At 70.7% G+C, this 54005-nt stretch carries 58 protein-coding genes (1 of these 58 running past the window's edge); 20 read left to right on the forward strand and 38 right to left on the reverse strand.

Annotated elements, in window-relative coordinates:
* Positions 1-106 (reverse strand): FAD-binding protein (locus tag ACWEOW_RS21930; RefSeq protein WP_452271444.1); only part of this gene is annotated, 106 nt, incomplete at its 3' end.
* Positions 103-921 carry an enoyl-CoA hydratase/isomerase family protein gene (locus ACWEOW_RS21935; protein WP_452271369.1) on the reverse strand — a complete coding sequence of 273 codons (819 nt, stop codon included), beginning with the start codon at positions 919-921 and terminating at the stop codon, positions 103-105. The genes ACWEOW_RS21930 and ACWEOW_RS21935, both read right to left, overlap by 4 nt.
* A gap of 165 nt (positions 922-1086) precedes the next feature.
* Here ACWEOW_RS21935 and ACWEOW_RS21940 point away from each other — a divergent pair, with 165 nt between their 5' ends.
* On the forward strand, positions 1087-1848 hold the full coding sequence (locus ACWEOW_RS21940) for a FadR/GntR family transcriptional regulator (RefSeq protein ID WP_452271370.1): 762 nt from the start codon (positions 1087-1089) through the stop codon (positions 1846-1848).
* Between the two features lie 100 nt (positions 1849-1948).
* Here the strand turns inward: ACWEOW_RS21940 and ACWEOW_RS21945 are convergent, their stop codons facing one another.
* Complete coding sequence (locus ACWEOW_RS21945) at positions 1949-2422, reverse strand: nuclear transport factor 2 family protein (RefSeq protein WP_452271371.1); 474 nt, start codon at positions 2420-2422, stop codon at positions 1949-1951.
* A gap of 171 nt (positions 2423-2593) precedes the next feature.
* Here ACWEOW_RS21945 and ACWEOW_RS21950 point away from each other — a divergent pair, with 171 nt between their 5' ends.
* On the forward strand, positions 2594-3367 hold the full coding sequence (locus ACWEOW_RS21950) for an SDR family NAD(P)-dependent oxidoreductase (RefSeq protein WP_452271372.1): 774 nt from the start codon (positions 2594-2596) through the stop codon (positions 3365-3367).
* A gap of 83 nt (positions 3368-3450) precedes the next feature.
* Here ACWEOW_RS21950 and ACWEOW_RS21955 read toward each other — a convergent pair whose 3' ends face one another.
* Entirely contained in the window at positions 3451-4938 is a 1488-nt protein-coding gene (locus ACWEOW_RS21955) for an aldehyde dehydrogenase family protein (RefSeq protein WP_452271373.1), read from the reverse strand.
* Positions 4939-5041: 103 nt separating this feature from the next.
* Here ACWEOW_RS21955 and ACWEOW_RS21960 point away from each other — a divergent pair, with 103 nt between their 5' ends.
* Both ACWEOW_RS21960 and ACWEOW_RS21965 read left to right on the forward strand, forming a co-directional pair.
* On the forward strand, positions 5042-6235 hold the full coding sequence (locus tag ACWEOW_RS21960; RefSeq protein WP_452271374.1) for a CaiB/BaiF CoA transferase family protein: 1194 nt from the start codon (positions 5042-5044) through the stop codon (positions 6233-6235).
* Positions 6236-6237: 2 nt separating this feature from the next.
* A complete protein-coding gene (locus ACWEOW_RS21965) occupies positions 6238-7134 on the forward strand; it encodes an HpcH/HpaI aldolase/citrate lyase family protein (RefSeq protein ID WP_452271375.1) in 897 nt (298 codons plus the stop codon).
* A 20-nt stretch (positions 7135-7154) separates the two neighbouring features.
* Here the strand turns inward: ACWEOW_RS21965 and ACWEOW_RS21970 are convergent, their stop codons facing one another.
* Positions 7155-8420, reverse strand: coding sequence for an acetyl-CoA C-acetyltransferase (locus ACWEOW_RS21970; protein ID WP_452271376.1), 1266 nt, complete (start codon positions 8418-8420; stop codon positions 7155-7157).
* On the reverse strand, positions 8417-9379 hold the full coding sequence (locus ACWEOW_RS21975) for a phosphotransferase family protein (RefSeq protein ID WP_452271377.1): 963 nt from the start codon (positions 9377-9379) through the stop codon (positions 8417-8419). The genes ACWEOW_RS21970 and ACWEOW_RS21975 overlap by 4 nt, the downstream gene beginning before the upstream one ends.
* A 140-nt stretch (positions 9380-9519) precedes the next feature.
* Here ACWEOW_RS21975 and ACWEOW_RS21980 point away from each other — a divergent pair, with 140 nt between their 5' ends.
* Both ACWEOW_RS21980 and ACWEOW_RS21985 read left to right on the forward strand, forming a co-directional pair.
* Positions 9520-10272, forward strand: a complete 753-nt coding sequence (locus ACWEOW_RS21980) for a FadR/GntR family transcriptional regulator (protein WP_452271378.1) — start codon at positions 9520-9522, stop codon at positions 10270-10272.
* A 49-nt stretch (positions 10273-10321) separates the two neighbouring features.
* Positions 10322-11146 carry an SDR family oxidoreductase gene (locus ACWEOW_RS21985; RefSeq protein WP_452271379.1) on the forward strand — a complete coding sequence of 275 codons (825 nt, stop codon included), beginning with the start codon at positions 10322-10324 and terminating at the stop codon, positions 11144-11146.
* A gap of 85 nt (positions 11147-11231) precedes the next feature.
* Here the strand turns inward: ACWEOW_RS21985 and ACWEOW_RS21990 are convergent, their stop codons facing one another.
* From ACWEOW_RS21990 to ACWEOW_RS22035, 10 genes are all read right to left on the reverse strand, one after another.
* Positions 11232-11687 (reverse strand): MaoC/PaaZ C-terminal domain-containing protein, encoded by a 456-nt coding sequence (locus ACWEOW_RS21990; RefSeq protein ID WP_452271380.1) that lies wholly within the window; start codon positions 11685-11687, stop codon positions 11232-11234.
* A 1-nt stretch (position 11688) separates the two neighbouring features.
* The gene (locus ACWEOW_RS21995; protein WP_452271381.1) at positions 11689-12456 is read right to left on the reverse strand and encodes an enoyl-CoA hydratase/isomerase family protein; all 768 of its coding nucleotides are present in this window, start codon (positions 12454-12456) and stop codon (positions 11689-11691) included.
* Entirely contained in the window at positions 12446-13684 is a 1239-nt protein-coding gene (locus tag ACWEOW_RS22000; RefSeq protein ID WP_452271382.1) for a CaiB/BaiF CoA transferase family protein, read from the reverse strand. The genes ACWEOW_RS21995 and ACWEOW_RS22000 overlap by 11 nt, the downstream gene beginning before the upstream one ends.
* A gap of 86 nt (positions 13685-13770) precedes the next feature.
* Positions 13771-14934, reverse strand: a complete 1164-nt coding sequence (locus ACWEOW_RS22005; RefSeq protein WP_452271383.1) for an acyl-CoA dehydrogenase family protein — start codon at positions 14932-14934, stop codon at positions 13771-13773.
* Between the two features lie 133 nt (positions 14935-15067).
* Positions 15068-15433: a Zn-ribbon domain-containing OB-fold protein gene (locus ACWEOW_RS22010; protein ID WP_452271384.1), complete on the reverse strand. Its 366-nt coding sequence runs from the start codon at positions 15431-15433 to the stop codon at positions 15068-15070.
* Entirely contained in the window at positions 15430-16563 is a 1134-nt protein-coding gene (locus ACWEOW_RS22015) for a thiolase family protein (RefSeq protein WP_452271385.1), read from the reverse strand. Before ACWEOW_RS22015 ends, ACWEOW_RS22010 begins: the two co-directional genes overlap by 4 nt.
* On the reverse strand, positions 16560-17510 hold the full coding sequence (locus ACWEOW_RS22020) for an acyl-CoA dehydrogenase family protein (protein ID WP_452271386.1): 951 nt from the start codon (positions 17508-17510) through the stop codon (positions 16560-16562). The genes ACWEOW_RS22015 and ACWEOW_RS22020 overlap by 4 nt, the downstream gene beginning before the upstream one ends.
* The gene (locus ACWEOW_RS22025; RefSeq protein WP_452271387.1) at positions 17507-18658 is read right to left on the reverse strand and encodes an acyl-CoA dehydrogenase family protein; all 1152 of its coding nucleotides are present in this window, start codon (positions 18656-18658) and stop codon (positions 17507-17509) included. The genes ACWEOW_RS22020 and ACWEOW_RS22025 overlap by 4 nt, the downstream gene beginning before the upstream one ends.
* Before the next feature lie 2 nt (positions 18659-18660).
* Positions 18661-19038 (reverse strand): carboxymuconolactone decarboxylase family protein, encoded by a 378-nt coding sequence (locus tag ACWEOW_RS22030; RefSeq protein ID WP_452271388.1) that lies wholly within the window; start codon positions 19036-19038, stop codon positions 18661-18663.
* Complete coding sequence (locus tag ACWEOW_RS22035; protein WP_452271389.1) at positions 19028-20335, reverse strand: acyl-CoA dehydrogenase family protein; 1308 nt, start codon at positions 20333-20335, stop codon at positions 19028-19030. Before ACWEOW_RS22035 ends, ACWEOW_RS22030 begins: the two co-directional genes overlap by 11 nt.
* Positions 20336-20513: 178 nt before the next feature.
* On the opposite strand from ACWEOW_RS22035, the gene ACWEOW_RS22040 reads away from it, so the two are divergent.
* From ACWEOW_RS22040 to ACWEOW_RS22050, 3 genes are read left to right on the forward strand one after another with little or no spacing between them, the layout of a single operon-like run.
* Positions 20514-22109 carry an MFS transporter gene (locus tag ACWEOW_RS22040; RefSeq protein WP_452271390.1) on the forward strand — a complete coding sequence of 532 codons (1596 nt, stop codon included), beginning with the start codon at positions 20514-20516 and terminating at the stop codon, positions 22107-22109.
* Positions 22110-22131: 22 nt separating this feature from the next.
* Complete coding sequence (locus tag ACWEOW_RS22045; RefSeq protein ID WP_452271391.1) at positions 22132-23106, forward strand: LLM class flavin-dependent oxidoreductase; 975 nt, start codon at positions 22132-22134, stop codon at positions 23104-23106.
* Between the two features lie 14 nt (positions 23107-23120).
* Positions 23121-23630 (forward strand): nuclear transport factor 2 family protein, encoded by a 510-nt coding sequence (locus ACWEOW_RS22050; protein ID WP_452271392.1) that lies wholly within the window; start codon positions 23121-23123, stop codon positions 23628-23630.
* Positions 23631-23704: 74 nt separating this feature from the next.
* Here ACWEOW_RS22050 and ACWEOW_RS22055 read toward each other — a convergent pair whose 3' ends face one another.
* The 4 genes from ACWEOW_RS22055 to ACWEOW_RS22070 form a co-directional block, all read right to left on the reverse strand.
* Entirely contained in the window at positions 23705-24496 is a 792-nt protein-coding gene (locus ACWEOW_RS22055) for an ABC transporter ATP-binding protein (protein ID WP_452271393.1), read from the reverse strand.
* Positions 24493-26388: an ABC transporter permease subunit gene (locus ACWEOW_RS22060; RefSeq protein WP_452271394.1), complete on the reverse strand. Its 1896-nt coding sequence runs from the start codon at positions 26386-26388 to the stop codon at positions 24493-24495. The genes ACWEOW_RS22055 and ACWEOW_RS22060 overlap by 4 nt, the downstream gene beginning before the upstream one ends.
* Complete coding sequence (locus ACWEOW_RS22065; protein WP_452271395.1) at positions 26385-27266, reverse strand: branched-chain amino acid ABC transporter permease; 882 nt, start codon at positions 27264-27266, stop codon at positions 26385-26387. The genes ACWEOW_RS22060 and ACWEOW_RS22065 overlap by 4 nt, the downstream gene beginning before the upstream one ends.
* An 89-nt stretch (positions 27267-27355) precedes the next feature.
* Complete coding sequence (locus tag ACWEOW_RS22070) at positions 27356-28552, reverse strand: ABC transporter substrate-binding protein (RefSeq protein WP_452271396.1); 1197 nt, start codon at positions 28550-28552, stop codon at positions 27356-27358.
* Between the two features lie 125 nt (positions 28553-28677).
* Between ACWEOW_RS22070 and ACWEOW_RS22075 the strand changes: the two genes are divergently transcribed.
* The 3 genes from ACWEOW_RS22075 to ACWEOW_RS22085 all read left to right on the forward strand — a co-directional run bounded on the left by ACWEOW_RS22075 (position 28678) and on the right by ACWEOW_RS22085 (position 31950).
* Positions 28678-29538: a TIGR03619 family F420-dependent LLM class oxidoreductase gene (locus ACWEOW_RS22075; RefSeq protein ID WP_452271397.1), complete on the forward strand. Its 861-nt coding sequence runs from the start codon at positions 28678-28680 to the stop codon at positions 29536-29538.
* Between the two features lie 98 nt (positions 29539-29636).
* Entirely contained in the window at positions 29637-30803 is a 1167-nt protein-coding gene (locus ACWEOW_RS22080) for a CaiB/BaiF CoA transferase family protein (protein ID WP_452271398.1), read from the forward strand.
* A complete protein-coding gene (locus tag ACWEOW_RS22085; RefSeq protein ID WP_452271399.1) occupies positions 30796-31950 on the forward strand; it encodes a CaiB/BaiF CoA transferase family protein in 1155 nt (384 codons plus the stop codon). The genes ACWEOW_RS22080 and ACWEOW_RS22085 overlap by 8 nt, the downstream gene beginning before the upstream one ends.
* A 7-nt stretch (positions 31951-31957) precedes the next feature.
* On the opposite strand, the gene ACWEOW_RS22090 is transcribed toward ACWEOW_RS22085, so the two are convergent.
* The 7 genes from ACWEOW_RS22090 to ACWEOW_RS22120 form a co-directional block, all read right to left on the reverse strand.
* Positions 31958-32731 (reverse strand): SDR family NAD(P)-dependent oxidoreductase, encoded by a 774-nt coding sequence (locus ACWEOW_RS22090; protein ID WP_452271400.1) that lies wholly within the window; start codon positions 32729-32731, stop codon positions 31958-31960.
* A complete protein-coding gene (locus ACWEOW_RS22095; RefSeq protein WP_452271401.1) occupies positions 32731-33993 on the reverse strand; it encodes a cytochrome P450 in 1263 nt (420 codons plus the stop codon). Before ACWEOW_RS22095 ends, ACWEOW_RS22090 begins: the two co-directional genes overlap by 1 nt.
* Positions 33990-34238, reverse strand: coding sequence for a hypothetical protein (locus ACWEOW_RS22100; RefSeq protein WP_452271402.1), 249 nt, complete (start codon positions 34236-34238; stop codon positions 33990-33992). Before ACWEOW_RS22100 ends, ACWEOW_RS22095 begins: the two co-directional genes overlap by 4 nt.
* The gene (locus tag ACWEOW_RS22105) at positions 34235-35293 is read right to left on the reverse strand and encodes a hypothetical protein (protein ID WP_452271403.1); all 1059 of its coding nucleotides are present in this window, start codon (positions 35291-35293) and stop codon (positions 34235-34237) included. The genes ACWEOW_RS22100 and ACWEOW_RS22105 overlap by 4 nt, the downstream gene beginning before the upstream one ends.
* Complete coding sequence (locus ACWEOW_RS22110) at positions 35290-35826, reverse strand: UGSC family (seleno)protein (RefSeq protein WP_452271404.1); 537 nt, start codon at positions 35824-35826, stop codon at positions 35290-35292. The genes ACWEOW_RS22105 and ACWEOW_RS22110 overlap by 4 nt, the downstream gene beginning before the upstream one ends.
* A 97-nt stretch (positions 35827-35923) precedes the next feature.
* The gene (locus tag ACWEOW_RS22115) at positions 35924-37135 is read right to left on the reverse strand and encodes an NAD(P)/FAD-dependent oxidoreductase (protein WP_452271405.1); all 1212 of its coding nucleotides are present in this window, start codon (positions 37133-37135) and stop codon (positions 35924-35926) included.
* Positions 37128-37328: a ferredoxin gene (locus ACWEOW_RS22120; RefSeq protein WP_452271406.1), complete on the reverse strand. Its 201-nt coding sequence runs from the start codon at positions 37326-37328 to the stop codon at positions 37128-37130. Before ACWEOW_RS22120 ends, ACWEOW_RS22115 begins: the two co-directional genes overlap by 8 nt.
* Before the next feature lie 86 nt (positions 37329-37414).
* On the opposite strand from ACWEOW_RS22120, the gene ACWEOW_RS22125 reads away from it, so the two are divergent.
* Together ACWEOW_RS22125 and ACWEOW_RS22130 are read left to right on the forward strand one after the other, a co-directional pair.
* Entirely contained in the window at positions 37415-37999 is a 585-nt protein-coding gene (locus ACWEOW_RS22125; RefSeq protein WP_452271407.1) for a TetR/AcrR family transcriptional regulator, read from the forward strand.
* Positions 37996-38727 carry an alpha/beta fold hydrolase gene (locus ACWEOW_RS22130; protein ID WP_452271408.1) on the forward strand — a complete coding sequence of 244 codons (732 nt, stop codon included), beginning with the start codon at positions 37996-37998 and terminating at the stop codon, positions 38725-38727. Before ACWEOW_RS22125 ends, ACWEOW_RS22130 begins: the two co-directional genes overlap by 4 nt.
* Here ACWEOW_RS22130 and ACWEOW_RS22135 read toward each other — a convergent pair.
* Entirely contained in the window at positions 38724-39809 is a 1086-nt protein-coding gene (locus ACWEOW_RS22135) for an MBL fold metallo-hydrolase (RefSeq protein ID WP_452271409.1), read from the reverse strand. The genes ACWEOW_RS22130 and ACWEOW_RS22135 overlap by 4 nt on opposite strands.
* Before the next feature lie 163 nt (positions 39810-39972).
* On the opposite strand from ACWEOW_RS22135, the gene ACWEOW_RS22140 reads away from it, so the two are divergent.
* Positions 39973-40671 carry a hypothetical protein gene (locus ACWEOW_RS22140; RefSeq protein ID WP_452271410.1) on the forward strand — a complete coding sequence of 233 codons (699 nt, stop codon included), beginning with the start codon at positions 39973-39975 and terminating at the stop codon, positions 40669-40671.
* Between the two features lie 95 nt (positions 40672-40766).
* Here ACWEOW_RS22140 and ACWEOW_RS22145 read toward each other — a convergent pair whose 3' ends face one another.
* Positions 40767-41522, reverse strand: coding sequence for an AfsR/SARP family transcriptional regulator (locus ACWEOW_RS22145; protein ID WP_452271411.1), 756 nt, complete (start codon positions 41520-41522; stop codon positions 40767-40769).
* Between the two features lie 18 nt (positions 41523-41540).
* Here ACWEOW_RS22145 and ACWEOW_RS22150 point away from each other — a divergent pair, with 18 nt between their 5' ends.
* Positions 41541-41882 (forward strand): hypothetical protein, encoded by a 342-nt coding sequence (locus ACWEOW_RS22150; RefSeq protein WP_452271412.1) that lies wholly within the window; start codon positions 41541-41543, stop codon positions 41880-41882.
* Between the two features lie 76 nt (positions 41883-41958).
* Here ACWEOW_RS22150 and ACWEOW_RS22155 read toward each other — a convergent pair whose 3' ends face one another.
* Positions 41959-42435, reverse strand: a complete 477-nt coding sequence (locus ACWEOW_RS22155; protein WP_452271413.1) for a DUF2871 domain-containing protein — start codon at positions 42433-42435, stop codon at positions 41959-41961.
* A gap of 111 nt (positions 42436-42546) precedes the next feature.
* Here ACWEOW_RS22155 and ACWEOW_RS22160 point away from each other — a divergent pair, with 111 nt between their 5' ends.
* Positions 42547-43176 (forward strand): TetR/AcrR family transcriptional regulator, encoded by a 630-nt coding sequence (locus tag ACWEOW_RS22160; protein WP_452271414.1) that lies wholly within the window; start codon positions 42547-42549, stop codon positions 43174-43176.
* A 156-nt stretch (positions 43177-43332) separates the two neighbouring features.
* Here the strand turns inward: ACWEOW_RS22160 and ACWEOW_RS22165 are convergent, their stop codons facing one another.
* The 7 genes from ACWEOW_RS22165 to ACWEOW_RS22195 form a co-directional block, all read right to left on the reverse strand.
* A complete protein-coding gene (locus ACWEOW_RS22165; protein WP_452271415.1) occupies positions 43333-44289 on the reverse strand; it encodes a YihY/virulence factor BrkB family protein in 957 nt (318 codons plus the stop codon).
* Between the two features lie 96 nt (positions 44290-44385).
* A complete protein-coding gene (locus ACWEOW_RS22170; RefSeq protein WP_452271416.1) occupies positions 44386-44607 on the reverse strand; it encodes a S1 RNA-binding domain-containing protein in 222 nt (73 codons plus the stop codon).
* Positions 44608-44814: 207 nt separating this feature from the next.
* The gene (locus tag ACWEOW_RS22175) at positions 44815-45198 is read right to left on the reverse strand and encodes a nitroreductase family deazaflavin-dependent oxidoreductase (protein WP_452271417.1); all 384 of its coding nucleotides are present in this window, start codon (positions 45196-45198) and stop codon (positions 44815-44817) included.
* A gap of 98 nt (positions 45199-45296) precedes the next feature.
* Positions 45297-46517: an acyl-CoA dehydrogenase family protein gene (locus ACWEOW_RS22180; RefSeq protein ID WP_452271418.1), complete on the reverse strand. Its 1221-nt coding sequence runs from the start codon at positions 46515-46517 to the stop codon at positions 45297-45299.
* Positions 46517-47581 carry a phosphotransferase family protein gene (locus ACWEOW_RS22185; protein WP_452271419.1) on the reverse strand — a complete coding sequence of 355 codons (1065 nt, stop codon included), beginning with the start codon at positions 47579-47581 and terminating at the stop codon, positions 46517-46519. The genes ACWEOW_RS22180 and ACWEOW_RS22185 overlap by 1 nt, the downstream gene beginning before the upstream one ends.
* 1 nt (position 47582) lies before the next feature.
* Positions 47583-48344 (reverse strand): 3-oxoacyl-ACP reductase FabG, encoded by a 762-nt coding sequence (fabG, locus tag ACWEOW_RS22190; RefSeq protein WP_452271420.1) that lies wholly within the window; start codon positions 48342-48344, stop codon positions 47583-47585.
* Positions 48341-49150: an SDR family oxidoreductase gene (locus tag ACWEOW_RS22195; protein ID WP_452271421.1), complete on the reverse strand. Its 810-nt coding sequence runs from the start codon at positions 49148-49150 to the stop codon at positions 48341-48343. Before ACWEOW_RS22195 ends, fabG begins: the two co-directional genes overlap by 4 nt.
* A 145-nt stretch (positions 49151-49295) precedes the next feature.
* Here ACWEOW_RS22195 and ACWEOW_RS22200 point away from each other — a divergent pair, with 145 nt between their 5' ends.
* The 3 genes from ACWEOW_RS22200 to ACWEOW_RS22210 all read left to right on the forward strand — a co-directional run bounded on the left by ACWEOW_RS22200 (position 49296) and on the right by ACWEOW_RS22210 (position 53158).
* Positions 49296-50330: an alpha/beta hydrolase gene (locus tag ACWEOW_RS22200; protein WP_452271422.1), complete on the forward strand. Its 1035-nt coding sequence runs from the start codon at positions 49296-49298 to the stop codon at positions 50328-50330.
* Positions 50331-50399: 69 nt separating this feature from the next.
* Positions 50400-51947 (forward strand): ATP-dependent DNA ligase, encoded by a 1548-nt coding sequence (locus ACWEOW_RS22205; RefSeq protein ID WP_452271423.1) that lies wholly within the window; start codon positions 50400-50402, stop codon positions 51945-51947.
* Between the two features lie 23 nt (positions 51948-51970).
* Positions 51971-53158 carry a serine hydrolase domain-containing protein gene (locus tag ACWEOW_RS22210; protein ID WP_452271424.1) on the forward strand — a complete coding sequence of 396 codons (1188 nt, stop codon included), beginning with the start codon at positions 51971-51973 and terminating at the stop codon, positions 53156-53158.
* Here ACWEOW_RS22210 and ACWEOW_RS22215 read toward each other — a convergent pair.
* Positions 53132-54005: the end of an N-acetylmuramic acid 6-phosphate etherase gene (locus ACWEOW_RS22215; protein WP_452271425.1), read on the reverse strand. It continues 1100 nt past the right edge of the window; 874 of the gene's 1974 nt are visible here — the last part of the coding sequence; the start codon falls outside the window, past its right edge; its stop codon occupies positions 53132-53134. The genes ACWEOW_RS22210 and ACWEOW_RS22215 overlap by 27 nt on opposite strands.

Below are 54005 nucleotides of genomic sequence, written 5' to 3' on the forward strand. Positions count from 1 at the left end.
CCTCGAACACCAACGGCTCCAGGTTCGCCCGCGCGGCATACACCCCCGCGGTGTACCCGGCCGGGCCGGAACCGATGATGATCACGTTGCGGACGCCGGTGCTCACGTGTGGCTCTCCTTGTCGTGGGTCTGGGGCGATGTCGACGGCGCTGCTGCTCCGCGTCGCGCCAGGAAGGCGTCGATCAGGGCGGCGGCCTCGGAGCCGGAGCCGACGGCCGCGATCGTCGCACGCTCGAGGTCGAGTGACGCGGTGAACCCGCGGTCGGCGGCACCGCGGACGAGCCGGCGCGTTCTCCCGAGCGCGCGCGCCGGCCCCGCGGCGAGGCTCCGCGCCAGTGCCAGAGACTCGGCCTTCACGTCGGCGTCGGCGCACACCCGGGTGACGATCCCCCAGTCACGGGCCTCCGCGGCGGTGAGCGCACGGTTCGTCAGCGTGAGCTCGAGGGCGCGCCCGGTCCCGACCGCGCGCGGCAGGAGCCACGACGTGCCGCAGTCGGGGGTCAGCCCGATCGCCGCATAGCCGCTGACGAACCGCGTCGACTCGCCCGCGATGACGAGGTCGGCCGACAGCATCAGTGCGAGGCCGGCCCCAGCGACCGCGCCGTGGACGCCCGCGACGACCGGCACGTCGAGGGCGTCGATGCGTCGGACCACCGCGTGGGCCGCATCGGCCAGCCCGGCGAGAAAGTCGCCGCGGTCCGGGGCGGTCGCCATCGCTCCGACGTCGCCGCCACCGCAGAAGCGCGCACCGCTTCCTTGCAGGAGCACGACCCGGATCGTGTCGTCCGCGGCCACCCGAGTCACAGCGTCGTCGAGGGCAGCGACGAGCGCGTGGTCGAGGGCGTTGGCGGCTGCCGGCCGGTTGAGGGTGAGGACGGCGACTCCGCCGTCGGCGGCGAACAGGACGGGCCGATCGGACACGATGGATCCCTTTCAGCGGGTGTGGGACCGGATGGAAGGCAGCAGGCCGACGCGCGCCCGTAGAACAGCGCGAAGGCGAATCAACCGCATAGAATGCGCGGAGCGTCCACGGCCGGTGGAGCACCGGAGGCGCCAAGCACAGGGGCGCGGGAAAGGAGACCGACGATGGTCGTAGACGAGACGACCGCGACGCGCGCGCCGCGACGGGCACGCCGCCACGAGAAGGTCGCCGAGCAGGTGGCGAGGGAGATCCTGCGCGAGATCCAGCGGCAGGGACTGCGCGCCGGAGCGACCCTCCCGTCGGAGTCGGTCATGCTCGAGCGTTTCGACATCGGTCGCGGCTCGCTTCGCGAGGCCTTGCGCATCCTCGAGGTCAACGGACTCGTGACCATCAAGACCGGCCCTGGCGGTGGACCCATCGTCGCCGAGTCCAACCCCGCGAGCTTCGGCCAGATGTGGACCCTCCACCTCCAGTCGATCGGCGCCACCTACCGCGAGCTCCTCGAGGCACGCGTCGAGTACGAGTCGGTCCTGGCCCGCCGAGCAGCCGAGCGTGTGACACCCGAGCGCACCGCCAGCATCAAGGCGACCATCGAGGAGGCAAGCACCCTCCTCGACGACGACGTGCAGTACGCCTCGTCCGCAAGCGGGTTCCACACGGCGGTCTGCATTGCCGGGGACAACAGCGTGATGGCCTTGGCGGCGAATGCCATCTCGTCGCTGTGGTCTCGCCGCGTCACCACCGTGCTGTTCGCGCCTGAAGACCGGCCGTTGATCCTCCAGCAGCACCGGGACATCACCAGGGCCATCGAGCGGGGCAACGGCCGGCAGGCCGAGAAGCTCATGCGCGAGCACATGCAGGCGTACCGCGACTACTGCGAGAGGCGGTATCCCGCCCGCCTGGACGACATCGTCGACTGGAGCTGACGACTCATCTGGCGGCTGTTCGCTGTACATATGAATAGTATGCAGGAATAGGATCCATCGATCGACGGTGCAGGAACGTCAGATCCGTCACGCCGGTCAGTCAGTAGCCCTGGGTGCGGTACTCGCCGACCCGGTCACCCGGGACCTCCGGCGTCTCCCCGGCCGTGAGCAGCCGAAGCGAGGTCAGCAGCCAGCCCTGCGGGGTGCGCCGGAAGGTGTCCACGTATCGGGCCCATCGGTGGCGATCGGCGCGGCCCGTCGCCGGGTCGAATCGCTGCCACGAGTACAGGTAGCACCGAAGGACCGCCTCGCCCGCCGATGGGAAGTCGACCTCGAAGTTCGTCAGCTGGTGACTGCTCGCGACCACGGGACCGAGCGCGCCGGCATACCACTCGCGGATCGCATCGCGTCCCGCGAGCGGTCGGGAGGGGTCGTAGGCCGCGACCGCATCGGCGGCGAACGACGCGACCATCGCCTGAGCGTCACCCGCGTCGGCGGCCCGCGCGAACGCGAGCTTCACGGCGACGACCGCCTCGCGGTCCAGGAGCCGGGCCACAACCTCTTCGCGCAACATGCTGCCTCCATTGACCAGTCGATTCATACGCATTAATATCACGGGTGTCCTCAGGCGGACCGGGAGCCACTCCTGATGCCCCGAGAGTGACACGCGTCCGGCGTCCTCGCCGCCGACCACCCACGATGATCCGCGACGACGCATCAGGCACCGCCGCGAGAGACAGGAGCGATGACGATGAAGCTGGCCGGACGGATCGCCCTCGTGACGGCGGCGGGATCAGGGATGGGACGGGCCGCCTGCGAGCGGTTTGCCGCCGAAGGCGCACACGTCATCGTCACCGACCTCTCGCTCGAGGCCGCCCAAGGAACAGTCGATGCGATCGAAGCAGCCGGCGGGTCCGCCGAGGCCCATCGGGTCGACATGGCCGACCTTCAAGGCCTCACGGCCCTCGTCGCGGGGATCCGCGAGCGCCATGGCGTCCTGCACGTGCTCTACAACCACGCCGGCATCCCCGGCGCGAGCGGAATCGACATCAGCGAGAGCGAGTTCGACCTCGCGGTCGACGTCAACGTCAAGGGCGGCTTCTTCCTCACCGCACAGTGCGAGGACCTCCTCGAGGCAGCCGGTGGCACGGGGTCGGTCATCTTCACCGCCTCGGTCTCGGGTGTCGTCGGCTCTCCGCTGAGCCCGCTCTACTCGATGACCAAGGGCGCCGTCGTCCTCCTGGCCAAGAGCCTTGCACTCCGCCTGGCGCCCAAAGGGATCCGCGTCAACGCGATCTGCCCGGGTCCCATCGCGACCTCGATGCTGCCCCAGTTCTTCGGCCGCGACACCGACGCCGACGTGTCGGACGTCATCGAGAAGTTCACGGTCAACGTGCCCCTGGGTCGACCGGGCCGAGCCGACGAGATCGCAGCGGCAGCATCGTTCCTCGCCTGCGACGACGCCAGCTTCGTCACCGGTGTGGCGCTCCCCGTCGACGGCGGGTACCTCGCCCGCTGACTCCAGGCTCTCGAGACACGTCCCCCGACGCCCGATGGCGTCGGGGGACGTTCTCGTCGAAGGGGATCCGCCGCTGATCCACCTCAGGGGGTAGCCCACTGAACGTGCTGCGGCTCGAGGAACTCGTGGATACCCCAGCGTCCGAGCTCGCGGCCGACTCCGCTGGCGCCGAAGCCGCCCATGACCGCGTCGGGACGGAACCCGCCCCCGCCGTTGATCGACACCGCACCTGCGCGCAGGCGCGGCGCGAGCGCCCGTGCGGCCGCGAGGTCGGCGGAGTAGATGTAGGCGTGGAGGCCGTAGAGCGAGTCGTTGGCGATGTCGATCGCCTCGTCGACAGAGTCATAGGGCAGGGCGACCGAGACCGGCCCGAAGATCTCCTCCTGGGCGACGGGCCACGAGTTGTCGACATCGGCGAGGACAACCGGGTTCGTGAACCAGCCGCGCTCCAGGTCGGGCCGCCCGCCGCCCGCGAGGACACTGCCTCCCTGGGCGAGCGCCGCCGCGACGTAGCCTTCGACCCGGTCGCGGTGCTCGCGAGTGATCATCGGCCCGACGACGGTGTCCGGGTTACGTGGGTCACCGACGGTGACGCCTGCGATGGTCACACGGGTCACGTCGACGAACTCGTCCCAGCGCGACCGGTGGACGAGGATCCGGGTGGGCGCCGCACACGCCTGACCACCGTTGCGGCAGTAGCGCAGGTGCAATGCCGGAGTGACCGTCGCGACGTCGGCGTCGGGCAGGAGAATGGCCGGCGACTTGCCACCCAGCTCGAGCACGACCCCCGCGAGGTGCGAGGCCGCCTGCCGCATGACGTGCTTGCCCACCTCCACGGACCCGGTGAAGGTGACCTTGGCGACGTGGGGATGCTCCGTGAGGCGCTGGGCCGCAGCCGCGTCGCCGACCAGCACGTTGACGACTCCCGGCGGGAAGCCGGCCTCCTGCACGAGCCGGGCGAGCAGCAGGGTCGCGACCGGCGTGCGGGGCGAGGGCATCAGCACGACCGTGCAGCCGGTCGCGAGGGCCGGGCCGAGCTTGTGGACCGCGAGGGTCAGCGGGTAGTTGTACGCGGCGATCGCTGCGACGACCCCGACAGGTCGGTAGCCGACGACGCTGTGGGAGGGTCCGGGCACGGTGTGCGGACCGAGGTCCTCGGTGCGGTCGACGGGCGCCTGGTCGGCGTACCAGCGCAGGTGCTCGATCGGCCACGCCACCTGGAGCGGGCCGGAAATCGAGATCGGCGTGCCCGCCTCGGTGAGAACGGCGTCGGCGAGCTCGTCCTGATGCGCCTCCATCAGGTCGGCGAGACGGTGCATCAGCGCGCGCCGCTCCTCACCGGTGGAGTCGGCCCACGCGCCACGACGGAATGCTGCCCTCGCCGCCTCGACCGCCAGGTCGACCTCCCCGGCGTCGGCCGCACGAATGGCGGCGACAACCTCCTCGGTCGCCGGGTCCTCGACCTCGACGACGGGGCCGCTGCCGTCGATCTCGTCCCCGCCGACGAGCAGACGCAGCTCGCCCCAGCGACTCGTCGAGGTCACGGGCGGGGTGGCCGTTTCGGACGTCATGTGCACCTCCATGGTTGGTGATCCATGCTAACAATTGGCTACGTTCTTGACTACCATATGCATAGATTCTAGAGTCAGTCATCCACCACCACCGAGGAGAACCATGAAGGCTCGACCGGCTCTCGACGGCGTCCGGATCGTCGAGTTCGCCCATGTGATCGCCGGCCCGCTGGCCGGGACCCTGATGGCCGACCTGGGTGCCGACGTCGTCCACGCCGAGGACCCAGTACACGGTGACCCCGGACGCCGACAAGGTCCGACCAAGGACGGCGAGTACCTGTGGTGGAAGGTGTCCGGGCGCAACAAGCGGTCCGTGACGCTCGACCTGCGCACGCCGGAGGGACAGGCCGTCGCGCACGACCTCGTCCGGTGGGCCGACGTCGTCATCACGAACTTCCGGGTGGACACGCTCAAGCGCTGGCACCTCGACTGGGCTGCGCTCCACGAGGTGAACCCGCGCCTCGTCATGCTCCAGATCACCGGCAACGGAACCACGAGCACGGCTTACAACGAGCCGGGGTTCGGCAAGGTCGGCGAGGCCCGCAGCGGCGTCGTCCACGTGACCGGCTTCCCCGACGGCCCGCCCGTCCACACCGGCTTCTCGCACGCGGACACGACGACCGCCCTCATGGGTGCGTTCGCGGTGGCCGCGGCGCTGGTCCGGCGCGACGACGAGGACTTCCAGGGCGAGTGGATCGACATCGCTCTCTTCGAGACGCTCTTCCGGCTGATCGAGTGGCAGGTCATCTTCACCGACCAGTTCGGCGAGGCCCCCCTGCGTGCGGGCAACCAGCTCGCCGTCGCTCCGGGAGCCGTGGTCAACACGTACCTCACGAAGGACGAGCACTGGCTGACGGTCACCTCGGCCACCCCGAGGTCGGTGTCGAACATCGCCCGCATGCTCGGTGAGCCCGAGGACGAGTACCGCAGCGTCGAGGCGCAGGCCGCGCGCAAGGAGCGTCTCAACACGTTGTTGGAGGCCTGGATCGGCGAGCGGACCGCAGACGAGTGCCTCCAGGTGATGAAGGACCTCGAGGTCGTGGCGTCACGCATCTACAGCGCGACCGACATCCTCGAGGACCAGACCTACGCCGAGCGCGGCGACATCATCAGCGTCCCCGACGAGAAGCTCGGCGAGGTGAAGATGCAGGGCGTCGTCCCGATGCTGCACCAGCGGCCTGGGTCCGTCTGGCGCTCGGGTCCGAAGCTCGGCGAGGACAACGACCTCGTCTACGGCGAGTGGCTCGGCTACGACCCGCACCGCGTATCGGACCTTCGCGCACAGGGCGTGATCTGACGATGCCGCACCACGACGTCGGGACGCGACCGGGCAAGTCCGCGCACCGGTCGGTCCGCACCGTCTTCGAGGCACCCATCCTCGACGAGCGGAAGTGGGCCAAGATCCCCTCCATCGACGCCGACGTGTTCTTCCTCGACCTCGAGGATGCCGTTGCGCCTGCGCGCAAGGAGGAAGCCCGTGAGCGCGCGCTCGGCTTCCTCCACGACCCGGCATACTTCGAGGGCCGCCGCACCCTCGCCCGCCCGAACCACCTGTCGACGCCCTGGGGACGCGACGATGTCATCGCGTTGGCGGAGGCGGGTGCCGAGCTCGTCGCGTACCCGAAGATCTCGTCCTACGAGGAGCTCCTGGAGGCTCTCGAGCTGTTCGAGCAGCACGGCGCGAGGCCGGACGTCTACGCGATCGTCGAGACACCGGGTGCGCTCGTCGACATCGCGCGGATCGCGGCGCACCCGCAGGTCGTTTCGATGATGTTCGGGCCGGGCGACCTCAGCGTCGAGATGGAGATCCCGCTGTTCGACCCCGACGGCGAGCTCAACGCGATCTTCCACCCGCTCAAGGCGACTGCAGTCGTCGCGGCGCACGCAGCACGCATCGCCATCACCGACATCGTGTTCGCGCCGGACTACCGCGACCTCGACGACGTCCGCCGGCGCGCAGAGGCGAGCAAGCGCCTCGGCTTCACCGGCATGGCGTGCTTCTACCCGCCGCACGTGCCGATCCTCAACGAGGTGTTCACCCCGTCGGACGAGGAGACCCGCAGGGCCCGTGAGCTGGTCGAGATCTACGAGAGCGTGCGCTCCGAGGGCAAGCCCGCGGCCCTCACCGAGGACGGGCAGACGATCCTCGTCCACGACTACGAGAAGGCACGCGCTCTCCTGGCCAGGGCACAGTAGACGCGATGCGCCTTCGCGCGTCAGATGCGTTCGATGATCGTGGCGTTCGCCGTGCCGCCGCCCTCGCACATGGTCTGCAGGCCATAGCGCCCGCCGGTGCGACGGAGGTGGTGGACCATGCTGGTCATGAGCCGGGCGCCGGTCGCCCCGAGCGGGTGCCCCAGCGCGATGGCGCCGCCGTTGGGGTTGGTGCGTGACGGGTCGGCCCCGGTCTCCTTCAGCCAGGCGAGGACGACCGGTGCGAAGGCCTCGTTGACCTCGAAGACGTCGATGTCCTCGACGGACAGCCCTGCCCTGGCAAGCACTACGTCGGTCGCCGGGATGGGGCCGGTCAGCATGAGCACGGGGTCGGAGCCGACGGCCGCCATCGCCCTCACCTTTGCCAGCGGACGCAGCCCGTGCCGCTCGACCGCGGCCGCGGATGCGACGAGGAGGGCGGCCGCCCCGTCGGAGATCTGGCTCGCGACGGCCGCTGTGATCCGCCCGTCAGGGCGCAGCGTCGCAAGACCCGCCATCTTCTCGAGCGTCGTGTCGCGGCGGGGGCCCTCGTCGGCGGAGACGCCGTATGCCGCCACGATCTCCTCGTCGAAGGCGCCGGACGCCTGGGCGGCGAGCGCCCGTCGGTGGCTCTCGAGCGCGAAGCTCTCCATGTCGGCGCGGGTGACGCCCCACTGCTCGGCGATGAGCTCTGCGCCGCGGAACTGTGAGATCTCCTGGTCGCCGTAGCGCTGGACCCACCCCTCCCCCGCCCACGGGGCCGGCATCCCGAGGTCGACCCCGACATGCACCGGGCTCTGGAGCGGGACCGAGCTCATGCTCTCGACCCCACCCGCGACGACGAGGTCGGCCTGGTCGCTCATGACCGCCTGCGCGGCGAAGTGGACCGCTTGCTGCGAGGAGCCGCACTGCCGGTCGAGGGTCACGCCCGGGACGCTCTCGGGCAGTCCTGCGGTGAGCCATGCCATGCGGGCGATGTTCCCGCTCTGCGGGCCCAGCTGGTCGACGCAGCCGAGGTAGACGTCGTCGACGCTGGCCGGATCCACTCCGGCGCGTTCGACGAGCTCCCTCAGGACGACCGCGGCGAGGTCGGCGGGGTGCACCTGGGCCAGGCCGCCCCTGCGCCGCCCGACCGGGGTGCGCACGGCCTCCACGATGTAAGCGTCCACGGGTCGTCCTCCTGTCTGGGCGCGGCCCGGCGGGTCGGCCGGGTCGGCCGGGTCGACCGGGTCGGCCGGGTCGGCCGGGTCGGCCGGGTCGGCCGGGTCGCGGGTGGTGAGCTCGCTCATGCGGCGCCGGCCGCGACCTCGAGGAGCCGCTCGATGGTGGGCGGCAGCGTCTCCTGGTAGGGGTCCACGTGCCGACCCGTGCGATGGCGGTGCAGGTTGTGGGACATGATCGCGCCCATCCGGAAGGCTCCGAGCCGGACGAACCAGGCGGCATCGGGGACATCTGCCCCGACCGCGCGGCCATAGGTGGCCAGGACGTGGTCGACCCCCGGCACGACGACGTCGGTGCGGGCGATGCCCGGGAAGTGGCCGAGGTCGGCGAAGGTCGCGAGCCAGCCGAGGTCGACGCGCGGGTCGCCGTGGGTCCAGATCTCCCAGTCGACGACCGCCCGTGGCTCGACACCCTCGAAGAGGACGTTGCCGAGCCGGAAGTCACCGTGCACGAGCCCGACCTTCCACGGGTCGGGGACCTGAGTGCCCAGAGCGACGGCAGCCTGCTCGCCGAGGGACCGGAACCCCTCGTCGCCGGCCGCGACGATCTGCGCGAACTGCCCGAGCTCGGCGGCCGGGGTGCGGACCGGTTCGGCAGCCAGCTCCCCCATCGGGACGGCATGCAGGTCGGCGAGCAGCTCTGTGACGACGTCGAACCGCTTGCGCACGAGGGACGCTGGCAGGTCAGCGCCCGTGTCGTCGATGGCCGGCTCGACCGCCTCACCCGCCGCAAACGAGACGACGGCGAGTGGCTGCTCGCCCTCCTCGGTGGCGATGACCTCAGGGGCGGGGACGTGCGGGCCGACCTGCGCCATGGCCCGCGCCTGCCGGAGGACGTCATGGCGGCCGACGGCAGGCCGGCCCGGAGCCGCCACCTTGACGACGACCCGTCCGCTCCGCGCGGTGACGCACTGGAGGGTGATGCCTGAATGGCCACCGGGCAGGGGGCGGAGGTCGGCCACGGGCTCGCCGAGCAGGCGCTCGAGCCGGGCCACGAGCTCGGGTGTCACCACCCCGGCGGCGCTCACGCGGCCCTCGCTCCTGCGGTCCAGGTCATCGGCGACTGCTCCTCTGCTCCGAGATGATTTCTGACCATCATTATCATATGCTAGACCCTAGAAGCGCCGGGGATGTGGCCGGGGCCACAGAGGGGAAGGTGGTTGCGGAGATGGTCGGCGACCTGACACAGGCTGGCACGGCGAGACCACGACTGCGCCGCACCGAGAAGGTGTCGCAGAGTGTGGCCCGCGAGATTGTCCGGACCATCGTCGAGGAACGGCTCGAGCCCGGGTCCGTCCTGCCGGCCGAGGCCGAGATGGTCCATGAGTTCGGGGTCGGCAGGGCCTCCCTGCGCGAGGCACTGCGCCTCCTCGAGGTCCAGGGGCTGGTGGCGATGAAGCCCGGCCCCGGGGGCGGTCCCGTCGTGGGCGCGGCCGACGCGACCCACTTCGGCCGGATGGCGACCCTCTTCTTCCAGCTCGCCGGCGCGACCTTCGCCGACCTGCTCGAGGCTCGCATCGCCCTGGAGCCGATGATGGTGCACCAGCTGACCGAAGCCCAGGACCCGAACCTCATCGGGGTCCTCGAGGGGCTCCTCGGGGCCGACCTCGAGGACGAGCGCAGCTACGTCGAGCGGGCGGTCGGATTCCACGACCTCATCGCCTCGAGCACGAAGAACCCGGTCCTCAACCTCGTGAGCTCGGCGATCATCCACTGCTATGCCGCACGGGTGCCGGGGGCGTCGTTCCCCGCGGGACGCCGGCACGAGGTCGTCAACGAGCACCTCGCGATCCTTCGAGCGGTCGTCGGGCGCCGACCCGACGAAGCCGAGGCGCTGATGCGGCAGCACATGGAGTCGACCCGCGCCGACGTCCTGGCGCGATATCCCGGACTCCTGGACGAGCTCGTCGGGTGGGACTGACGGATCCGACCCGGTGACAGCGCCGATCAAATCCCTTATTATAGTTGATATGAATCAACCTGCCGCCTCGTTCTTCACCGACCGCGTCGCCATCGTGACGGGCGCCACCCGCGGCATCGGGCGCGCCACTGCCGAGCTGCTCGTCGAGCGGGGAGCCAAGGTGCTGGTCGTCGCCCGCAAGCCCGAAGAGGTCAGTGAGACGGTCGCGGCTCTCGGTGAGGCCAGCACGGTCGGCTATGTCGCCAACGTGCGCGACCCCGAGGGCCCCGCCGGGATCGCGCAGGCCGCGCGGGCCGCCTTCGGACGCATCGACTTCGTCGTCAACAACGCGGGGGCCAACGCGAGCTACGGGCCTCTTCTCGGCATCCAGCGCGACGCCTTCCTCACCACGGTGACGGTCAACGCATGGGCACCCCTGGCCCTCGTCCAGGCCGCCGTCGAGGCCGGGCTCGGCGAGCACGATGGCGCCGCGGTGGTCAACGTCAGCACGATCGGGGCCCGTCAGGTGCAGCCGCTCGTGGCGGGCTACACCGCGAGCAAGGCCGCCCTGGACGTCATCACCAAGGGGCTGGCCCGCGAGCTGGGGCCACGCGGCATACGCGTCAACGGGGTGTCCCCCGGGCTGGTGCAGACGACGATGGCGGGCATCCTCTGGGAGGGCGACCGCGGCACCGAGGAGGCCGAGATCCTCCCGCTGCAGCGCCTCGGCCAGCCGCGCGACATCGCAGGCGCGGTGGTCTTCCTCCTCTCGGACGAGGCGCGGTGGATGACCGGCGGGATGCTCGATGTCGACGGCGGCCGGCTCCTCGTCGGCGGCGAGCCGCGCAACCTCATCGGCGAGTACGACCTGTCGATCGACTCCAACGTCCACTGAGGGACGCTGAGGGACGCTCAGGGGACGCCGGAGGACGCCCGCTGAGTGACGGCGCCGGCCATCACAGAGCGGGCGAGGGCACGCCTCACCAGTCGGCGGGCTTCTCCTTGTAGTTGAGGAAGGTGTACTCGGCCTTCTGGACCTGCTCGCCGTGCTGGTTCGTCACCCGCATCTCCCACGTGGCGAGGCCGAACTTCTCGTTCTTGTCCTTCTTCTCGAGCAGCACGCACTCGACCTTGACGGTGTCGCCGATGAAGACCGGCTTGGTGAAGCGCAGCTTGTCGAGGCCGTAGAACGCGGCGACCGCGCGGCCGGTGGTGAACAGGCCCTGGCTCATCGCGAGGACGAGGCTTCCCTGCACGAGGCGCTGGCCGAACGGGGTGTCCTTGGCGAACTCGACGTTCGAGTGGATCTCGACCCAGTTGCCCGTGAGCATCATGAACTGGACGACGTCGGTCTCGGTGACGGTCCGGCCGCGCGAGAGCCCGGTCGACTCACCGACCTCGATCTCGTTCCAGAACTTGTCGACTGCCAGCTGCACCTCAGCACCCCTTCCAGACCGGGTCGCGCTTCTCGACCCACGCACGCGGACCCTCCACGGCGTCCTCGCTCGCGTACACGCGGGCGAAGTGCTCGTCGGCGGCGTCCCACGCCGCCGACTGACCCAGCTCGGCTGCCGCCTGGATCGAGCGCCGGGTGGCCTCGACCGTGAGCGGGGCCGAGCGCACGACCTTGGCGGCAAGCTCGTATGCCGTGTCGAGGAGCGCTTCGGGAGCGACGACGTGGTTGACCAGGCCGACCTCGTAGGCCCGCTGGCCGGTGACCGTCGCACCGGTGACGGCCATCTCGAACCACACCTTGCGCGGGATCTGCTGCGCGAGCGCGACCGACCAGGGGGCGCCACGGCTGATCATCGCCTCGGGCATCCGGAACTTCGCGGTCGTCGATGCCACCGCCAGGTCAGCCAGCATGGTGTAGAGCACACCGCCGCCTACTGCGTAGCCGTTGACGGCCGCGATCCACGGCTTGTCGACGACCTCGTTGTGGCCCGGCATGACGACGAAGTCCTTGCCGAGGTTCTGCGACGCGTTCGCCATCATCTCCTTGAGGTCGCCACCGGCGCAGAAGGCCTTCTCCCCGGCCCCGGTCAGGACCGCGACACGCGAGTCCTCGTCCAGGTTGAACCGGCGGAAGGCGGCCCGCAGCCCGTCCCGGACCGGCTTCGACAGCGCGTTGTACGTGTCGGGCTGGTTGATCGTGATCGTCGTGACGTGGTCGCGGGTCACGTAGAGGACGGCGTCATCGGGCAACGGGCTCACCCCGTTCGGCGGAAGCGCGGACGATGCCACGACTGACGAGTGCCTCGACCTCTTCGACCGAGAGGCCCAGCTCCGCGAGCACTTCCTCAGCGTGCTCGCTGAGCAGCGGCGGCGGCTTGACGACTGCTCCCCCGGTGCCGTGCAGGCGAATCGGCGAGGTGCTGTCGGGGACCTTGACGACCCGGCCGTCGGCGCAGGTGACCTCGGCGACCGCCGGCCGGTGTTCCATCTGCGCCTGCTCGAGCATCTGCGAGATCGTCAGCACCGGGCCGAACAGGGCTCCCGCACGGGCGAACTCGGCCTCCCACTCTGCCGTGGTGCGCTGGGTCATGACCTCGGTGACCACGGCCCGCAGCTCGGGCCGGTTGGTCAGTCGCTTCTGGTTCGTCTCGAAGCGGGGGTCGGTCGCGAGCTCGGGACGCCCGAGGGCGGCGCAGAAGCGCGGCCACGTGTCCTCGGTCCACGACCCGGCGATCACGGGCCCGTCTGCGGTCGGGAACACCTCGTAGGGCGCGACCGTGGAGTGGGCGGTGCCCTGCCCCTGCGGCTCCTTGCCGGTGGCGTACAGCTCGGCGAGGCGCGTCGTGTGGGTGAAGGCCAGCGCGTGGAGCAGCGAGACGTCGACCCACTGGCCCTCACCGGTCCGCTCGCGCGCCAGCAGAGCCATGAGCACGCCCTGTATGCCGCTCATCGCGCCCATGATGTCGCCGACCGGGACCCCCGCCCGCGCCGGGTCACCGGGGTTGCCGGTGACCGCGATGATCCCGCTCATGGCCTGGATCACCGGGTCGGTCGCTGGGCGGCGGGACCACGGGCCCTCCTGGCCGAAGGCCGACACCGAGCAGTAGACGAGGCGAGGGTTGATCTCGCGCAGCGCCTCGTACCCGATGCCGATGGCGTCGGCGACGCCCGGCCGGTAGTTCTCCATGACGACGTCGGCCGTCTCGACCAGCCGTTTCACGAGGGCGATGCCCTCCTCGGAGCGCAGGTCGATCGCGATCGACCGCTTGCCGTGGTTGTAGGCGATGAAGGCCTGGCCGTCGAGCTCGAGTGGCTCCCCCGGCATACGGATGGAGCGGGCCGGGTCGCCGTCGGGGACCGACTCGATCTTCACGACGTCGGCGCCGAAGTCACCCATGATCGTCGTGGCATACGGCCCCGCCAGGTGCCGGGTGAAGTCGAGCACCCGGATCCCGGCGAGCGGTCCTTGCGTTGCCATGCCTGTCCTTCGCGGTTGGTGGTGCGCTGTGGCGCGGGTCGTCGTGCGCGGTGGCGCGGGTCGCGCGGCTCGTGGCCTGCCTCGGCTCAGGTCCGCAGGGCCTTGCGCATGGTCCCGGCGATGATCGAGCGCTGGATCTGGCTCGTGCCGCCGCCGATCGTCGACTGCATGCCCTCACGGAAGTACCGCTCCATGTCGGCCTCGGGGAGCATGCCGTGGCCACCCATGACCTGGACGCCCTGGCGCGAGACCTTCTGCAGCGTCTCCGAGGCGAGGAGCTTTGCCATCGACACCTCGCGCAGCGCGGGCTGACCCTCGACGACGGTCGCCGCGGCGCGGTAGGTGATGAGGCGGGCGGCGTCGACCTCCGTCTGCATGTCGGCGAGCATGTGCTTGAGGACCTGGAACTCGTAGATCGGCTTGCCGAACTGGTGTCGCTGGGTCGCGTAGAGCAGCGCGTCGTCGACGGCCTGCTGCGCCGTGCCGACATACCCCGAGGCACCGGCGATCCGCTCGAGCTCGAGGTTGCTGCCGATGATCTCCCAGCCCTGGCCCTCCTCGCCGAGACGGTTGTCCGCGGGCACGCGGACCTCGTCGAGGAACACCTGGTAGGTGCCCATGCCGCGGCGGGCGAGGGTGTTGAGCTTGCGCAGCGTGATGCCCGGCAGGTTGTTGGGGATGATGATCGTCGACAGGCCCTCGTGCTTCGGGGCGTCGGGGTTCGTGCGGACGAGCATGAGGATGTGCGCGCCGTCCAGGCCCGACCCCGAGATCCACTGCTTGGCCCCGGTGATGACGTACTCGTCGCCGTCGCGGACCGCACGGGTCGCGGTGGCGGCGGCGTCGGACCCGGCCTCCGGCTCGGAGATGCCGATCGAGAACTTGTAGCGGCCCTCGACGAACGGCTTGATGAAGCGCTCGAGCTGGTCGGCGTTGCCGAACTTGATGAGGTTCTGCGCCGTGAACGACGGGGTGTTGACCACGGCGGCGGCGAAGTCGAAGCCGTACCGTCCCGCGGCCTCGCACATCAGCGCGTACGACATCGCGTCGGCCCCGGAGCCCCCGAGCTCCTCGGGGATCAGCAGGCTGTGCCAGCCCTCCTTGACGATCTTCTCGTAGCCCTCGTGGTAGTACTCGCGCCCCATGTCGCACTCGCGGATGTACTCCCGGGTGATCTGCTTCTCCATGAACTTGAAACAGGTGTCACGCCAGGCCTGCTGGTCCTCAGTGAGGAAGTTGAAGAACGTCATGGTGACCTCTCGTGTCTGCGGTGGTCGTCGGTGACCGGCGGTCAGTGGCTCGTAAGGCCGAACCGCCTATTCATATGCATGATATGCCTAAATCTACGTGGGCGGAAGAGACCGCGCTGGGCGGTTCGCCTCCTCATCCACCGCACTGGCGGAAAGCGAAAGTCCTTCCGGCCGTGTAGGGCTCGTGGACGACGACCTCGACCGTCGCGCCGACGGCCGGCGCTCCGACCAGGAGGCCGATGACGCGCAGCCCCTGCTCGAACTCGGCGACGCCGACGGCATACGGCGCCTCGACCTTCGAGCCTGGCGGCTGAGCGAGCACTGCGGTGCTCACGGTGAGCCGGGCCGGCCCACGCAGCTCCGCCGGGTCGGCTGGACTGCCGCACGCGGGGCAGGTAGCCCTTCGGGGGAACTCGGACCGGCCGCAGGCCGGACAGGTCGACCCGAGCAGGGCCGTCGAGTCGCCCGGCTCGCCGGAAAGGAACAGGTCGACGCTCATCGGTGCACCACCACGACGCTGGAGTTGTGACCGGCGCCCATGACGTGGCCGAGGCCGACGCGGGCGCCCTGGACCTGGCGGGCGCCGCCGCGTCCGCGGACCTGCTCGACGAGCTCGTGGACCTGGCCCAGGCCAGAGGCGCCGAGCGGCTCGCCCTTGGAGAGGAGACCGCCGGAGACGTTGACCGGGATGCGCCCGCCGAGCGCGGTCGCGCCGCTGCGCAGCAGGGCGGCCTCCTCGCCAGGCGGGCAGAGCCCCAGGTCGGAATAGGCGACGAGCTCGGAGCCGGCGTCGGTGTCCTGGCACTCGACGAGGTCGACGTCGTCGATGCCGATCCCCGCCTCCTCGAGGGCGAGGCGCGCCGCCCGCGCACTGAGGCTCGTGCGGTTCGACTGGTATGCCGGCGCAGGGACGAACCAGTCGTCCGCCGAGCGCGAGACGAGCCCGAGCCCGGCGAGGACGACGGGGTCGGCGACCGAACGCCGCTCGGCCTCGCGACGGCTCATGAGGACGACCGCCGCCGCTCCCTCGTTCGGCGCGCAGAGCATGAGGAGAGTCAGCGGTGGGCAGATCGCCTTGCTGCCCAGGACCTGCTCACGGGTCACCTCGGCTCGGTACATCGCGTTCGGGTTGTGCACCGCGTGCCGGTGGTTCTTCACCGAGACGTCGGCAAGGTCGTCGACGGTGACGTCGGTGGCGGTCATCAGCTCCTGGGCCTGGATCGCGAAGTAGAGCGGGTTGACCCCGAGCCCGTTCTCGATCTGCCACTGCTCGAAGCCCGAGCTCGCGATGAAGCCGCGGGGCGCCTTCTCGACGCCGATGCACAGCACGACGTCGGCGGCGCCCGACTCGACCATCTGCGCGGCCATGAACAGCGCCGACCCGCTCGAAGCGCACGCGGCCTCGACGTTGATGACGGGGACGCCGGTGCGCCCGATCCGGTCGACGATGTTGTGGCCCTTGGCCATCTCGGCGCCGACATTCGCCACGAGCACCATTCCGACGTCGGCGAGGGTCACCCCCGCGTCGGCCAACGCGTCACGCGCAGCGACCTCGCCCATCTCGCGGTACCCCACCGGGAACCTGCCGAAGGGGTGGATGCCCACCCCGGCGATGACGACGTTCTTCACAGCAGCACCACCTGACGGTCGGGGAGCACACGGCCGGCGAGCGCGAGTCGGCCAAGGGCCTCCTCCGCGTCCTCGCAGCCGACGAGGAGGGAGTCGAGCATGAGGGCTCGGCGCACGAAGCGGTGCAGGCCGAACTCCTCGGTGAAGCCCATCCCGCCGCACACCTGCTGGGCGGCGGCGACGGCGGTCTGCGCGGCGAACCCCGCGCTTGCCTTGAGAACGAGCACCTCGGTGTCGGGGTGGGTGTCGGGGTCGGTGTCGGGGTGGGTGTCGGCGCCGGGGATGGCTGCCAGCAGCTCGCGCGCCGCGGTCACCTGCACGTGGGCCTCGGCGAGCCGGTGCCTGACGGCCTGGAACGAGCCGATGGGTACGCCGAACTGGCGGCGGTCACGGACGTGGGCGCAGGCCAGGTCGAGGGCGCCCTCGGCCACGCCGACGAGCTCGTGCGCGACAAAACGGGCAACCCGAGAGATCAGCGTCGCGGCGTCGACGTCGAGCAGCTCGGTCGCGTGGAGCGGGACCGACCCCGTGACCCGGGTCAGGGAGAGGCCCGGGTCGAACCCGTCGGCCGCGGCGAGCGCGAGCAGTCCGAGGTCGACGCGCCGCGCCACGCCGTCGACGAGGAGGACAAGCCGGTCGGCGGACCGCAGGTCGCGGGCAGTCCCGTCGACCTCGATCCGATCGCCCGTGACCATGCACGCCGGACCCGAACCCCCGGGCACGTCGAGAACGAGCGCCGACCCGTCCGAACGCAGCACCGCCACGTCCATGAGCGGGCTCGACGCCAGGTGTCGGCCATGCGCCTCGGCGACGGCCCCGACGACGCCCGGGTCGTCCCACAGCTCGGCGAGCTCGGGGTCGCCCAGCTGGCCGACAAGCTGGTCGACGTGGCCCGCTGCGAGCAGCTCGTCGGCGAGAGCTCCGAACTCCGCAGCCTCCTCGCTCATCGCGCGCTCCGTGGCAGGCCGAGGACGCGGTCGGCGAGGATGTCGCGCTGGATGTCTGCCGCTCCGCCGAAGATCGTCGAAGCGCGGCTGTAGAACCACTCCTCCCGCAGCGTGGCCTCACTCGTCTCGCCGCCGAGCGCCATACCTGTCCAGCCGAGCCGGCGGCACGCGTCGAACACCGCCTGCTCGCACTCGCCGAGCAGGACCTTGTCGACCGAGATCTCAGGGCCCGGGTTCTCTCCCGCCGAGAGCCGGAGCACCGTCGTCCGCGACCGGGCACGGAGACCAGCGCAGAGCCGCTGGGCCCGGCCCAGGGCCGCGACTGCCGACGCCGAGGCGTGTGCCGGCGCCGCGGCCGCGGCCTGCCGGAGCCGCCGGTGGAGAACGGCCTGGCGGAGCCAGGCGTACATGCCGCGCTCGTACTGGAGCAGGTACATGGCCGCGGCCCAGCCACCACCGACGTCGCCGATGAGCCCGGACGCCGGGACCGTGACGTCGTCGAAGAACATCTCGGCGAACTCGTCGCGGCCGTTCGAGGCCGTGATCGCGCGGACGGTGACACCCGGTGCCGACAGGTCCACCCAGAGCATCGTCAGCCCGCGGTGGGCGCTGTCCGGCGCTCCGGTCCGCGCGAGAACCGCTGCGTGCGAAGCGAACTGGCCGAGCGTGGTCCAGATCTTCTGCCCGTTCAGGCGGAACGACCCGTCCCCCACGACCTCTGCACGCGTCCGAAGGCCCGCGAGGTCGCTGCCGGCATCGGGCTCCGAGAAGCCCTGCCCCCAGACCTGCTCGCCGGACAGGAACAGCGGAAGGTGCTCGCGCGCGATGGACGGTGCGAACGCGGCGAGCAGCGGGCCGAGCGTCTCGAGGATGACGTACGCCTCGGGGACCTCGACATCCGCCGCGGCCAGCTCGTCGTAGAGGACCGCCCGCAGGGCCACCGGCCCACCGAGCCCCCCGACCTCCTCCGGCCACCCCCACCGCGACCAGCCGGCCTCGTGGAGGAGCGCAAGGAGCCCACGATCGTGCTCGACGGCAGCATCGATCCCGCCGGGCGCCCGGTGTCGGTAGGGCGCGACCTCCTCGGTGTGCTCGTGCAGCCAGGATGCGAGCGCACGCGCGTGCGTCGCGACGCGGGTCAGGGTCACCGTCACTCCCCCCGCCTCCCCGCTGCAGCGAGCACGGCTTCGAGCTCGACACTGGCCTCGATGGCGGCCGGATAGCCGGCGTAGACGGTGAGCATTCGCATCACCTCGCGCAGCTCGTCGGGCGAGCGCCCGTCCTGCAAGGCGCCGTGGAGGTAGTTGCGCAGCTGGTTGCGACGGCCGAGGGCAGCCAACGCCGTGATCGCGACGAGCATCCGGTCCTCGAAGGACAGGGCGTCGCCCGCCCACACGTCACCGAAGATGTGGTCGTCGGCCCAGCGAGCCAGCGTGGGGTCGAGCTCGACGAGCGCGGCCTGGAGGCGGTCGGCCTTGCGGCCCTGGGCGCGGCCGCGACGCTGCGGCCCGTGCTGGTCAGCGGCCATGGCGTGCCAGCGCCTCTCCGTAGAGCTCTCGCGCCTGGTCGACGAGGGCGGGGATGTGCTGCGTCGGCCAGAGGCCCGGCGCCGGCTCGACCTCGCGAAGGATGTCGCGGGCGATCGAGATCTTGTGGATCTCGCTCGGACCGTCCGCGAGGCCGACGTGGATGCCGTTGACGATCATGCTGACGAACGGCATCTCGTGCGTGATCCCGAGGGCACCGTGGATCTGCAGCGCCTTCGTCGCGACCTCCACGAGGCCACGCGACGCGAGGATCTTCGCCGCCGCGATGTCCTTGCGGACGGCGCGGTAGTCCTGGAGCCGATCGATCTTCCATGCGGTCTGGAGCACGAAGAGCCGGACCTGCTCGATCGTCATCCAGCACTCGGCGACCATGTCCTGGACCATCTGCTTCTGGGCCAGCAGCTCACCCTGGGTGTATCGCGAGTTGACCCGTTCGGTCAGCATCTCGAATGCCGCCTTCATGTGTCCGACGCTGCGCATCGCGTGGTGGACGCGCCCGCCCGAGAGGCGGGTCTGCGCGACCTTGAAGCCCTCGCCGACACCGCCGAGCAGGTGGTCCTTCGGGATCCGGACGTCGGTGTAGCGGATGTACGAGTGGTCGCCACCGCCCTCGCCCTCGACCCAGCCGGACACGCCGACGTGGCGCACGATCTCGACGCCAGGCGTGTCCTTGGGGACGAGGAACATCGACATCCGCTCGAGGATGGGCGCTTCGGGGTCGGTGACCGCGAGGAGGACCAGCACCTCGGCCCAGCGGCCGTTGGACGAGAACCACTTCTCGCCGTTGATGACCCACTCGTCGCCGTCCAGGACGGCACGCGTCGTGAATGTCTTCGGGTCGGATCCGCCCTGCGGCTCGGTCATCGAGAAGGCACTGAAGACGGTGCCGTCGAGCAGTGGCTGCAGGTAGCGGTCCTTCTGCGCAGGTGTCCCATAGTGCGCGATGATCTCGGCGTTTCCGGTGTCGGGCGCGGCCGTGCCGAAGACGATCGGCCCCACGGTGGGACCCGGGCCGGAGCGCCCCAGGATCTCGTTGAGGAGTGCCAGCTTCACCTGACCGAAGCCCGGACCGCCCAGCTCTGGCCCGAGGTGCGTGGCCCACAGGCCATGAGCCTTGACCTCGGCCTGGAGCGGGGGGACGAGCTCCTGCCGGACGGGGTCGTGGAGGTCGAGAGGGTGGTTGATGACGTACTGGAGCGGCTCCACCCGCGTGCGCATGAGCTCATCCGCCCAGTCCAGCTTCTCCTGGTAGTCCGGGTCGGTCTCGAAGCTCCACATGAGCACTCTCCTGCGAGTCGGGTACGTTGACTATTATGCGCATAATCCCTAGAGTTTAACAACCGACCGACCACGGGCGGGACCGGCAGGAGCACGGCGCCGGGAGCGTCGACGACAGGAGCCGGACGTGCGCGCGATCGTCCTCGGTTCCAGGACCCCGTGACGCGGTAGGCGCCGGATGACGACCGTGACGACCGGGGTCCGGGCCGGCCCGCTGGCACCGCTGGCGGGCCGGACCTTCCTGTGGTTCTGGCTCGCCTTCACGGTGTCGACGATCGGCATCTCGAGCCAGGCCCTCGGCGCTCAGTGGTTCCTCGTCCGTGACGCCTCGAGCGCTGGGCTCGTCGCCCTGGTCCAGGCCGCGATGACCTTCCCGCTCGCCATCCTGTCGCTGCCCGCGGGCGTGCTCGCGGACCGCTTCGACCGACGCACCCTGCTCATCGCCGTGCAGATCGCCGGTCTGGTCGCCGGGGCGGTCCTCACCTGGCTGTCGTGGACCGGCGCGCTCGGCGCGACGACGCTGCTCGTTCTCACCCTCGCGCTCGGCTCGGTCTACGCCCTGACCCTCACGCCGTTCCAGGCCGTCGTCCCGGACGTCGTCAAGCGGCACCACCTCCACGAGGCGGCCGCGCTCGTGTCGATCGCCGCGAACACGGCGCGCGTCGTCGGCCCGGCCCTCGCCGGGCTGCTCGTGGCGCGGGTGGACATCCCGGCGGTGTTCGCTCTGAGCACCCTGACCAGCCTGTTCTTCGTCGTCGTCCTCGTGCGGTGGCCGGGCATCCGGAGCCATCGCGCCCGCCACGAGCGGTTCGTCCCGGCGATCCGCAGCGGGGTCCGGTACGTCCGCCACTCCCCGCAGGTCCTCAAGCTGATGCTCCGGGCCTTCTGGTTCACCGCGGGGATGATGGCGACCTTCGCACTGCTGCCCCTCGTCGCGACCGACCAGCTCCACGCCGCGGCCGACGTGTACGGCATCCTGTTCGCGTGCCTCGGCGCCGGTGCCGTGTGTGGCGGGTTCTCGATCGCGCCGCTGCGGGCCCGGCTCACCGAGAACTCGATCGTCGGGCTCGGCTTCCTCGTCGCCGCCTCGATGGTCGGGCTGTTGCCGCTCCTGCCTGGGCAACCGGCAGCGATGGCCTGCCTGTTCGTCGCGGGCTGGGCGTGGACGATCTGCCTGAGCACGATGGCCGGGAACCTCCAGATCTACCTACCAGCGTGGGTGCGCGCCCGCGGGCTGGCCATCTACGCCATCGCCCTCTTCAGCGGCCAGGCCGCCGGGTCGGTCGTGCTCGGTGCGCTGGTCGACGAGATCGGGTTGCCGCGGACGCTGTGGATCGCGGCGGCATTCCTGCTCCTTGGCGTGTCTCTCACCCGCTGGCTTCCGTTCGTCCAGCTCGACGACGTCGACCGCACTCCGACGGCGTACTGGCACGAGCCGGTGCTCGTCGTGCCCACGGAGGAGATCGGCGGCGAGGTCGTCGTCGCCGTCGAGTACTGGGTCGACCCCGAGGACGAGCAGCAGTTCCGCGCGGGGATGCGCGCCGTGCGCCGGGTCCGGATGCGGACCGGCGCCACCCGCTGGCGGCTCCTTCGGGACGCCGAGGCGCACCGTCGCTACGTCGAGGAGTTCACGGTCTCTTCCTGGGACGAGCACGAACGACAGCTGCACCAGCGGCTCGTCGCGTCCGACACGATCTCCGAGTCGGTCGTCACGGCCCTCTCCGACCCGCCGCCGCGGGTCATCCACCTCTTCCGCATCGGCCTGGGTGGCTGAGCGTATGCCGGAAGGAGCCCCGATGCTCGAACCGCTGGGCCCTAGGACGATCTCGCTCGGGCTCTCGGCCCGGCAGGGGTCCGGCCGCGAGGTCGTCGACGGACTCGCGGCCGACGCCGCCGCCGCAGTGGCCGCCGGGTTCGACGGCGTGACCCTGAGCGAGCACCACGGCGGCTTCCCCCACTACGTCCCGAGCCCGCTGCTGCTGTCCGGCCTCCTGCTCTCGAGGATGCCGCACGGGTTCGCCTGTGCTGCACCCATGGTGCTGCCGCTGAGGACGCCCGTAACCGTCGCCGAGGACCTCGCCTGGCTCGACGCGGCGTACCCCGACCGGGTCGGGGCCGGCTTCGTTCCCGGCTACCAGCAGGGGGACTTCGAGGCCGTCGGCCTGCCTTTCGACACTCGGCGGGTCGTGTTCTGGGAGGGCCTCGCAGCGGTGGCCGGCGCCCTGGGGCGGACAGAGGCTCCATCGCCCATCGCCGACGACCCGGCGGTCGCCGGCCTGCACCATCGCTCGGTCCCCCTGCTCGCGGGCGTCGGCGGACCGGTCGGCGTCCGGAAGGCTGCGCGACTCGGAGCCGGCCTGCTCGTCACCAGCCTGCGCCCCGCGACCGAGGCAGCCGAGCTGGTCCGCATGTATCGGGAGTCCGGCGGGACGGCGTCCGTCGTCCTCATCCGGCGTGTCCACGTGGGCGCGACCGCCGCAGGGTTCGAGACGAGCCTGGCCGACTGGAGCGGCCGGTCCACGGGCGCCGACTGGCTCCGTCCGGATGACGAGGCCTTGGCCACCGGGTCACCCGAAGCGGTGGCAGCCGCCCTGGTCGAGGCCGTGCGGATCTCCGGCTGCTCGGCGCTCAACCTTCGCCTCGACACGTACACCCACGACGCCTCGCAGGTCCGCACACAGGTCGAGATCCTCGGGACCGAGGTCGTCCCCCGGGTCCGGGAGGCGCTCGGCTGGACCGAGACGCAAGCCCCCGCCGACGGCATACTATGAACATAGTGCCACCGATGGCACGTCTCACGAAGGGTGACCCGATGGACCCACTGCAGCTGCTCCTCGACGAGCGCGAGATCCGCCTCGTGCTGTACCGCCGAGCCCGGGCCACCGACTCCCGCGACCTCGAAGGCGCCCTGGCGTGCTATCACGAGGACTCGACGGAGGACCACGAGGGCTTCGACGGACCGATTCGGGAGTACCTCGCGACGGCTTCCCCGGTCTTCGTCGGCCAGAGCCCGGTCGACGTGAACTTCCACCTCATCGGGAACACCGACATCTCGATCGACGGCGACGACGCGCACTGCGAGTCGTACTTCATCTGCGCCCTCACGGCCACCGAGAACGGCACCAGCCGCGACTACCTCAACGCCGGCCGGTACCTCGACCACTTCACCCGCAAGGACGGTGTGTGGCGGATCCAGCACCGTCAGTGCGTCTACGAGTGGTCGCACGGCGCCGACGTCACCGACCGCTGGTGGACCCGTGACGCGCTCACCGCGCGGGCACGGCATACGGCCTGATCGCGCTCGGCGCGCAGGATGGCCCGGGGCCGACCACGTCAGCCCCGGGCCCTCCCGCGTCGTCGCACCCCAGGTCAGGCCGTGGCCGGGCTTCCCAGGAAGGTCTCGATGACATCGGGTCGCGCGAGCATCTCGGCCGGTGAACCGACCCCGACCTGCTTGCCGTAGCTGAGGACCAGCACGCGCGAGCAGTGCCGGGAGACGAAGTCGACGTCGTGGTCGACCAGCACGGTCGCCACCCCGCGCCCGGTGACCATCTCGATCGCCTGCGACACCTCGACCCGCTCATGGGTGATCGTCCCCGACGTCGGCTCGTCGAGCAGGAGCAGCTTCGGGCGGCCCAGCAGCGCGCGGGCGATGTCGACCCGCTTCTGGACGCCGTACGGCAGATCCGACAGCTCGGTCCGCGCCAGGTGGTCGAGGTTGAGCTCCTCCAGGAGCGTCATCGCCTGCGCCCGCTCGGCCTTCTCGAGACGCTCCATGTACGGCCACGCGAAGACCGACAGGAACACCGAGGCCTTCGCCTCGTGCATCCGGCCGAGCATGACGTACTCGAGGACCTTGAACTTGCGGAAGTGCTCCATGTTCTGGAAGGTCCGGCCGAGGCCGCGCGCCGAGATCCGGTGCGGCGCCGTGCTCGTGATCTCGTCGCCATCGAAGGTCACCCCACCGGCGGTGAGCCGGTACACGCCGCTGACGCAGTTGAGCAGAGCGGTCTTCCCGGCGCCGTTCGGCCCGATGATGCCGAAGGTCTCGCCGGGCTGGACGTCGAACGAGACGCGGTCGAGGGCCAGGATTCCGCCGAAGCGGAGCACCGCCGACTCGACGGACAGCACGGGGTTCTCGCTGCGTGGAGTCGTGGTCATCGGGAGACCTCCGCGGTCATCGTCACGTGGCTTGCCATCTCGTCCGACGTCCCGTCGGCGACGACTTCGCCACCCTCCATGAGGTACACGTGGTCGGCCAGATCGAGCGCGGCCGCCGCATTCTGCTCGACGAGCAGGATCGTCATGCCGTCGTCGCGCAGGCCCCGGATCACCCGGGCGACCTCCTGGATCATGACGGGTGCCAGGCCGAGCGTGAACTCGTCCACCATGAGCAGCCTCGGCTTGAGGACGGACGCGGTCGCGAGCGCCAGGAGCTGGCGCTCACCACCGGAGAGCAGGCCCGCCGGCTGCTGGAGCCGGTCCTTGAGCCGGTGGAAGTACGGCTTGTCGATGACCTCCTCGTAGCCGGAGGCCACCGCGAGCCTGAGGTGCTCGTGGACGGTGAGCGACGGGAAGATCTTGTCGCGCTCGGGCACGAGCACGAGCCCGAGCCCGGCGGTGCGCCCGGGCGACATCGAGCCGATGTCGGCGCCGTCGAAGGTCATCGAGCCGTTGACGCGCACCTGTTCGGTGGGCAGGAAGCCGCTCACGGCGCGCAGGGTGCTCGTCTTGCCGGCGCCGTTGCGGCCGAGGACCGCCACGATCGCGTTCCGCTCGACCCGCAGGGAGAGCCGGCTGACGGCCCGCGCTCCGGTCTCGTACATGACGTCTAGGTCCGTGACCTCGAGCAGGGCCGACCCCTCGCCGGTGGTATGCCGGGTCGGGCGGGCAGACGTGGGCCGCCGCTCCGCCGGCTCGCGCGAGGCCGCGCTGCGTCGTCGGACAAGCCGCTTGACCCGCGAGGTGATCGACGGGACGAGCCCGTCGGGCATGTAGAGGAGGACGACGAGCACGAGCAGGCCGTACAGCCCGTTGTTCACGTAGAAGATGTTCGAGGTGAGCCAGTCGCCGAAGGCGCCGGACGGGATGATCGACGTCAGGTAGGTCAGCAGGTACGGAAGCGAGACGACGACCACCGAGCCGACGAACGCGCCGGACATCGTCCCCATCCCGCCGAGGATGAGGATGATGATGAACACGACGGCGAACTCCAGGGTGAAGGAGTCGGCCGACACGATCTGGTTGTAGTAGGCGAAGAGCGAGCCGGACACGGCGATGATCGCCGAGCTCACCACGAAGGCCGACAGCTTCCAGCGAGCCGCGTTGACCCCGATCGCGGTCGCCGCCAGCTCGCTCTCGCGGATCGCGGTCCACATCCGGCCGGGTGCGTGTCGCGACACGGCGCGCACGACGAGGATCGTCAGGCCGAGGAAGGCCCCGAGGAGCAGGAGGAAGTCGCGCCCCGGGACGAAGGTGTAGCCGCCGATGGTCAGCGGGGGCACCATGACGCCCGACAGCTGACCCGTCTCCGACTGGTAGCGGTCACCCGCGAACACGACGAAGAACTGGAGGGCGAGCGTGGCCAGCGCGAGGTAGATGCCCTTGAGCCGCAGCGCCGGCAGCGCGATGAGCAGACCGAAGATGCCACCGACGACCGCGCTGAGGATGATCGGGACGGGAAAGGTCGCGAGCGTCTCGTTCTTCGACAGGATCGCCGTCGTGTAGGCACCCACCGCCATGAGCGCGGCGTTGCCGATGGAGACCAGCCCCGCCTGGCCCATGACGAGGTTGAGGCCGATGGCGCTGATCGCGTAGATGAGGACCGTGCCCGCGATCAGCTGGACGTAGGCGCTGGTGGCGCTGGCGAACAGCACGAGCCCGAGCGCACCGAGGATCCACGGGAGGAACGGCTCGAGGCGCCGGTATGCCGGGTGGCTCCGGAGCGCGACGAGGGGACCGCCGCCGCCCGGCGCGGGCGCCGGACGCTCCACGCGGGCAGCCGTGTTCGGGGTGACCACCTCTCGGGCCGAGGTGTCGTCGATCGAGGTCATAGCCGCACCGCCTGTCGGGAGCCGAAGAAGCCGCGGGGGCGGATGAACAGGACGAGGAGCATGATCGCGTAGGCCGTGACCTCCGACCACTCCCCACCGATGAAGTAGGCGGCACCGCTCTGGCAGAGGGCGAGCACGAAGCCGCCGGCGAGGACGCCACGCACCGAGTCGATGCCGCCGAGGAGGATCGCCGGGAACGCGAGCAGGCCCAGCGCGTGCATCCCGACCGGGTCGACCGAGAGCCGCATCGCGTAGGCGATGCCGGCGACTCCGGCGCAGAAGCTCGCGATGGCCCAGCCGATGGCCGACATCGTGTGGACGTTCACCTTCATGAGCGAGGCGAGGAGCGGCTGGTCGGCGACGGCGCGCATCTGGATGCCGATGCGGGTGCGGCGCAGGGCGATGTCCAGGACGACGACCACCACCACCGACAGGAGGATCGCGAAGGTGTCGACGCTCGAGAACTGCAGCGGGCCGATCGAGAACAGCGTCGAGCGCGAGAGCTGCTCCGGGAGGGTCCGGGTGCCCGGTCCCCAGATGATGAGCGAGATCGTCAGCAGCAGGACGCTGAGGCCGAGCGTGGCGATGACGAGAGTGAACTCTTCCGCCCCCACGAGACGGCGGAAGACCCCGAGGTAGATGATGCCGCCGAGGACGAACATCACCACGAGGGTTCCGATCATCGCGACCGGCCACGCGAGCTCGAAGTTCTGGCTCAGCGTGAAGAAGACGAAGCCGCCGATCAGCATCAGGCTTCCCTGCGCGAAGTTCAGGACGTGCGTCGCCTTGTACAGGATGACGAAGCCGATGCCGACGACGGCATACAAGCTGCCGAGCACCAGTGCCCCGACGAGGGCCTGGGCCAGTTCGTTGCTCATGTTCCTCCGTAGTGTCGTGCCGCCGAGCCCGGAGAGTGTGTACCTCTCCGGGCCCGGCGGGCGCTACCAGCGCTCGCGACCCGGACCCGTCAGCTGCCGGACCCGCCGGGCGTCTTCTCCAGTGCGGCCTTGAGCTTGCTCGTCGCCTCGTCCCAGACGTAGAAGCTCGCGAAGCGCGACCCCATGTGGTTGTCGGGCTGGTACTGGATGGGGCCGGCCGCGAACCCGCCGGTGTCGAGGTTCTGCTTGTCGAAGGCGGCCTGGAGCTGCTGGCCGCTGCACGGGAAGCCACAGGCCTTCAGGGCCTCGCCGATCGACAGCGCCTGGGCGTAGCCGGTGCTGACGAAGGGCTTGGTCGCGCTGAGGTTCGCTGCCTTGAGGGCGTTGCGGTACTGGTCGAGGCCGGGACCGTCACCTTCGCCGGTGACGGAGAAGTTCGACAGGACGTAGAAGTTCGGGTCCTTGAGCGGGACGATGCCGCCCTCGTACGTGCCACCGTCGTAGTCGATGAAGGGAGCATCGAGACCCGCAGCCTTGGCCGTCCGCATGTACGAGATGGCCAGGGGGTCATAGAGCGAGCCGACGACGACGTCGGGCTTGGACGCGATGACCTTCGCGGCCTGGGCGCTGACGTCGGTAGCGGTCAACGGCACCTGCTCGCTCGCGACGAGCTCCCAGCCCTTCTGCCTCACGAGGGACTCGAGGCTCTTCTGGAGCCCGATGCTCGAGGCCGAGGCGAAGATGATGACCGCGACGCGGGGCTTCGCCTTCTTCACGAGCTGCCCGGCCAGGGTGATCATCGGGAGCGCCTCTTCGCTCTGCAGCATACGAGCGGTGTACACGTACGGCTGCACCGGCTTGAGGAGGTCGTCGGAGAGCGCGCTGCAGTTGATCGGCACCTTGTTGGTGGCCGCGAGCACGGCCGCCGCGCCGCAGACGTTGCTGAGGAGGTAGCCGCCGACGGCCGAGACCCGCTTGGCGGTCATCAGCTGCGTCGTGTTCGCCGTGCCACGCGTGACGTCCGACGCGTCGTCGAGGTAGGTGACCTCGACCTTGTGGCCGTTGATGCCGCCCTTGCTGTTGACGTAGTCGAAGTAGGCCTTGAAGCCGTCCCGCTGACCGACGCCGTTGAGCGAGAACTTGCCGGACAGGTCCGAGTTGAACCCGACCTGGTACGGATCCGAGCCGCCGCTGCCGCCACCACCGTTGCCGGAGCTGCCACAGGCGGCCAGAGCCACCGCGGTGAAGGCCGCGATGCCCGCCGCGGCGAAACGCTTACCAAACATTATCGACCTCTCGTCTGGTGGGTCTTGGCATCGTTGCCAAGCGCTCCGAGGCCGCCGAGTCTAGTTGGCCGACAGGTAGTATTCAATAGGACTGTTATAACCATGGCTATAAATTTGGAGGGCGGATGCACGTCGGGATCAAGGTGCCGAACTGGGGTCCGCTGGCCGGACCGACGGCCGTCGCGCGGGTCGCCGAGGCGGCGGACGAGCGAGGCTTCGGGTCGGTCTGGGTGTCCGACCACGTGGCGATCCCGGCGGCCGCGGCGAAGGAGGGGACCGGTCTCGACGCGCGGACGCCGTTCCTCGATCCACTCACCACCCTGGCCTACCTGGCCGGCCGCACCACCCGGGTGCAGCTGGGCACCGGCGTCTACGTGCTGCCCCTGCGCCACCCCATCGTCGTCGCGAAGGAGGCCGGCGGGGTCGACATCCTCAGTGACGGGCGACTCGTCCTGGGCGTCGGCGCCGGGTGGCTGCGCGAGGAGTTCGAGCTGCTCGGAGCCCCGTTCGGCGAGCGTGGGCGGCGCACCGATGAGGCCATCGACACGCTGCGCGACTGCTGGGGCGCGGCACCTTCGGGCCCGGCCGTGCAGATGTGGCCGCGCCCGGCGCGGTCCGTCCCGATCGTCGTCGGCGGCCACTCCCCGGCGGCCCTGACGCGGGCCGTTCGCCGGGGTGACGGCTGGTATGCCAGTGGGCTGTCGGTGAGCGACTTCGGCGCCCTGGCGACGCAGCTCGCGGGGCGCATCGCGGCGGAGCGCCCCGGCGAGCGACTGCTGGTCGGCACGCGCGCCGCGGACGTCAGCGCACCCGAGGCCCGACGGGTCGTCGACGCCTACGGAGCGGCAGGTGCCCACTTCGTCATCCTCGACACCATCGCGACGAGCGTCAACGATGCCGTGGAGTGGGTGCACCGCACGGCCGACACCCTCAGCCTCGAGGGCGCCCCTCACGCGCCCCTCGTCAGCGAGCGCGCCTGGGGGTGACGCCTCCGGGCCTCCCAGCCTCCTGGGCACCGAGGATCCGCCTGCACGGCTCTCGCTTTTATGGTTACTATTACTAGATATTCGACGAGGAGGGCCGTATGGCAGACGTGGGTGGCGTGCTGACGGGCACGACGGTGGTGGACTTCGGCCTGAACATCGCCGGACCGGCGTGCGCCAGCCTGCTGGCGGACCTCGGGGCCGACGTCGTCAAGGTCGAGGCTCCCGCAGGTGACACGAGCCGCGGTATCGCACCCCAGACCGGCGGGGTCAGCACGATGTTCGCGACGATGAACCGCAACAAGCGGGGCCTCGGTCTCGACCTGCGCCATCCCGACGCCGCGCCCGTGCTCAGGCGCCTCCTCGAGAACGCCGACGTCGTAGTGCAGAACCTTCGGCCGGGCAAGGCGGGAACGCTCGGCCTGTCCGCCGAACAGGTCCATGCGGTCAACCCGCGGATCGTCCACGTCAGCATCGAGGCCTTCTATCCGTCCGAGGGATCGCGCCCCGGCTACGACCTCCTCGTCCAGGCGGAGACCGGGATGATGAGCCTCACCGGCGACCCCGACCGCCCTCCGTCGCGGCTCCCGGGCAGCCTCCTCGACCACGTCACCGGCCTGTGGTCTGCGCTCGGTGTCGTCGCCGCCCTCCACGGTCCGCGGGACCGCGTCGCCCTGACCATCTCGATGAGCGACGTCGCCCTGCATCTTCTCGGCGACCGCGTGGCGGCATACGTCGCAACCGGGAGCGTCCCGGGCCGGATGGGGTCGGCCATCGGGGTCACGACCCCGCTCCAGGCCTATCCCACCGCCGACTCCGACATCGTCATCGGGGCGGCGAGCGACGCCCTCTTCCACCGCCTTGCCGAGGTGGTCGACCCGGCCTTGGCGGGCGACGAGACCTACGCGACCCAGACCGGCCGCCTCGAGCACCGTGAGGCCCTCAACGCGCGCCTCATGTCCGCTCTCAGGACCGCGACCGCCGACACCTGGCTCGAGAGGCTCGATGATGCGGGCGTCCCTGCCGCACGCATCCGCGACCTCGGCGAGGCGACCGCTCGACACCGCGAGCACAGCGCTACCGGGCTTGTTCCGGTCGAAGGCGTCCCGGGCCTCGAGCTGGTCGCGAACCCGCTGCTCGACAAGTCTCAGGTCGGACCGCCGTTCGCCCTCGGCGGCGACTCGGCAGCCGTGCTCGCGGATCTCGGCTTCGGGGACGACGAGGTGACCGCGCTCCTGGACTCCGGCGCGGTGGTCGGCCGTGGGTGAGGGGCCGCTCGCCGGCGTCCGCGTCCTCGAGCTCGCCGGCCTCGGGCCGGTTCCCTTCACCGGGATGCTCCTCGCCGACCTCGGCGCCGAGGTCCTGCGGCTCGAGCGGCCCACCGGCCGCAGCATCCGCCTCGTCGACGACCGCTTCGACATCGTCGGGCGGGGCCGCTCGTCGGCGGCCGTCGACCTGAAGGCAGAGGGCGCGGCCGAGCTCGTCGCATCCCTCGCGTCGAAGGCCGACATCTTCGTCGAGGGCTTCCGGCCCGGGGTGTGCGAGCGGCTCGGCATCGGGCCCGACCGCCTTCAGGCCGCCAACCCGGCGCTCGTCTACGCCCGGATCACCGGTTGGGGGCAGGACGGCCCACGGGCCCGGCTCGGGGGCCACGACATCAACTACATCGCCGTCACCGGTGCTCTCGCCGCGATCGGCGAGAAGGGCCGGCGCCCGATGCCGCCGCTCAACCTCGTCGGCGACTTCGGCGGTGGCGGGATGCTCGCCCTCACCGGGATCCTCGCGGCACTGGTCTCCGCGCGGTCGACCGGCCGGGGCCAGGTGGTCGACGTGGCGATGGTCGACGGCGTCGCGACCCTGCTCGCGACGGCCCACGGCTACCGGAGCGCGGGCGCGACGTCCGACGAGCGCGAGTCGAACTTCATGGACGGCGGGTCGCCGCACTACCGGACCTACGAGTGCGCCGACGGCGGATACGTCGCCGTCGGGGCCGTCGAGCCGGTGTTCTTCGGCAACCTCGTCCGGGCCCTCGGCGTTGACGTCAGCGTCGAAGAGCAGCTCGACCGCAGCCGCTGGCCGCACATCACGGCCGAGCTCGAGCGGGCCTTCAAGGAGCGCACCCGAGACGAGTGGGCTGCGGTGTTCACGGACGTCGACGCGTGCGTCTCACCGGTCCTCACCTTGGCCGAGGCGGCCACCGACCCGCAGGTCGCGGCCCGCGACACGCTCGTGCGTCGCGACGGCGTCACCCAGCCGGCGGTCGCGCCGCGGTTCTCGGCCACGCCGGGCTCCGTCGGCCGGCCCCCGCGGCGGGCCGGCGCCGACACGCGGGATGCGCTGTCACAGTGGGGAGTTCCCGCCGACCGCCTCGATGCGCTGCTCGCATCCGGGGCGGTCGTCCAGGCAGAGGGCTGAGCGGGCCTCAGTGGGCCCAGGACTGGCCCGCCGTGTGGCTGTTGAGCAGGACGACCCCGCCGTCGACGACGATGTTCGAGCCGGTGAGGTAGCCGGTGTCCGGGCCGGCGAGGAACTCGAAGAACGCAGCGACCTCGTCCGGGTCGCAGAGCCGCGCGATCGGCGTCGTGTCGGCGATGTGCTGAATCGCCTCCGGCGGGACGACGGTCCGCAGCATCTCCGTGTCGACGCCTGCCGGCGAGACGACGTTGGCCGTGATGCCGAGCGGCGCGCACTCGAGCGCGATCGACTTGATGAGCCCGACCAGCCCGTGCTTGGAGGCGACGTATGCCGCGAGGCCCGCCCCGCCGAGCACGGACTCCACCGACCCGCACGCGAGGATTCGGCCTCCTTCACCGCGCACGACCAGCGCGGGAAGAGCGGCCTTCACGGTGTTCCACACCCCGACGAGGTTGACGCCGAGGATGGCGTCGCGGTCGGCGTCCGACATGTCGAGGACGGAGCCGGTCCGCGAGATGCCTGCCACGGCGGCCACGACGTCCAGGCCGCCGAACCGCTCGACAGCGGTTGCGACGGCCGCCTCGAGCGAGGGACGGTCCGCGACGTCGGCGACGACCCGGGCGAGCCGGTCGTCGGGACCGTCCACGGTGAGAAGCCCTTCGCCGTTGCGGTCGACCGCGACGACGCAGGCACCGGCGGTGAGGTAGCGCTGGGCCACCGCGCGTCCGACACCCGATGCCGCGCCGGTCACGAGGGTGACCCGGCCGTCCAGTCGCGTCATCAGCGCTCCGCCCCGAGCCGCACGGGCAGCCGCTCCGGGCCGCGGAGCATGCTGTTGGCGCCGTACTCGACGCCGGTCGGGTCGACGATCTCGAGGTCGGGGAACCGGGTCGTCAGGGTCCGCAGGACCGTGCCGACCTCCATCCGGGCGAGTGCCGCACCGAGGCAGTGGTGGGGCCCGAACCCGAAGGAGAGATGGCTCTTGCCCTGGCGCGTGACGTCGAAGGTCTCGGAGTCCTCGAAGGATGCCTCGTCGCGGTTGGCCGCAGCCACCGCCACCGCGACGGTGTCCATCGCCTTGACCTCGACCCCGCCGATGACGGTGTCCTCGGAGACGAGCTTGTCGACATACTGCGTGGTCCCGGCATAGCGAAGCAGCTCCTCGGTCGCCGACGGGACGAGGTCGGGCTGCTCCCGCAGCAGGTCCCACTGCTCGCGGTGGTCGCGCAGCAGCGTCACCATGCTGTTGCCGAGGAGGTTCGTCGTCGTCTCGTGCCCGGCGAAGACGAACTGGGTGATGACCGCGACGAGCTCGTCCTCGGTGAACCGGTCGTCGTCGCCGTCGTCCCCCTCGGCATTGAGCAGCGCCGCGAGCAGCTCCGTCGTCTCGCCGCCGCGCTTGGCGTTGAAGATGTTCGTCAGGTACTCACGCATCTCGAACACGCTTGTGTACGTGGTGCGCAGCGTGTCGACGTCGGACCAGTCCGCGCCCACAAAGCGGCCCAGGTCGCTGGCCCAGGCCCGCAGCGAGCCGCGGTCCTCCTTGGGGATGTCGAACATCTCGCAGATGACGATGAGGGGCAGGTGGTATGCGAAGTCCTCGACGAACTCGACGGTCTCCCGCCCGCGAAGCGGCTCGAGGAGGTCGTCGGTGATCTGCTGGATCCGCTCCTGCATCTGCGCGACGACCCGGTGGGTGAAGGCGCGTTGGGCCAGGCGGCGCAGGCGCTTGTGCTTGTCACCGTCGACCCCGCTGACTCGCTTCTCGTAGAACCCGAACAGGGCGACGAGCCTGTCGACGTCCTCGTCCCCGAGCCCGTCGATAACTGCGCGATACCGCGACCCACGCACCGACAGACCCTGCAGGGTCGTCGGGGCCGCGAGGATCTCGCGGCTGACGTCGTAATGGCTGACGAGGACGCGGTCCTTGAACCGGTATGCCGGGCCGGCCTCGCGCAGCCGGCGGTACATCACGAACGGGTCGGCCATGAGGACCGGGTCGGGCCCGAAGAACCGGGTCAGGTCCTCGTCGAGGGTCGTCACGGCGTCGCGCGCGGGTCGTCGATCTCGACGAGCAGCGCGGGGTTGCCCGAGACGCGGCGCATCGTGTCGCCGATGACGCTCGTGAGGTGAGCGACGGGCAGCACGCAGTCGGCGCACGAGGCGCCCTCGAGGTCCAGGCGGAAGGACACCCGGTCCGGGGTCTGCTCGAGGACCTCGAGCTTCGTGCCGTCGGCCGAGACGAGCTGCTGGGCGGTCTCGATCGCGGCGTCGATGGCGGTGGTCATGACCATTCCTTGGGGTCGAGCGAGCGGGTGACAGGCAGCATGTTCGACATGCCGGGGAGCATGGTGCCGTGGAGGGATCCCTTGCCGCCGTTGACGATGACGGAGACATCCGCGGGCGTGTCCATGAGGTAGACCTTGCCGTCCTCGCGGACGTCTCCCGCCTCCTCGAGGGGGCCGTGCAGCGATGCAGGGAAGTTCCCGATCGGCACAGCGGCCGTCTCGTACAGGAAGGTCTGGACGTCCTCGATCCTCGGAAACTCCTTGGCGACGATCTTGGCCCACACCGGGTTGAGGGCGACGACCTGATGGGCGAACTGGGCCGAGTGGTCCATGTTGTTGTTGCCCATGAACGACAGGGAGCGACCGACGACCTCGAGGATCTCCGAGCCACTGCTCCCGTAGCTGTTGAGGATGTTCGCCGAGCCAAGGACCCCGAAGACCGTGACCGAGCTGCCGTCGAACCCGCGCCGCTCGCCGAGGGGTGCCCACGGCGACTCCTCGACCCATTCCGAGGTGACGATCCCCGTCACCCGGGCGGGCTGGCCGAAGACCGACTCCGACGTCACGCCGACGACCTGGCCGGCGACGTTGCGCATGAGCAGGCGCAGCGCCCGACCGATGGCGGGGGCCGGGCCGGCCGCGCCACCGAGGGCGCCGTGCTTGTACGGCAGCCCGAGCTCGTCCCGGACCGGGCCGCTGACGACGAGGGCGGGCACGACCGAGGCCGTCGTGGCGTTGAGGCCGGCGAGGTCGAAGGCCGGGTCGGCGAGGGCGTTCACCGCGGCGGCGAGCAGCGGCATCGAGCTCGCCGGCGCCCCTGCCATGACGGCGTTCACGGCGAGGTGCTCGACCGTGCAGTCGATGCCCGTCGGGTAGAGGGTGCCGAGCCTGGCGTCGGCCGCGAGGCCGCTGGCCTCGACGTGGGCGGCGACCCGCACTTCCGTCGGCGGCACGACCGGGAGCCCGTCGGACCAGCCGCGAGCGAGAGCCTCGGCAGAGAAGTCGGCGATGTCGTCGGGAACCTCGACTCGCTCGCTGGTCAGGACGACGGTCATCGCGACGCTCCCATCACGCTCAGCAGGTTGTCGTAGTTGTCGCGGGCCATCTGGCGCACCTCGTCCTCGGGGAGACCCTCGATCGGGTAGGGCATGAGCTTGATGCGGATCTGGTCGTGGCCCCGCTGCCCGGCGAGAGTCCTCCCGAGCGGCTCGAAGTGCTCAGTCGTCACGGCGACGGTCGGCAGGCCGCTGTCCAGGGCACCGACAGCGTCGTGGATCGCCCAGAGCGTGCACGAGCCGCAGTTGCCGAGGCCGCTGATCGCGACGTCGATGGACGAGAGGAACTTCGCGTACTCCTCGCCGCCCTCGGTCATCTCCTGGTCACCCTTGCCGACGGGGGCGCGCCAGATGAGCGTCTCGGCTCCGTCCGCCTCGAGGAGCTTGGCCCACTCGTCGGTGATCCAGTCCCAGGAGAGCCAGAACCGGTCGCGCCGGAGGCCGACGGTCTTGCCCTTGATGGCGCCGACCGGCGGGCACTGGGGGTGCCCGACCGCTGTGCGGCCGGGCTGGGGGGACAGTACAAGCGTCATTGCTCCTCCAGAGGTCTCAGTACTACAACTGTAGTGTTTCTCTGATCATTGATCCAGAGGGTCTGGCGATCTATTCGCAGAAACCCTCATCCGGCGGTCACCAGCCGGCCGCTGCAGGTGCGGTGACCCCTCGTCGCACCTCGCAGGCGTCGAGGATGCGCTGCCTGACGGCGAGCCCTCCGCTCGGCAGGTTCCACGTCAGTCCGGCGACGACTCCGTCGTCACCGGCATGGAGGACGGCGGCGAAGCGACGCTCCGCGACCGAGCCGGCGACGACCTCGAGGTCGGTCGCGCGGGCGAAGTGGCCATAGGCGTTGATCCGCACGTCGTGCTGCTCGGACCAGAAGTACGGAAGGGCGGCATAGGCCTCGGTGCGCCCCAGGAGGGTGGCGGCCGCGGCGACACCCTGCTCCTGGGCGCTCGACCGGTGCTCGACCCGCATCCGCTGCCCGAACGTGGGGTTGAACCAGCTCGCGACATCGCCCGCGGCCACGACCCCTGGGGCTGCGGTGAGGCGCTCGTCGCACACGAGCCCGTCGTGGAGGGCCACCCCGCTGCCTACGAGCCATTCGACGTCAGGCTCGCCGCCGACCGCGGCGACGACGAGGTCGGCCTCGACGTGGGTGCCGTCGGTGAGCACGACACGCTCGGCGCGCGCCTCGCCCTCCACCGCCACGACGCCCCTGTCGAGGAGGAGTCGGACCCCTCGGTCGTGATGGACCCGGGCGAGCTCGCTCCCGACGACCGGACCGAGGTGCCGCTCCATCGGTGTCGACAATGGGTCGACGAGGGTCGTCGAGAGGCCTGCGCCGCAGGCCGCAGCCGCGACCTCGCAACCGAGGAAGCCGGCCCCGATGACGACGACCGACGTCGCGGTGGCGAACGCCTCGCGGAGCGCTACCGCGTCCTCCCAGGTGCGCAGGAGATGGGTGTTGGCGAAGTCATGGCCGAAGGGGAGGCGACGGGGGCGACTGCCCGACGCGACGACGAGTCCGTCGAAGGGCAGCGCGCGGTCGCGGCTCGTGTGCACGACCCGGTTGTCGAGGTCGAGTCGCACGGCCGACTCACCGAGGTACCAGTGGGCGTCATCCGCGGCCAGGGCAGGCGAGGAACGCAGGAGGATGCGGTCGAGCCCCCATCCCCCGGAGAGCACCTGCTTTGACAGAGGCGGACGGTCGTAAGGCCGGTGCGCCTCGGCGCCGATGACCGAGATCGTCCCGTCCCATCCGCGCCGACGAAGGGTGTCGGCGGCCGTGAGGCCGGCGACTCCAGCGCCCACGACGACAACGCGGCGAAGCTCCTCAGGCATCGGCGGCGACCATGATCGCCTGCGCCGGGCACGAGAAGGCGACGTCGTCGACGTCGGCGGCCTCGTGTCCGGCACCGGCGGGGTCGATGAGCTCGACGAGCCCCTCGGCGTCATCAGAGGTGAAGACGTCCGGCATACGCATGACGCACTGGCCCGAACCGACGCAGCGCTCCCGGTCGACAGCGATGTCCACAGTTGCTCCTCGAGTAGTTCCTGCGAAGTATTCGCAGAGATTACTCCGCTCGCACCCACACCGCCACTACGTCTATAGTTTCGACCGTGAGCTCCGTTCGTGAACGCGTCCTCGACGCAGCGATCACCCTCCTCGGGACCGAGGGCCTGCGCGCGCTCACCCACACGCGGATCGACGCCAAGGCGGGAGTCCCCAAGGGGTCGACCTCGAACTACTTCCGCACCCGCGCGGCCGTTCTCGAGGGCGTCGTCGACTGGATGTATGCCGTCGAGCGCCCCTCGGTGACAGCGGCATACTCCTTCGACACCCAGGACGAGTTCGCGCGCGCGCTCGCCGACCTCTTCGAGCAGATGACCGGACCAGGACGCGTCATGACGACCGCGCGTCTCGTCCTGCTCATGGAGGCCAGCCACGACCCCGTCGTCCGCGACGCCATGGCCCGCGGCCGCACCGGGATGGAGGAGATGATCATCCCCGCGGTAAAGCGGCTCGGCGCCGTCGAGCCCGAGGTCGCCGCGCACGCGCTGTCGGCGACGTTCGAGGGGCTGTTCCTGCAGAAGCTCGCCCGGCACGTCGACGTCGAGGCCGGACCCATCCTCGCGAAGGTCGTGGACGCCTTCGTGGGCCAGGGCAGCGCCCGATCCGCGGCCGTCCGGAGGTCAGGACGGTGACCTACGTCCTCGTCCACGGCGGTGGTTTCGGCTCTGCGACGTGGGACCGGCTCGTCCCTTTCCTGCAGGGTCCCGCGCTGGCTGTCGACCTCCCGGGTCGCGGCCGCCGCGCCCACGTCGACCTGCGGACCGTGACTGCACAGGACTGCGCCGAGGCGGTGGTGGCCGACATGGTTGACGGCGGCATCGACGACGCCATCCTCGTCGGCCACTCGCTCGCCGGCGTGACCATCCCCCGGGTGCTGGCTCTCGCTCCCGAGCGCGTGCGCGCCGCCGTCCTCGTCTCCGCGATCGTGCCGGGCCACGGCGACCCGGTGATGACGACGATGGACCCCGCCACACGTGCGGCGGTGGAGCCCACGCTCGCGTCGGGGATCTACAGCCCCGGGGCGGGTGCCGGTCTGGAGATGCTAAGCAACGACCTCGACACCGAGCAGGTCGAGTTCGTCGTGAACAGCCGGACCGACGACTCCCTCCGGCTCCTCGAGGAGCCGGCCGACCTGAGTGGCCTGCGGGCCCCGGTACCACGTTGGTACGTCCACCTGACCCTCGACCGGCGCGTCCCTCCCGCACTCCAGGACGCGTGCAACGCCCGGTGGGGCGGACGGCGCGTCACCCTCGACACGGGCCACATGGCCATGGTCGCCGATCCCCGCGGGCTCGCGAACATCCTCCGCGCCATCGATGAGAGTCCGGCGGACGACACGGCAGGGCACCGGGCGGACTAGGTGCCCGGGCCGGGCCGGGGCCCTGGGACCGCGAAGGTCACCACCCCCCGTGGATCCTCGGTGCTGGTCACGACACCGCGAGCCTCGAGGACCTCGAGGTGCGCGTAGGTCTCCCTGGTCGCGAGGGTCCGGTTGAAGAGGTCGAGCTCGGCGAACGGCCTGTTCCGCCTCGTCCACGGCAGGGCACCGGCGACCTCGAACGCGGTGCGAAGGCCTCCCTTCACCACCTCCGCCGCCAGCTGCAGCCGAGCCTCGTGGTGCGCGAGGAGCTCATCGACCCGAACGTGGGAGGACTCGGCAACCGGTCCGTGCGCCGGCAGGAGCCGCAGGTCGGGCAGCGACCGCACCTTCGCCAGCGAGGCCAGGAAGTCACCGAGCGGGTCCTTGGCCGGCGGGGTGACGTAGCCGATCGAGGGCGTGATCGTCGACAGGATGTGGTCGCCCGCGAAGAGCAGCAGCTCAGCGCGGTCTGCGAACACGACGTGCCCCGGGGTGTGGCCGGGTGTGTGCACAGCATCGAGGGTGCGCTCGCCGAGGTCGATCCGCGAGTCGCCGTCGAGCCACCGATCCGGGTACCTCCACCGCGTCGGGTCGATCGGCTCCGGCTCGCGCTGGTCCCACTGCCGCACGAGCTCGAGGGCGCCTGCCGACAGCAGCGCTCGGCGCGACCAGGCGCGACTGGACTCGGCACCCTCCTGGAGGACGTCGAGCGTGGGGCGCTCGCCGGCTCCCAGAGCGACCTCGATGCCCAGCTCGGACCCGAGGACGGCCGCCATCGAGTAGTGGTCGCGGTGCACATGTGTGACGAGGAACCGGCGGATGTCGCCGATGCCCGTGCCGAGCGCTCCCAGACTGCGCTCGAGGACCTCCCGCGCAGCCGGCAGTGCCCACCCGCCGTCGACGAGCGTGAGCCCGTCGGCCCCCTCGATGACGTAGACGTTGACTGCCTGGAGCGCGTCGTTGGGCAGGGGCAAGGGGATGCGGTGGACGCCGTCTGCCACCCGCCAAGCGCCCTCGACCGTCCAGCCGAGCCCGGAGTCCGGCGAGACGCGAGCGGCCGTCGAGGGTGAGGCGGTCTCCATCGGTTGATCGTAGCCGCTCCGACGATTAATTATCATCAATCATGGTCGGTGGGATCGTCGTCCGCGCTGGCGAAGAATGTGAGCACTGCTCTTGGTTTTTCACCTCGGATGCGTCATGCTTCATGCATTGAGAGAGCAGTGCTCACATTTTAGGAGAGATTCCATGCGACCCTCATCGCACCGGTTCACCGCAGCCGCCTGGTTCGTCGCCGCGGGAGCGGCGCTCGCGGCATACCCGATCCTGCGCCCCTACCCAGGTGGTGGCGCTCCCGACGGCTCGACCCAGCTGGCCTCTGGCGCCTGGCCCCTCGCGCACGTGCTGGGGATGTTCGGCTTCGTCGCGGTGGCCTTCGGGCTCCGCGCGCTCGACAGCATCCGACCCGCAGCGTGGTCTGGCAGCGCCGCCCGGCGTGCGGAGACGTTCGCCTGGGCGTCCGTGGCCCTGCTGCTCCCCTACTACGGCGCTGAGGCCTTCGGCCTGCACGCGCTCGGGCAGTATGCCGCCCAGCACGGTGACGTGGCCGTGCTCGCGGTCGTCGACTCGTTCCGGTACGCCGCCCTGCCGATGACGCTCTTCGGGATCGGCCTCGTGCTGCTGGCCGTCACCGGAGTGCTCGTCGCTCGGGGCGCACGAAGCGGCGGGGGACTATCGCGAGTGGGCGGCCTGGTCGTCGCAGTCGGCGCGGTCACCTACCTGCCTCAGTTCTTCGGGCCTGCGCCGGTGAGGATGCTCCACGGGCTCGTGCTCGGCGCGGGTCTCGCCCTGCTCGGCGTCGCCGTGGCCCGGACCCGCGATCTGGCCGACCCGTCGAGCGGCGGCGGCACCCATCAGGAGCACGAGACCGCCCCCTCCGCGACCTAGCCGGGCCCCTCGTCACCGGTTCGAGGTAATCGGGTGGAGGTATGGGGTCGGTGTATTGGGCGACCGATCACCTCGACCCGATCACCTCGACCCGACTACCTCGCCGACAAGAGGTCGCGAAGACCGGTAGACGGACGTACGCGGAGCTCGAGCCACAGCATCCGCGAGAGGAGGTCGAACTGTCGCCAGGCCTCGGCCAGGTTGCCCTCGGCCAGGTGGATCTCGATGACCACGCGGTGGGCGGTCTCGCGCAGTGGCGACTGGTCCACCGCTGCCAGGCCGACCTGCAGCGCGCGGGCCGGCCGGCCCTCGTGCACCAGTCGCCGGGCCATGCTCTCCATCGCATGAAGGCCCAGCTGGCGACAGCTTTCCCGTGAGAGGTCAGCGAAGACCTCCGACCAGCCCGGCAGCAGCTCCTGGGTGAACAACGAGGCATCGACGCCGGCCAGGTCGAGCGTCACCCCGGCTTCCAGCTGCCGGGCCAAGAGCTCGACCCGCTCGACGTCGACGACTACACCGGAGGAAAGACAGACCCCACCTGCGGTGACCTCGATGAGTGAGGGGGCTGACTGGCGCAGCCGCCACAGCACGGTCCTGAGATTCGCGTGAGCTCGCAGCTCCTCGTGGTCGGGCCACAGCAGGCTGGACAGCCGCGCCCTGCTCCAGAGCCGCCGTTCCACGGTCAGCAGCGCGACCAGCCGCCACGTTGACGGTGGCAGGACCAGGGGGGTCTCACCTTGGCGCACGGAGAACTCGCCGAGGAGGCGGACCTCCAGCTCGGTCGGCGACACCGGGCCAGCACCGGCTGACGCGGTGTCGAGACGCATCTGACCTACGGCTGGCTGACTCATCACGCACTCCCATCGACGGTGGCTGGCGCATGGCTGGGCGACAACTGTCTGGCCTCACCACCGGCGATCGACGTCTTCAAGCCGGGCACGTTCGGTCACTGGACGGATGTCGAGAACTTCCACGACTACCGCAGCCAGAACCACGACGACCACGACAAGTACGACAAGGTGGCCAAGCTGCCCGATCCCGCCGTGATCGACACGTACAACCCGATCCTCGGTGCCAGGGACGCCGTCGCGGCCTCGATCCAGATCCTGAACCACTGGGTGGCAAAGGATCCCTGGACGACTGCACGAGCCACGATCACCGGGCTGCTCACGCTGTCCGCCGCGGCCAAGCCGGCCGACGGTTCGGTCTAGCGGTCCTACCACCAACCCGCCGAGGGGTATGCCGTCCGGCTCAGCCAGCCGGCATACCCCTGGGCGAAGGCGCGGGCTAGGACCGCGCGGCTTCGACGGTCTCGGCCCCGATGGTCTTCGCCTCGTCGCCCTCGTCAGCGCGCACGCGGGCGGACAGCACGAGGAAGAAGAGCACGAACGCGACCGTGAGCAGGATGTGGCCCAGGCCCGAGATCCCGGCGAGCGCCGGGCTCGTGGCCGCGGCCGATCCGGTCACCTGCAGGATCCCCTTGACCGTGAGTCCGGCGACCGTCAGCGCAAGGCCGACGTTCCAGGTCCACATGAACCACCCGTGACGACGGTCCTGCGACAGCCGGAAGCTGCGCTGCAGGGCTAGGACAAGAAGCAGCACGACGGTGCCGAGGACCAGAGCGTGCGTGTGCACGACCGACAGCTGGGTCCAGCCGGTGAACCCTTCGGCCTTGGTCAGCTCGCGGTAGCCAAGCCCGCCGGCAAGACCAACGGCGGTCCAGGCCGCCGCGGCGCGGACGAGGACGGTTTCAGGGCGTTTCATCGACAGAGACCTCTCACTAGTTTCGCGACACCGTGTCGCCATACTCCGAGCGTATGGTTGGCGACACAGTGTCGTCAACTTCGGGACGCTATGTCGCCAAGAGGAGGAGCGATGCCGAGGATTGCCGCGGCGACGGTCGCCGAGCACCGGGCCCAGGTCCAGACCCGCCTCGTCGACGCCGCCGAGGACATCCTCCGAGCGGGCGACGGCGCTGCGCTCACGGCCGGGGCGGTCAGCTCGGCTGCGGGCATCGCGCGCAACAGCATCTACCGTTACGTCGACTCCGTCGAGGACCTGCGGTTCCTCGTCGTCGCGCGCTACCTCCCGAGCTGGCTGGCGGCCGTCGACGAGGCCGTCGCCGGCGCCAAGGACCCTCGGTCGCGTCTGACCGCCTGGGTCGCTGCGAATCTCGAACAGGCGGCCGCCACCGGGCATGGGTGGCTCATGGAGGCGATGCGCGCCGCACCTGTGGCCGCGCCGTCCGGGCCCGACGCGGGCGCGGGCGGCGACGGCGCCGAGGCGGTCGAAACGGCACATGCAGCGATGAACGACGTGGTCCAGGCCACCTGGCTCGAGCTGCTCGGCGGTGACGAGGGGCGCAGTGCGGTCGCAGGCGCGATGACGATGGCCATCGTCGAGACGGGCTTCCGGCAGCTCGACGCCGGCCAGCCGGAGGGCCTGGTCACGGACATGAGCACCCGGGCCGTCGCCGGTCTCGTCGCCGCCTTCACGGCATCCTGACTCCGCAACAAAGCGCATCGAGCTCAGTGGAGTGAGCGACCCGTCGCTCCCGCCACTTCGGCCACGGGACTCCTGTGACGGGGCGCCCACTCGACGTGGGACGGGGCGCCCACTCGACGTGGGACGGGGCGCCCACTCGACGTGGGACGGGGGCGCTCACTCGACTGGGCGCGCCTCGCGGCGTCCGGGGCGGCGAGCCGCCCGGTAGTCGTGCCACACGGAGCTGACGATCGCGCTCCACACGACGAGCTGGCCGAACAGCAGCAGCCAGACCAGCATCGCGGCGGCGATACCGAGCGAGCCGTAGAGGGCAGACGAATGCTCGAACCGGGCGGGCAGGTAGAGCCTGCTCACGGCGTGCATGAGCGCCAGCCCGACGCCGAAGACCAACGCCCCCGGCACGAGATCCGTCCAGTGGGACCGCCGGTCGGGCAGCTGGCGCATGACCGCGAACCAGCAGGCCCCGGCCACCAGGGCCTGCACGAGGGCGGACAGCACGACGCTGCCCGGGAAGAGCCCGTCGAGCTCACCGACGAGCCGGGCGCTGAACGCGACGAGCGACACGAGCGCAACGAAGAAGAACACGGATACGACGAGCTGCCGGGTGCCGGCCTTGCCGGTCGTCGTCTCCCAGAGGTGGGCGTTGACGAGCACGAGCGTCCGCCGCAACAGCATCGTCGTCCAGAGCACTCCGAAGAGGCCGATGACCGCAAGGATCCACCACGAGCGGCCGCCCTCGGAGAGGGCGGTGAGCACTTCGGCACGCGCGGCGCCCGAGATGCCGGTGGCGTCGACGGCGCCGTCTCGGACCTCGTTGTCGCTGCGCCCCAGGGCGGAGAGCAGGGCGACGCCCAGCAGCACGACCGGCAGCACCCAGAAGAACAACCGGAACGCGATCGCGCTCGCGAGCAGCATCCCCTGCCGGGCGGCATACGTGGCGAGGGCAGCGAGGGGCAGTCCAAAGAGCGGCTGCCGCTGCGCCAGCTCCTCGTAGCGCCGGCGTGCTGCCTCGGCGCGCACACGGAACTGCTCGATCCGCCCCACCGACGTCTCGGCCTGCGTATCGGCCCGCGTGCCGTCGGGCCCGTCCGGCCCCTCGACGGCAGTGCCCATGACTGAGGATTGCACGGAAGTCTGCGCCGGGTGGGTAGCCCCACAAACTCAGCCGCGTGGCCGGCGCAGTCTCCTGCGCCGGCCACCGGCCGGACGTCAGGCCAGCGTCAGGCTGGCGCGGCGCTTGTCGCGGTCGATCTCGAGGATCCGTACCGTCACGGCATCGCCGACGGTCCGTCCGGCGTCGCCGTGCAACAGCCCGTCCGCGTCCTTGGCGATGCGGACGAACGAGCCGAAGGGCACGACGCCGACGACCTCACCGGTCACCACGTCGCCCTGGCCGAGCTGGTCGAAGTCACGCTCGTCGAAGCGGGTCATGCGTTCACCTCCTTCCTGTGCAGGCTCCGCTCACATCGGTGAGCGGGGAGGTGCCCGCGCGGAGGTCACGGCACAGCCGGGACGCCCTTCGTGTCACGGCACACGGCCGACCCGGCAGTCACCCGGTGACGGTAGGCCGAGCTGGCGCCCGAGAGCAAGTCCCCCGCCGGGACGAGAAAGCCGACGCGCGTATGCCGCTCGCCTGGGTCAGTGGGTCACCGTCCGGTCGAGACGCAGGAAGCCGTGCGGGAACTCGCGCCGCTGGATGCCGAGGCGGGCGATGCCCTTCGCGACCTTGAGTGTCTCCTCCTTGCCGACGAAGGTCGGGTTGGTGCATTCGTAGTCCATGCCCTTCCAGTGGATCGTGCATCCGCGGGCGGCCACCGTGTTGCGCACCCAGTCGGTCTCGCGACCCCACGGGAGCGCGATGGTGAAGCGGCCCGCGCTGGGCATCACCGCCACCGGGATCGCGTACTCCTTGCCGCTCTTGCGTCCCCGGTGTCGCAGCACCGCCCACAGCGGGAACAAGCGGTGCCCGGCGAGGTGGATCGCGAACCGGTTGAAGGACTGGGCAGACGCGGGAGCAGCCATGACCCCAGCATGCCGCGCGAGCCTGGGTGTCGAAAGGCGACCGGCCGCTGCTGGGGCACCAGACGTGCGCCGCGGCGCAGCGGTGGCTGCGCGGATGGTCAGCGGGTGGCATACCTCCTCAGCTCGGCCTTGGCGAGGGCGTTCTTGTGCACCTCGTCGGGGCCGTCCGCGAAGCGGAGGGTGCGGATGCCGGCGAAGGCCGGCGCGAGCTCGTGGTCCTGGCTGAGTCCACCCGCGCCGTGAGTCTGGATCGCCTTGTCGATGATCCACTCGACCGTGCTGGGGGTGGCGATCTTGATGGCCTGGATCTCGGTGTGGGCACCCTTGTTGCCGACGGTGTCCATGAGCCAGGCCGTCTTGAGCACGAGCAGTCGCAGCTGCTCGATGCGGACGCGCGACTCGGCGATCCAGTCGCGCACGACGCCCTGGTCGGCGAGCGGCCTGCCGAAGGCCACCCGCTCGGAGGCACGGCGGCACATCGCCTCGATGGCGACCTCTGCCAGGCCGATCGAGCGCATGCAGTGGTGGATCCGGCCGGGGCCGAGGCGCGCCTGGGCGATGGCGAAGCCGCTGCCCTCCTGCCCGATGAGGTTGTCCACGGGGACGCGGACGTCGTGGAACGCGAGCTCGGCGTGGCCGCCATGGTCGTGGTCGTCGTAGCCGAAGACCTCCATCCCGCGGACGATCTCGAGGCCGGGGGCAGCTCGCGGCACGAGGACCATCGACTGCTGCCGATGGCGGTCGGCGCCCGGGTCGGTCTTGCCCATGACGATGAAGACCTCGCACTCGGGGTTCATCGCGCCGGTGATCCACCACTTGCGGCCGTTGATGACGTACTCGTCACCGTCGCGGTGGATCGAGGTCTCGATGTTCGTCGCGTCGCTGCTCGCCACGGCCGGCTCGGTCATGGCGAACGCGGACCGAATCTGCCCGCGCAGCAACGGTTCGAGCCAGTTCACCCGCTGCTCGTCGGTGCCGAACGCCGCGAGCACCTCCATGTTGCCGGTGTCGGGCGCCGCGCAGTTGAGCACGGCCGGCGCGAGCCGGATGCAGCGGCCGGTGATCTCGGCCAGCGGGGCGTACTGCAGGTTCGTCAGCCCGGCGCCGTGCTCGCCGGGCAGGAACACGTTCCACAGCCCGAGGTCCCGGGCCTCCTGCCGGAGCTCCTGCAGGACCGGGACGGTGCTCCACGCCCAGCGGTCGTCGAGCGCCGAGACCTGCTCGTCGAACACGGGCAGCGACGGCTCGACCCGCTCGTCCATGAAGGCGAGCAGCTCCTGGCGCAGCTCCTCGGTGCGTGCGTCGAACGCGAAGTCCATCAGTCCTCCTTCACCCCAGGCGGGTTCGTGCCGTCGAGTGCGGCGAGGCCGGCCGCGACAAGCGGGCCGGTCGCCTCCCCGATCGTCGCGAAGCCCTCGCCGACGGTCTGTCCTTTGGTGTAGCGGTAGTGGATGCCCTCGAGGATCACCGCGAGCTTGAAGTAGGCGAGCCCGAGGTGGAACGAGACGCCCGACAGGTCACGGCCGCTGCCCGCCGCGTACCGCGCGAGCAGCTCTGCCGGCGTCGGATAGCCCGGGGCCCGCGACGCATCTGAGACGGCGTTGGGTCCGACGACCAGCGGCAGCGACTGGTAGGCGTCGAGCAGCGCCACGTCGGTGAGCGGGTCGCCGATCGTGGCCATCTCCCAGTCGAGGACGGCGGTGACACGGTCGTCGTCGACGAGGAGGTTGTCGAGCCGGAAGTCACCGTGGACGATCGCGGGCGCCCCGCTCTGTGGCACCGAGGAGGTGAGCCGGTCGTGCAGCTCGTCGATGCCGGGCAGCTCGCGGCTCCGGGACGCGTCGAGCTGCTGTTTCCAGCGCCGGACCTGGCGCTCGAGGAAGCCGTCCGGCCGGCCGAAGTCGCTCAGACCGACCGTGGCGGGATCGACTGCGTGCAGGGCCAGGAGGGTGTCCACCATCCGCTCGGCGACGGCCCGGGTGCGCTCCGGCCCGAGCAGCTCGAGCTCGGCTGCGCTCCGGTACGGCGTGCCGCGCACGTGCTCCATGACATAGAACGGGGCGCCGATGACATCGTCGGTCGCGCACACGGCATACGTCGCCGGCACGGGCACGGGCGTGTCGCGCAGCGCCGAGATGACGCGGTGCTCCCGCACCATGTCGTGGGCCGTCGCGAGCACGTGTCCGAGCGGGGGTCGGCGCACGACGACCGTATGCCGTCCGTCACCGACGACGTACGTGAGGTTGGACTTCCCGCCGGCGATGAGACGGCCGGTGAGGGGACCGTCGAGCAACCCCGGCGCCTCGATGGCGAGGAAGTCCGCGAGCGCCGCGAGCGGGAGGCCCCGCGGGTCGGCCCCGGGCGACGGGGGTGCGTCGCTCATGTCAGTCCCTCGGGCCGCCGGCGACGTAGATGACCTGGCCGGAGACGAACCCGGCCTCGTCGCTGGCCAGGAACGACGCCGTCGCCGCGATGTCGTCAGGCTGACCGACGCGACCGACGGGAATCTCCTTGGCGGCACCTTCGAGGAACTGCTCGAAGGTGATGCCCATCCGCTCGGCGGTCGCCCGCGTCATGTCGGTGGCGATGAAGCCGGGGGCGATCGCGTTGGCCGTGACGCCGAACCGGCCGAGCTCGATGGCGAGCGTCTTCGTGAAGCCCTGCAGACCGGCCTTGGCCGCCGAGTAGTTGGCCTGGCCGCGGTTGCCGAGCGCCGACGTGGAGCTGAGGTTGACGATGCGACCCCACTTCGCGTCGACCATGTACTTCTGGCACGCCCGCGACATGAGGAAGGAGCCGCGCAGGTGCACGCCCATCACGGCGTCCCAGTCGCCGGCCGTCATCTTGAACAGCATGTTGTCGCGGATGATCCCGGCGTTGTTGACCAGCACCGTCGGGGCTCCGAGCTCGGCGGCGACCCGCTCGACGGCTGCCTGCACGCCAGCCTCGTCGGACACGTCGACCCCGACAGCCAGCCCCTGCCCTCCAGCCGCCTCGATCTCGGAAACGACTGCGGCGCAGGCGGACTCGTCAAGGTCGAGGACAGCGACGGCATACCCGTCGGAGGCCAGGCGCTTGGCGACGGCCGCGCCGATACCGCGCGCGGCGCCGGTGACGATGGCCGTGCGGGCAGAAGTGTCGGTCATGAGGTGGTCTCCTTGCTCGTTGGAGCGCCTGCGACGGTCTCGAGGCGCTGCTGGATCTTGTTCATGCCGGTGACCCACGCGTCGGGGTCGGCGGCGCGGCCGGCGTAGTACTGCCGCACACCGGGGTGTGGGAGGACGAGGGTCGCGTCCCCCTGCAGGCCCGCCCAGACGGCGTCCGCGACGTCCTCAGGAGTCAGGGTGCCGTCCCGCGTGAGGATGTCCTTCAGCGGGCCCGCCTCGTGCAGGATCCGGGTGTCGACACCGAGGGGGCAGACGGCCTGGACGACGATGCCGCGGTGGCGGTAGGTGGCCGCGAGCCACTCGGCGAGCGCGACCGAGCCGTGCTTGGTGACCGAGTACGGCAGGTCGCCGAGCATGGTGAGCAGCCCGGCCGCCGAAGCGGTCAGGACGAGCCGCCCGCCCCCGGACTCGAGCCAGAGGGGCACGAGCCGGCGCGCTGCTCGCACCTGCGCCATGAGGTTGACGTCGAGCATCCGTGCCCACTCGTCGTCGGTCGCGTCGAGGCCTACCCCTGACACGATGCCCGCGTTGGCGACGAACAGGTCGATCGAGCCGAGGTGCATCCGCGCCGCGTCGACGAGCGCGTCCACGCCGCTTGTCGTGGCCATGTCTCCCGGGATCGCATCGGCGTCGATCTCCCGCGCCGTGACGGCGAGCGTGTCGGCGTCGACGTCGCTGACGACGACGTGCAGGCCCTCGTCGACCAGCCGCGTCGCGATGGCCCGGCCGATCCCTCGGGCCGCACCGGTGACGACCGCGGTGCGACCAGGCGGCGGAACTGTCATGGGCACTCCTCGCGTGCGTTGCGGTCCGACCTCACTAAGCGCTTGCTTACCTTGGCGACTCGGGGCACCCCACGTCAAGTGCCGCGACCCTCTGGACGGGCGTTGGGCCTGCCGGCTCAGCGGCTCGGGCCGGTAGGTTCCGCTCATGGGAGCCTCTCCAGCACGCCTGGGTGCGGCCGTCGTGGGCACGGTCGCCGGAGCGCTGGGCGCACTGGCTGTCGTGACCAGGCTCACGCCGTGGCCCTCGGCGATGCTCGTGCGAGTCATCTTCGACCGAGGCGCGCGCGACGCGAGCGACGCCCTCGAGAAGCACGTGCCTCCTGGCCTGCACGAGGTGCTGGGAGAGACGTATGCCGCGGGCGACCCGGACGCGCGCATCGACGTCTTCCGGCCGGCGGGCTCCGGGGCTGGTCGCGAATCAGGCTCCGTTCTGGGACCGCTGCCGACGGTGGTGTGGATCCACGGCGGGGCCTTCGTCTCCGGCAACCGGACGCAGGTGGCCAACTACCTCAGAATGATTGCGGGACAAGGGTTCACGACCGTCGGGGTCGACTACTCCATCGCTCCCGAGGCCCGCTACCCGGCGCCGGTCCGGCAGGTGAACGCCGCACTCGACCATCTTGTCCAGCACGCCGACCGCCTGGACGTCGATCCCACCCGGATCGTGCTCGCCGGCGACTCGGCGGGCGCCCAGATCGCGGCACAGGTGGCAGCGCTGGCCAGCGACCCGGCATACGCGGAACGGGTCGGCATCACGACGGCGATCGACCGCGACCAGCTGGCCGGGGCCGTGCTGTTCTGCGGCGCCTTCGACTTCGACCTCGTCCGCGGGTCGTCGCGGCTCGGCTCGTGGCTCATCGACACGGCGCTGTGGGCGTACTCGGGCCGGCGCGACTACCTCTCCGACGAGACCTTGCAGCTCGCGTCGGTGGCGCATCACATCCCGACGACGTTCCCTGCGACGTTCGTGTCCGCCGGCAACGCCGACCCGCTCCTGCCGCACTCGCTCAGCCTCGTGGCCACGCTGGAGCGGCTCGGGGTCGTGCACGAGACCCTCTTCTTCGCCGAGGACCACAGCCCGGCCCTGCAGCACGAGTACCAGTTCGACCTCGACTCGGTGGACGGTCAGGTCGCCTTCGAGCGCCTCGTCACCTTCCTGCGAAGGGTCACCGACTTCTGACCCGACAACTGATCCGACTCCTGACCCGGCGCGCTGGTGGGTGTCGGACCGCCGAGAGAGGATCGGGGCATGCTGCTCTCCGATGTCGTCGCCACCTCGCACGCGGTCGCGGCCACCGCATCTCGCACCGCCAAGGTCGACGCGCTCGCCGGATGCCTGAGGCGGGCCTCGCTCGACGGTCCGGAGGTCGTCGAGCTCGTGGCGTCACACCTGTCCGGGGTGCTGCCGCAGCGGCGGATCGGGGTGAGCTGGCGCGGGCTCCAGACCCTGCCCACCCCGGCGACCGAGCCGACCCTCACCGTCGAGGACGTCGACGCAGAGGCGACCCGCATCGCCGCCTTCGGCGGGTCCGGTTCTGCCACAACGAGATCGGCTGCAGTCGAGGCCTTGTTCGGGCGCGCGACCGCTGACGAGCAGCGATGGCTGCGCGGTCTCATCACGGGTGAGACCCGTCAGGGCGCGGGCGACGGCGTGATGCTCCAGGCCATCGCGAAGGCAGCCGAGGTGCCCGACGCCGCAGTGCGTCGTGCAGTCATGCTGGCCGGCTTCTCCGGCCCCGTCGCTCGTGCGGCGCTGACCGGAGGCGTGCCCGCCCTGGAGGCGATCCACCTCGAGGTCGGCCGGCCGCTGCGGCCCATGCTGGCCGGTTCGGCGCCCGACGTGACCGAGGCCCTTGCCACGCTGGGGGGCGAGGTGATGGTCGAGACCAAGCTCGACGGCATACGGCTCCAGGCGCACGTCGACCACGGCACGGTGCGGCTGTTCACGCGCACGCTCGAGGAGGTCACCGACCGGATGCCCGAGATCACCGAGGCGCTCGTCGGGCTCGACGTCGAGACCGTCGTGCTCGACGGCGAGGTCATCGCCCTCGGCGAGGGCGGTCGCCCGCAGCCGTTCCAGGTGACCGGCGCCCGCACGGCGAGCACGGCGGACGTCGACCGGCTTCGCGAGCAGGTGCCCCTGACCCCGTTCTTCTTCGACGTCCTGCACCTCGACGGCGCCGACCTGCTCGACGAGCCCGCGGCCACGCGCTGGGAGCGGCTCGCTGCGACGGTCCCACCGGCGTGGCTCGTGCCCCGCGAGCTCACCAGCGACGCTGAGCGGGCGCGTCAGTTCTTCGCCGACCTCGTCGCCGCGGGTCACGAGGGCGTCGTCGTCAAGGACCCACGGCTGCCGTATGCCGCAGGCCGGCGCGGTCCCGGGTGGGTCAAGGTCAAGCCGCGGCACACCCTCGACCTCGTCGTGCTGGCCGTCGAGTGGGGCAGCGGTCGGCGGAGGGGCTGGCTGTCGAACATCCACCTCGGCGCCCGCGATGCCGAGACCGGTGACCTGGTGATGCTCGGCAAGACGTTCAAGGGCATGACGGACGAGATGCTCGCGTGGCAGACGGAGCGCTTCCAGGAGCTGGCCGTCGACGGCGCCGACCCCGAGGGATCCTGGGTCGTGCGGCTGCGCCCGGAACAGGTCGTCGAGATCGCCTTCGACGGCGTCCAGAGGTCGAGCCGCTACCCCGGCGGCATGGCCCTGCGGTTCGCCCGCGTGCTGCGCTACCGCGACGACAAGCCGGTCAGCGAGATCGACACGGTCGAGACGGTTCGATCGCTCGCCGGCTGGTGAGTCTTGGCCACGAGCTCTGCGCCATGACTTGGCATTTCGCTTCGCAGGACACCGTCCTGACCGACGCGACGCCGCAGAGTGTCGGCCTCGAGCCGGCCCCGATCGCGGAGGCCGTGGCGGCGATCCGCGCTCACGAGGCTGCTCCGCCGGGCGGCTATGCGCTCTTCGCAGGGGCCGTCGGCGTGATGGGCCACGAGGGCCGGGTCGTCGCGCGTGATGCGAGCGGGTGGGCGCTGCGATATGCCGACGAGTCGACCGAGCTGCCCCGCGAGCGGTGGGTCCCGATGCGCGAGGACACGATCTTCGACCTAGCCTCCGTGTCGAAGCTCTTCACGTCGATCGCCGTGATGCAGCTGGTCGAGGAGGCGGCGGCGTCCCTTGATGCGCCTGTCGCGGCATATCTCCCTGAGTTCGCCTCTGCCGGAAAGGAGTCCGTCACCGTCCGAGAGCTCCTGACGCACCGGTCCGGGCTCCCGGCATGGCTGCCGCTCTCGAGTGACTACCCCGACAAGCCGTCTCGCATCGCGGCCGTGATGGACCAGCCCCTGGACGGTGCGCCCGGCCGGACCTACCTCTACAGTGACCTCGGCCTCATAGCTCTCGGCGTCATGGTCGAGCGGCTCCAGGGCGTGCCGCTCGACCAGGTCGTGATGGCTCGAGTCACCGGGCCGCTCGGCATGACCGACACCGGCTACAACCCGGTCGCGGTGGACCGCACGGCCGCGACCGAGGCGAAGACCAAGGCAGCACGGGGCCTCGTGCGCGGGCAGGTGCACGACGAGAACGCTTGTGCGCTGGGCGGCGTCGCCGGGCACGCGGGAGTCTTCTCCACAGCCGACGACCTCGCTGTCCTTGCCCAGACACTGCTCAACGGCGGCACCTATCGCGGCCGGCGGATCCTCCGCAGCGCGACTGTCGTCGACCTGGTCTCCGGCGCCGACGGGGGCACTGGCGGGGATGCCCACGGCCTCGGCTTCGAGCTCGACCAGCGGTGGTACATGGACGACCTCGCCGGTCCGCACACCGCAGGTCACACCGGCTTCACGGGCACCTCGGTCGTCATCGACTTCACGTCGCGGTCGTTCGCGATCCTGCTGACGAACCGCGTCCACCCGTCACGCGACTGGGGCTCGGTCAACGTCGCGCGCCGGGAGTGGGCGCACGGCCTCGCCGCCGCCATCCGCTCAGGCACCAGCTCCGGTTCGAGGTGATCGATGGTCGACGAGGAGGTATGCCGGGTGCTCCGGGAGGCGTCCAGCGTCGAGCAGGTGCCGGCCGAGGACCATCGCCCCGTTGAGTGCGGCACCGACGGCAGCACTCCTCGCGCGACCTGTCGCGGCGAGTCGCGCATCGAGCGCCGTACGGATTGGCTCGGACGCAAGCAGGCCACCAGTCGCGACGAGGTGCGGCCGTTCGAGACCTGCGGCTGCGGCGACGAGCGAGTCCGCGAGGGCGATGCCGGCGTCTCGGCAGATGCCGGCCGCGACAGGATCGCCGTGCTCGGTCGCGGCTTCGCTGACGAGCGGTGCCACGGACGCGAGCCGCGCCGGGGTGTCGTCGGCGGTCATCACCAGGCGCGGCCAGCCCTCCGGTCCGCCCAGCAGGTCGGATGCCGCCTGGAGCAGTACCGGCGAGCCGCCAGGCAGCCCGTCGACGGCGCGTATCGCAGCCCGCAGGCCCATCGTCCCGACCCACGCGGCCGATCCGCGGTCGCCGAGCAGGTGTCCCCAGCCGTCGACGCGGTTCCACCGCTGGTCGAAGTCGGTGCCGAACGCCACGGCACCCGTGCCTGCCGCGACGACGGCTCCTGGCTCGATCCTCCCGATCGCCCCGACGAGACTGGCGACCGCGTCGCTGACCACCACCGTCGTCGCGGCGCCCAGACCCGAGGACACCTCGCGCAGCACCGCTTCGCGATCTGCCAGCATCAGCAGCCCACGCATCGACCACACGACAATGTCCGGGGAGCCGGTCGGCCGATCGTCGGCGACGCCCGGGCGCGCTCCGACGGATCCCTTTGTGCCGCCGACAGACTCGAGCAACCTAAGGGCATCTTCG

The organism is Monashia sp. NPDC004114 (genome assembly GCF_053603855.1).

Coding starts and splice junctions, on each gene's coding strand:
- ACWEOW_RS21965 (WP_452271375.1), top strand. CDS start 6,238: ATGCCGCACCACGACGTCGGGACGCGACCGGGCAAGTCCGCGCACCGG.
- ACWEOW_RS22090 (WP_452271400.1), bottom strand. CDS start 32,731: ATGACGCGACTGGACGGCCGGGTCACCCTCGTGACCGGCGCGGCATCG.
- ACWEOW_RS22185 (WP_452271419.1), bottom strand. CDS start 47,581: ATGAGCGACGCACCCCCGTCGCCCGGGGCCGACCCGCGGGGCCTCCCG.
- ACWEOW_RS22140 (WP_452271410.1), top strand. CDS start 39,973: ATGCGACCCTCATCGCACCGGTTCACCGCAGCCGCCTGGTTCGTCGCC.
- ACWEOW_RS22035 (WP_452271389.1), bottom strand. CDS start 20,335: ATGTGGAGCTTCGAGACCGACCCGGACTACCAGGAGAAGCTGGACTGG.
- ACWEOW_RS22080 (WP_452271398.1), top strand. CDS start 29,637: ATGGCAGACGTGGGTGGCGTGCTGACGGGCACGACGGTGGTGGACTTC.
- ACWEOW_RS22070 (WP_452271396.1), bottom strand. CDS start 28,552: ATGTTTGGTAAGCGTTTCGCCGCGGCGGGCATCGCGGCCTTCACCGCG.
- ACWEOW_RS22160 (WP_452271414.1), top strand. CDS start 42,547: ATGCCGAGGATTGCCGCGGCGACGGTCGCCGAGCACCGGGCCCAGGTC.
- ACWEOW_RS21945 (WP_452271371.1), bottom strand. CDS start 2,422: ATGTTGCGCGAAGAGGTTGTGGCCCGGCTCCTGGACCGCGAGGCGGTC.
- ACWEOW_RS22205 (WP_452271423.1), top strand. CDS start 50,400: ATGCTGCTCTCCGATGTCGTCGCCACCTCGCACGCGGTCGCGGCCACC.
- ACWEOW_RS22110 (WP_452271404.1), bottom strand. CDS start 35,826: ATGACGCTTGTACTGTCCCCCCAGCCCGGCCGCACAGCGGTCGGGCAC.
- ACWEOW_RS22000 (WP_452271382.1), bottom strand. CDS start 13,684: ATGGCAACGCAAGGACCGCTCGCCGGGATCCGGGTGCTCGACTTCACC.
- ACWEOW_RS21970 (WP_452271376.1), bottom strand. CDS start 8,420: ATGAGCGAGCTCACCACCCGCGACCCGGCCGACCCGGCCGACCCGGCC.
- ACWEOW_RS22030 (WP_452271388.1), bottom strand. CDS start 19,038: ATGGCCGCTGACCAGCACGGGCCGCAGCGTCGCGGCCGCGCCCAGGGC.
- ACWEOW_RS21980 (WP_452271378.1), top strand. CDS start 9,520: ATGGTCGGCGACCTGACACAGGCTGGCACGGCGAGACCACGACTGCGC.
- ACWEOW_RS22195 (WP_452271421.1), bottom strand. CDS start 49,150: ATGACAGTTCCGCCGCCTGGTCGCACCGCGGTCGTCACCGGTGCGGCC.
- ACWEOW_RS21940 (WP_452271370.1), top strand. CDS start 1,087: ATGGTCGTAGACGAGACGACCGCGACGCGCGCGCCGCGACGGGCACGC.
- ACWEOW_RS22010 (WP_452271384.1), bottom strand. CDS start 15,433: ATGAGCGTCGACCTGTTCCTTTCCGGCGAGCCGGGCGACTCGACGGCC.
- ACWEOW_RS22045 (WP_452271391.1), top strand. CDS start 22,132: ATGCTCGAACCGCTGGGCCCTAGGACGATCTCGCTCGGGCTCTCGGCC.
- ACWEOW_RS22200 (WP_452271422.1), top strand. CDS start 49,296: ATGGGAGCCTCTCCAGCACGCCTGGGTGCGGCCGTCGTGGGCACGGTC.
- ACWEOW_RS21985 (WP_452271379.1), top strand. CDS start 10,322: ATGAATCAACCTGCCGCCTCGTTCTTCACCGACCGCGTCGCCATCGTG.
- ACWEOW_RS22055 (WP_452271393.1), bottom strand. CDS start 24,496: ATGACCACGACTCCACGCAGCGAGAACCCCGTGCTGTCCGTCGAGTCG.
- ACWEOW_RS22040 (WP_452271390.1), top strand. CDS start 20,514: ATGACGACCGTGACGACCGGGGTCCGGGCCGGCCCGCTGGCACCGCTG.
- ACWEOW_RS22175 (WP_452271417.1), bottom strand. CDS start 45,198: ATGGCTGCTCCCGCGTCTGCCCAGTCCTTCAACCGGTTCGCGATCCAC.
- ACWEOW_RS22145 (WP_452271411.1), bottom strand. CDS start 41,522: ATGAGTCAGCCAGCCGTAGGTCAGATGCGTCTCGACACCGCGTCAGCC.
- ACWEOW_RS22075 (WP_452271397.1), top strand. CDS start 28,678: ATGCACGTCGGGATCAAGGTGCCGAACTGGGGTCCGCTGGCCGGACCG.
- ACWEOW_RS22165 (WP_452271415.1), bottom strand. CDS start 44,289: ATGGGCACTGCCGTCGAGGGGCCGGACGGGCCCGACGGCACGCGGGCC.
- ACWEOW_RS22155 (WP_452271413.1), bottom strand. CDS start 42,435: ATGAAACGCCCTGAAACCGTCCTCGTCCGCGCCGCGGCGGCCTGGACC.
- ACWEOW_RS22020 (WP_452271386.1), bottom strand. CDS start 17,510: ATGAGCGAGGAGGCTGCGGAGTTCGGAGCTCTCGCCGACGAGCTGCTC.
- ACWEOW_RS22065 (WP_452271395.1), bottom strand. CDS start 27,266: ATGAGCAACGAACTGGCCCAGGCCCTCGTCGGGGCACTGGTGCTCGGC.
- fabG (WP_452271420.1), bottom strand. CDS start 48,344: ATGACCGACACTTCTGCCCGCACGGCCATCGTCACCGGCGCCGCGCGC.
- ACWEOW_RS22100 (WP_452271402.1), bottom strand. CDS start 34,238: ATGACCACCGCCATCGACGCCGCGATCGAGACCGCCCAGCAGCTCGTC.
- ACWEOW_RS22105 (WP_452271403.1), bottom strand. CDS start 35,293: ATGACCGTCGTCCTGACCAGCGAGCGAGTCGAGGTTCCCGACGACATC.
- ACWEOW_RS22180 (WP_452271418.1), bottom strand. CDS start 46,517: ATGGACTTCGCGTTCGACGCACGCACCGAGGAGCTGCGCCAGGAGCTG.
- ACWEOW_RS22005 (WP_452271383.1), bottom strand. CDS start 14,934: ATGACGTTCTTCAACTTCCTCACTGAGGACCAGCAGGCCTGGCGTGAC.
- ACWEOW_RS21955 (WP_452271373.1), bottom strand. CDS start 4,938: ATGACGTCCGAAACGGCCACCCCGCCCGTGACCTCGACGAGTCGCTGG.
- ACWEOW_RS21960 (WP_452271374.1), top strand. CDS start 5,042: ATGAAGGCTCGACCGGCTCTCGACGGCGTCCGGATCGTCGAGTTCGCC.
- ACWEOW_RS22050 (WP_452271392.1), top strand. CDS start 23,121: ATGGCACGTCTCACGAAGGGTGACCCGATGGACCCACTGCAGCTGCTC.
- ACWEOW_RS22135 (WP_452271409.1), bottom strand. CDS start 39,809: ATGGAGACCGCCTCACCCTCGACGGCCGCTCGCGTCTCGCCGGACTCC.
- ACWEOW_RS22210 (WP_452271424.1), top strand. CDS start 51,971: ATGACTTGGCATTTCGCTTCGCAGGACACCGTCCTGACCGACGCGACG.
- ACWEOW_RS22060 (WP_452271394.1), bottom strand. CDS start 26,388: ATGACCTCGATCGACGACACCTCGGCCCGAGAGGTGGTCACCCCGAAC.
- ACWEOW_RS22170 (WP_452271416.1), bottom strand. CDS start 44,607: ATGACCCGCTTCGACGAGCGTGACTTCGACCAGCTCGGCCAGGGCGAC.
- ACWEOW_RS22115 (WP_452271405.1), bottom strand. CDS start 37,135: ATGCCTGAGGAGCTTCGCCGCGTTGTCGTCGTGGGCGCTGGAGTCGCC.
- ACWEOW_RS21950 (WP_452271372.1), top strand. CDS start 2,594: ATGACGATGAAGCTGGCCGGACGGATCGCCCTCGTGACGGCGGCGGGA.